46 protein-coding genes, 7 tRNA genes and 1 pseudogene are annotated in these 56458 nt (G+C 68.4%); 33 read left to right on the top strand and 21 right to left on the bottom strand.

Features of this window, described 5'->3' with window-relative positions; all coding sequences use genetic code 11:
• Nucleotides 1-31: 31 nt before the first annotated feature.
• From FJV41_RS10395 to FJV41_RS10380, 4 genes are all read right to left on the bottom strand, one after another.
• Nucleotides 32-982, bottom strand: coding sequence for a TerC family protein (locus FJV41_RS10395; protein ID WP_141642281.1), 951 nt, complete (start codon nt 980-982; stop codon nt 32-34).
• A 111-nt stretch (nt 983-1093) separates the two neighbouring features.
• Nucleotides 1094-3232 (bottom strand): glycogen debranching protein GlgX, encoded by a 2139-nt coding sequence (gene glgX, locus FJV41_RS10390; RefSeq protein WP_141642280.1) that lies wholly within the window; start codon nt 3230-3232, stop codon nt 1094-1096.
• Nucleotides 3229-6330 carry a malto-oligosyltrehalose synthase gene (gene treY, locus FJV41_RS10385; RefSeq protein WP_141642279.1) on the bottom strand — a complete coding sequence of 1034 codons (3102 nt, stop codon included), beginning with the start codon at nt 6328-6330 and terminating at the stop codon, nt 3229-3231. Before treY ends, glgX begins: the two co-directional genes overlap by 4 nt.
• 190 nt (nt 6331-6520) lie before the next feature.
• Nucleotides 6521-6838, bottom strand: a complete 318-nt coding sequence (locus tag FJV41_RS10380) for an SWIB/MDM2 domain-containing protein (protein WP_141642278.1) — start codon at nt 6836-6838, stop codon at nt 6521-6523.
• 385 nt (nt 6839-7223) lie between these two features.
• On the opposite strand from FJV41_RS10380, the gene FJV41_RS10375 reads away from it, so the two are divergent.
• The 5 genes from FJV41_RS10375 to FJV41_RS10355 all read left to right on the top strand — a co-directional run bounded on the left by FJV41_RS10375 (nt 7224) and on the right by FJV41_RS10355 (nt 16027).
• Complete coding sequence (locus tag FJV41_RS10375) at nt 7224-8204, top strand: NAD-dependent epimerase/dehydratase family protein (protein WP_141642293.1); 981 nt, start codon at nt 7224-7226, stop codon at nt 8202-8204.
• An 86-nt stretch (nt 8205-8290) separates the two neighbouring features.
• A complete protein-coding gene (locus FJV41_RS10370) occupies nt 8291-8956 on the top strand; it encodes an HAD family hydrolase (RefSeq protein ID WP_141642277.1) in 666 nt (221 codons plus the stop codon).
• Between the two features lie 14 nt (nt 8957-8970).
• Nucleotides 8971-10581, top strand: a complete 1611-nt coding sequence (gene larAH / locus FJV41_RS10365; RefSeq protein WP_141642276.1) for an NPN-dependent hydroxyacid isomerase, LarAH14/15/16 family — start codon at nt 8971-8973, stop codon at nt 10579-10581.
• 8 nt (nt 10582-10589) lie between these two features.
• Nucleotides 10590-15002, top strand: coding sequence for an AMP-binding protein (locus FJV41_RS10360; RefSeq protein ID WP_141642275.1), 4413 nt, complete (start codon nt 10590-10592; stop codon nt 15000-15002).
• Nucleotides 14999-16027 (top strand): NAD-dependent epimerase/dehydratase family protein, encoded by a 1029-nt coding sequence (locus FJV41_RS10355; RefSeq protein WP_141642274.1) that lies wholly within the window; start codon nt 14999-15001, stop codon nt 16025-16027. The genes FJV41_RS10360 and FJV41_RS10355 overlap by 4 nt, the downstream gene beginning before the upstream one ends.
• Nucleotides 16028-16075: 48 nt before the next feature.
• On the opposite strand, the gene FJV41_RS10350 is transcribed toward FJV41_RS10355, so the two are convergent.
• The 3 genes from FJV41_RS10350 to FJV41_RS10345 all read right to left on the bottom strand — a co-directional run bounded on the left by FJV41_RS10350 (nt 16076) and on the right by FJV41_RS10345 (nt 19051).
• Nucleotides 16076-17662, bottom strand: coding sequence for an MFS transporter (locus tag FJV41_RS10350; RefSeq protein WP_217441794.1), 1587 nt, complete (start codon nt 17660-17662; stop codon nt 16076-16078).
• A 349-nt stretch (nt 17663-18011) separates the two neighbouring features.
• Nucleotides 18012-18170: a hypothetical protein gene (locus tag FJV41_RS52160; RefSeq protein WP_174487710.1), complete on the bottom strand. Its 159-nt coding sequence runs from the start codon at nt 18168-18170 to the stop codon at nt 18012-18014.
• 2 nt (nt 18171-18172) lie between these two features.
• Entirely contained in the window at nt 18173-19051 is an 879-nt protein-coding gene (locus FJV41_RS10345; protein WP_141642273.1) for a GGDEF domain-containing protein, read from the bottom strand.
• Nucleotides 19052-19278: 227 nt separating this feature from the next.
• Here FJV41_RS10345 and glgC point away from each other — a divergent pair, with 227 nt between their 5' ends.
• Together glgC and FJV41_RS10335 are read left to right on the top strand one after the other, a co-directional pair.
• Nucleotides 19279-20508 carry a glucose-1-phosphate adenylyltransferase gene (gene glgC, locus FJV41_RS10340; protein ID WP_141642272.1) on the top strand — a complete coding sequence of 410 codons (1230 nt, stop codon included), beginning with the start codon at nt 19279-19281 and terminating at the stop codon, nt 20506-20508.
• 7 nt (nt 20509-20515) lie between these two features.
• A complete protein-coding gene (locus FJV41_RS10335; RefSeq protein ID WP_141642271.1) occupies nt 20516-21049 on the top strand; it encodes a GNAT family N-acetyltransferase in 534 nt (177 codons plus the stop codon).
• Here the strand turns inward: FJV41_RS10335 and FJV41_RS10330 are convergent.
• The 4 genes from FJV41_RS10330 to add form a co-directional block, all read right to left on the bottom strand.
• Nucleotides 21042-21509, bottom strand: a complete 468-nt coding sequence (locus FJV41_RS10330; RefSeq protein WP_141642270.1) for a hypothetical protein — start codon at nt 21507-21509, stop codon at nt 21042-21044. The genes FJV41_RS10335 and FJV41_RS10330 overlap by 8 nt on opposite strands.
• Before the next feature lie 124 nt (nt 21510-21633).
• Nucleotides 21634-23058: an RtcB family protein gene (locus tag FJV41_RS10325; RefSeq protein WP_141642269.1), complete on the bottom strand. Its 1425-nt coding sequence runs from the start codon at nt 23056-23058 to the stop codon at nt 21634-21636.
• A 278-nt stretch (nt 23059-23336) separates the two neighbouring features.
• Nucleotides 23337-24116, bottom strand: a complete 780-nt coding sequence (locus FJV41_RS10320; protein ID WP_141642268.1) for an SDR family NAD(P)-dependent oxidoreductase — start codon at nt 24114-24116, stop codon at nt 23337-23339.
• 104 nt (nt 24117-24220) lie between these two features.
• On the bottom strand, nt 24221-25384 hold the full coding sequence (add, locus tag FJV41_RS10315; RefSeq protein WP_141642267.1) for an adenosine deaminase: 1164 nt from the start codon (nt 25382-25384) through the stop codon (nt 24221-24223).
• 101 nt (nt 25385-25485) lie between these two features.
• Between add and FJV41_RS10310 the strand changes: the two genes are divergently transcribed.
• Entirely contained in the window at nt 25486-26529 is a 1044-nt protein-coding gene (locus FJV41_RS10310; protein WP_246137135.1) for an outer membrane protein assembly factor BamB family protein, read from the top strand.
• Nucleotides 26530-26750: 221 nt separating this feature from the next.
• Here FJV41_RS10310 and FJV41_RS10305 read toward each other — a convergent pair whose 3' ends face one another.
• Complete coding sequence (locus tag FJV41_RS10305; RefSeq protein ID WP_141642265.1) at nt 26751-29072, bottom strand: ATP-dependent helicase; 2322 nt, start codon at nt 29070-29072, stop codon at nt 26751-26753.
• A 114-nt stretch (nt 29073-29186) separates the two neighbouring features.
• On the opposite strand from FJV41_RS10305, the gene FJV41_RS10300 reads away from it, so the two are divergent.
• The 4 genes from FJV41_RS10300 (at nt 29187) to FJV41_RS10285 (ending at nt 32168) form a co-directional block, all read left to right on the top strand.
• Entirely contained in the window at nt 29187-29672 is a 486-nt protein-coding gene (locus FJV41_RS10300) for a PaaI family thioesterase (protein ID WP_141642264.1), read from the top strand.
• A 123-nt stretch (nt 29673-29795) separates the two neighbouring features.
• Entirely contained in the window at nt 29796-30440 is a 645-nt protein-coding gene (locus FJV41_RS10295; RefSeq protein WP_246137134.1) for an RNA polymerase sigma factor, read from the top strand.
• Nucleotides 30433-30990, top strand: a complete 558-nt coding sequence (locus FJV41_RS10290; protein ID WP_141642262.1) for a zf-HC2 domain-containing protein — start codon at nt 30433-30435, stop codon at nt 30988-30990. Before FJV41_RS10295 ends, FJV41_RS10290 begins: the two co-directional genes overlap by 8 nt.
• A gap of 11 nt (nt 30991-31001) precedes the next feature.
• Nucleotides 31002-32168, top strand: coding sequence for an AraC family transcriptional regulator (locus FJV41_RS10285; RefSeq protein ID WP_141642261.1), 1167 nt, complete (start codon nt 31002-31004; stop codon nt 32166-32168).
• 54 nt (nt 32169-32222) lie between these two features.
• Here FJV41_RS10285 and FJV41_RS10280 read toward each other — a convergent pair whose 3' ends face one another.
• Both FJV41_RS10280 and FJV41_RS10275 read right to left on the bottom strand, forming a co-directional pair.
• Nucleotides 32223-33410 (bottom strand): hypothetical protein, encoded by a 1188-nt coding sequence (locus FJV41_RS10280; protein WP_141642260.1) that lies wholly within the window; start codon nt 33408-33410, stop codon nt 32223-32225.
• Between the two features lie 46 nt (nt 33411-33456).
• Nucleotides 33457-34128: an RNA polymerase sigma factor gene (locus FJV41_RS10275; RefSeq protein WP_141642259.1), complete on the bottom strand. Its 672-nt coding sequence runs from the start codon at nt 34126-34128 to the stop codon at nt 33457-33459.
• A 428-nt stretch (nt 34129-34556) separates the two neighbouring features.
• Between FJV41_RS10275 and FJV41_RS10270 the strand changes: the two genes are divergently transcribed.
• The 4 genes from FJV41_RS10270 to FJV41_RS10255 all read left to right on the top strand — a co-directional run bounded on the left by FJV41_RS10270 (nt 34557) and on the right by FJV41_RS10255 (nt 38812).
• Entirely contained in the window at nt 34557-35264 is a 708-nt protein-coding gene (locus tag FJV41_RS10270; protein WP_141642258.1) for a metallophosphoesterase, read from the top strand.
• Nucleotides 35265-35603: 339 nt separating this feature from the next.
• Nucleotides 35604-37370, top strand: a complete 1767-nt coding sequence (locus FJV41_RS10265) for a vWA domain-containing protein (protein ID WP_141642257.1) — start codon at nt 35604-35606, stop codon at nt 37368-37370.
• Nucleotides 37371-37399: 29 nt separating this feature from the next.
• Nucleotides 37400-38419, top strand: coding sequence for a hypothetical protein (locus FJV41_RS10260; protein WP_141642256.1), 1020 nt, complete (start codon nt 37400-37402; stop codon nt 38417-38419).
• A 21-nt stretch (nt 38420-38440) separates the two neighbouring features.
• Nucleotides 38441-38812, top strand: a complete 372-nt coding sequence (locus FJV41_RS10255) for a hypothetical protein (RefSeq protein WP_141642255.1) — start codon at nt 38441-38443, stop codon at nt 38810-38812.
• A 7-nt stretch (nt 38813-38819) separates the two neighbouring features.
• Here FJV41_RS10255 and FJV41_RS10250 read toward each other — a convergent pair whose 3' ends face one another.
• The 3 genes from FJV41_RS10250 to nfi all read right to left on the bottom strand — a co-directional run bounded on the left by FJV41_RS10250 (nt 38820) and on the right by nfi (nt 42660).
• Nucleotides 38820-39317: a DUF2267 domain-containing protein gene (locus FJV41_RS10250; RefSeq protein ID WP_141642254.1), complete on the bottom strand. Its 498-nt coding sequence runs from the start codon at nt 39315-39317 to the stop codon at nt 38820-38822.
• A 104-nt stretch (nt 39318-39421) separates the two neighbouring features.
• Nucleotides 39422-41764, bottom strand: coding sequence for a GMC family oxidoreductase N-terminal domain-containing protein (locus tag FJV41_RS10245; protein WP_141642253.1), 2343 nt, complete (start codon nt 41762-41764; stop codon nt 39422-39424).
• A 194-nt stretch (nt 41765-41958) separates the two neighbouring features.
• The gene (nfi, locus tag FJV41_RS10240) at nt 41959-42660 is read right to left on the bottom strand and encodes a deoxyribonuclease V (RefSeq protein ID WP_141642252.1); all 702 of its coding nucleotides are present in this window, start codon (nt 42658-42660) and stop codon (nt 41959-41961) included.
• 299 nt (nt 42661-42959) lie between these two features.
• Here nfi and FJV41_RS10235 point away from each other — a divergent pair, with 299 nt between their 5' ends.
• The 15 genes from FJV41_RS10235 to FJV41_RS10180 all read left to right on the top strand — a co-directional run bounded on the left by FJV41_RS10235 (nt 42960) and on the right by FJV41_RS10180 (nt 51055).
• Nucleotides 42960-43991: a hypothetical protein gene (locus FJV41_RS10235; protein ID WP_141642251.1), complete on the top strand. Its 1032-nt coding sequence runs from the start codon at nt 42960-42962 to the stop codon at nt 43989-43991.
• Nucleotides 43992-44071: 80 nt separating this feature from the next.
• A complete protein-coding gene (locus tag FJV41_RS10230; protein WP_246137133.1) occupies nt 44072-45379 on the top strand; it encodes a hypothetical protein in 1308 nt (435 codons plus the stop codon).
• An 89-nt stretch (nt 45380-45468) separates the two neighbouring features.
• Nucleotides 45469-46611 (top strand): hypothetical protein, encoded by a 1143-nt coding sequence (locus tag FJV41_RS10225; protein WP_246137132.1) that lies wholly within the window; start codon nt 45469-45471, stop codon nt 46609-46611.
• A 152-nt stretch (nt 46612-46763) separates the two neighbouring features.
• Nucleotides 46764-48053 carry a S8 family peptidase gene (locus tag FJV41_RS10220; protein WP_246137131.1) on the top strand — a complete coding sequence of 430 codons (1290 nt, stop codon included), beginning with the start codon at nt 46764-46766 and terminating at the stop codon, nt 48051-48053.
• A 196-nt stretch (nt 48054-48249) separates the two neighbouring features.
• Nucleotides 48250-48498 (top strand): hypothetical protein, encoded by a 249-nt coding sequence (locus FJV41_RS10215; RefSeq protein ID WP_141642248.1) that lies wholly within the window; start codon nt 48250-48252, stop codon nt 48496-48498.
• A gap of 9 nt (nt 48499-48507) precedes the next feature.
• Nucleotides 48508-49089, top strand: a complete 582-nt coding sequence (locus tag FJV41_RS10210) for a HesA/MoeB/ThiF family protein (RefSeq protein ID WP_141642247.1) — start codon at nt 48508-48510, stop codon at nt 49087-49089.
• A 71-nt stretch (nt 49090-49160) separates the two neighbouring features.
• Nucleotides 49161-50054 carry a nucleoside hydrolase gene (locus FJV41_RS10205; protein WP_246137130.1) on the top strand — a complete coding sequence of 298 codons (894 nt, stop codon included), beginning with the start codon at nt 49161-49163 and terminating at the stop codon, nt 50052-50054.
• A 41-nt stretch (nt 50055-50095) separates the two neighbouring features.
• Nucleotides 50096-50254: a hypothetical protein gene (locus FJV41_RS52155; RefSeq protein WP_174487721.1), complete on the top strand. Its 159-nt coding sequence runs from the start codon at nt 50096-50098 to the stop codon at nt 50252-50254.
• Nucleotides 50255-50349: 95 nt separating this feature from the next.
• A tRNA-Tyr gene (locus FJV41_RS10200) sits at nt 50350-50435 on the top strand.
• 47 nt (nt 50436-50482) lie between these two features.
• A tRNA-Ile gene (locus tag FJV41_RS10195) sits at nt 50483-50553 on the top strand.
• Between the two features lie 7 nt (nt 50554-50560).
• Nucleotides 50561-50631, top strand: a tRNA-His gene (locus FJV41_RS52150).
• Nucleotides 50632-50710: 79 nt separating this feature from the next.
• Nucleotides 50711-50781 (top strand) — tRNA-Lys (locus FJV41_RS10190).
• A 20-nt stretch (nt 50782-50801) separates the two neighbouring features.
• Nucleotides 50802-50872: transfer RNA gene (locus tag FJV41_RS10185), tRNA-Gly, on the top strand.
• A 19-nt stretch (nt 50873-50891) separates the two neighbouring features.
• A tRNA-Gln gene (locus FJV41_RS52145) sits at nt 50892-50964 on the top strand.
• 19 nt (nt 50965-50983) lie between these two features.
• Nucleotides 50984-51055, top strand: a tRNA-Asn gene (locus FJV41_RS10180).
• Nucleotides 51056-51728: 673 nt separating this feature from the next.
• Here the strand turns inward: FJV41_RS10180 and FJV41_RS53585 are convergent.
• Nucleotides 51729-51941 carry a hypothetical protein gene (locus FJV41_RS53585; RefSeq protein WP_246137138.1) on the bottom strand — a complete coding sequence of 71 codons (213 nt, stop codon included), beginning with the start codon at nt 51939-51941 and terminating at the stop codon, nt 51729-51731.
• Here FJV41_RS53585 and FJV41_RS10175 point away from each other — a divergent pair.
• Together FJV41_RS10175 and FJV41_RS10170 are read left to right on the top strand one after the other, a co-directional pair.
• A complete protein-coding gene (locus tag FJV41_RS10175; RefSeq protein WP_246137137.1) occupies nt 51852-52316 on the top strand; it encodes a LysR substrate-binding domain-containing protein in 465 nt (154 codons plus the stop codon). The genes FJV41_RS53585 and FJV41_RS10175 overlap by 90 nt on opposite strands.
• 153 nt (nt 52317-52469) lie before the next feature.
• Nucleotides 52470-53621 carry a TIGR03118 family protein gene (locus FJV41_RS10170; protein ID WP_141642245.1) on the top strand — a complete coding sequence of 384 codons (1152 nt, stop codon included), beginning with the start codon at nt 52470-52472 and terminating at the stop codon, nt 53619-53621.
• A 329-nt stretch (nt 53622-53950) separates the two neighbouring features.
• Here the strand turns inward: FJV41_RS10170 and FJV41_RS10165 are convergent, their stop codons facing one another.
• From FJV41_RS10165 to FJV41_RS10155, 3 genes and pseudogenes are all read right to left on the bottom strand, one after another.
• Complete coding sequence (locus tag FJV41_RS10165; protein ID WP_141642244.1) at nt 53951-54325, bottom strand: hypothetical protein; 375 nt, start codon at nt 54323-54325, stop codon at nt 53951-53953.
• Between the two features lie 30 nt (nt 54326-54355).
• Complete coding sequence (locus FJV41_RS54570) at nt 54356-55834, bottom strand: hypothetical protein (RefSeq protein ID WP_281291398.1); 1479 nt, start codon at nt 55832-55834, stop codon at nt 54356-54358.
• 346 nt (nt 55835-56180) lie between these two features.
• Nucleotides 56181-56458 (bottom strand): annotated as a pseudogene (locus FJV41_RS10155) (hypothetical protein); the annotation flags it as partial.

Here is a 56458-nt window from a genome sequence, read left to right as displayed (position 1 = left end):
AAGGAAAACCCCGGAGGCCGTCCGTCTGGGTTCAGGTTTTCGCGCTCTCCCGGTCATGACCGGGCTCCGGGCTCTTGGGCCAGATGAGCGACGCGACGATGGCGGCCAGGAGGATGCCGCCAATCACACCCAGCGACAGGGCGATGGGGAGGTGGATGTCAAAGTACGTAATCAACATCTTCACGCCCACGAAGGCCAGGATGCCGCTCAGCCCCAGCTTCAGGAAGTGGAACTTGTCCATCAGGCTGGCCACCACGAAGAACAGCGAGCGCAGGCCCAGAATCGCGCACACGTTGGACGTGTAGATGATGAACGCGTCCTGGCTGATGCCCAGCACCGCGGGGATGGAGTCCAGGGCGAACAGCAGGTCCGTCGCCTCCACCACCAGGAGGACGATGAACAGCGGCGTCACCTTGCGGCGGCCATCCTCGGTGAGGAAGAAGCGGCTGCCCTCGCCCAGCCGGGCCACTGGCAGCACCCGGCGCGCCAGCTTGACGATGCCCTTCTGCTCCGGGTCCATCTCCTCGTCCTTGGAGACGAGCATCTTCACCGCGGTGAAGACGAGGAAGGCGCCGAACAGGTAGATGAGCCAGTGGAAGCGCTGCACCAGCGCGGCGCCGGCGATGATGAGCACCGCGCGCATGATGAACGCGCCGATGATGCCCCAGAACAGCACCCGGTGCTGGTGCTCCGCCGCCACCCGGAAGTAGCTGAACACCATCAGGAAGACGAACAGGTTGTCGACGGAGAGCGAGTACTCCACGACATACGCCGTCAGCCACTGGAGCGCCGGGGTGCTCCCCGAGAAGTGCCAGATGCCCCCGCAGAACGCGAGGCTGATGGAAATCCACACCAGCGTCCAGATGCCCGCTTCCTTGGGCGTCACCGCGTGGTCCTTGCGGTGGAACAGACCAAGGTCCACGGCGAGCATCGCCAGGACGAAGAGGTTGAAGCCCACCCAAAGCGCGACTTGCGTATTCACGTATGAATCCTGTTTCAGAAACAGCCGGCGCACCCTAGCGGTGGCGCGTCCGGGCGTCGACACTTCCGTACAACCAGGGCCCCTCCCACCTTCAGGGGCCCGGCCACCCCATCACTCCGTCGCGGGTCGGCGCAGCACCATCAGCGAGCGCCCCGCCACCTGCACCTTGCCGCCAGCGGGTGTGTGTGTGTGCTGGGACTCCGCCGCCGTCGAGGTGTCCACCACCTGCTCCCAGTCGGCGCCCCACTCCAGGGCGGGCAGGAGGAAGGAGATGGGCTCGTGGTGCGCGTTCATCAGGACGAGCACGGTGTCGCCGACAATCCGGTTGCCCTCGTCATCCGGCGTGGCGATGGCGTCGCCGCCCAGAAGGAAGGCGAGGGAGCGGACGTAGGGCTTCTCCCAGTCGTCCTTCTTCATCTCCTTGCCGTCGGGGCGGAACCACGCCAGGTCCTTCAGCTCGCTGTCCCACATGTGCGCGCCGCGGAAGAAGCGGCGCTTGCGCAACACGGGCTGCTCGCGGCGCAGGCGGGTGAGGCGGCTGGTGAACTCCAGCAGGGAGCGCTGCGTGTCGTTCAGCTCCCAGTCCACCCACGACAGGGCGTTGTCCTGGCAGTAGGCGTTGTTGTTGCCCTTCTGGGTGCGGCCCATCTCATCGCCGGCCACCAGCATGGGCACGCCCTGGGACACGAAGAGCGTGGCCAGGAAGTTGCGCTTCTGCTGCTCGCGCAGGGCGTTGATCTTCGCGTCGGTCGTCTCGCCCTCCACCCCGCAGTTCCAGGAGTGGTTGTCGTTGGCGCCGTCGCGATTCTCCTCGCCGTTGGCCTCGTTGTGCTTGTCGTTGTACGTGACGAGGTCGTGCAGCGTGAAGCCGTCGTGCGCGGTGACGAAGTTGACGCTCGCGGTGGGCTTGCGGCCGGACAGCGCATACAGGTCCGAGCTGCCGGTGAGCCGGTAGCCAATCTCCGCCGCCTGCCGGTCGTCACCCTTCCAGTAGCGGCGGATGGTGTCGCGGTACTTGCCGTTCCACTCGCTCCACAGCACCGGGAAGTTGCCCACCTGGTAGCCGAAGTCGCCCACGTCCCAGGGCTCGGAGATGAGCTTCACCTGGCTGAGCACCGGGTCCTGGTGGAGAATCTGGAAGAAGGCCGCGCGCGTGTCGTAGCCGTGCCTGTCGCGGCCCAGCGTGGTGGCCAGGTCGAAGCGGAAGCCATCCACGTGCATCTCCTCCACCCAATAGCGGAGCGAGTCGGCGACGAGCTTCAGCGCGTACGGGTGCGTGGCGTTCCACGAGTTGCCCGTGCCGGTGACGTCCAGGTAGTAGCGCGGGTCCTTCTCCGTGAGGCGGTAGTACGCGCCGTTGTCCACGCCCTTGAAGGACAGCGTGGGGCCCAGGTGGTTGCCCTCGCAGGTGTGGTTGTAGACGACGTCGAGGATGACCTCGATGCCGGCGCGGTGAAGCGCCTTCACCATGGCCTTGAACTCGTCCACCTGGCCGCCCCGGGAGCCCGCGGCGCTGTAGCGCGAGTCCGGCGCGAAGTAGCCCAGCGTGCTGTAGCCCCAGTAGTTCGTCAGCTTCCGCTCGGCGAGGAAGGGCTCGTCGACGATGTGGTGGATGGGCAGGAGCTCCACCGCGGTGACGCCCACCTTCTTCAGGTGTTCGATGACGGCCGGGTGGCCCAGCCCCGCGTAGGTGCCCCGAAGGTCCTCCGGCACGCGCGGGTGCAGCTTGGTGAAGCCCTTGACGTGCAGCTCGTAGATGACCGTCTGGTGCCAGGGCACGCGGGGATGGGTGTCGCCCCCCCAGTCGAACGAGTCCGCCAGCACCACGCCCTTGGGCACGGCCGCGGCGTCGTCCTGCTTGTCCTGGACCAGGTCCTCTTCCTTGCCGCCGGCCACGTACCCGTAGATGGCGCCGCGGTAGTCCACGCCGCCGTGGATGGCGCGGGCGTACGGGTCCACCAGCAGCTTGTGCGGGTTGAAGCGCAGGCCCTTCTTGGGCTCGAACGGCCCGTGGACCCTGAGGCCGTAGAGCGTCCCCGGCGTCAGGTCCGGCACATAGCCGTGCCACACCTGGTGCGTGTTCTCCAGGAGCGGGAAGCGGCGCGTCTCCTTCGACGGCTCGTCCGCGTCGTAGAGGCAGATCTCCACCTTCTTCGCATGCTCACTGAAGACCGCGAAGTTGACCCCATGCCCGTCGTACGTGGCGCCCAGGGGGAACGGCTTCCCTGGAAGCACCTCGGCCCTCCTCATCCAGTGCTCCTCTCCAGCAGCACCACCGGGAACCCCGACAGGAGCGGCGCGAGAGGCAGCACCACGCCACCCGACCCACGCTCGGGCCGTACCTGTCGCCCGGTGAAGACATCGCGGAACATCATGCCCGCATATGCCTCCGGAAGGTCGAGGAACGTGTTCTCATACGCACCGGCCAGCCCCTCGGAAGACTCCAGCGCGGACAGGGTGTAGCGCGGCGAGCACACCAGGATGACGGAGTCCTCCAGCTCACGCACGAAGGCCACCGCCGCCTGGGCCCGGGGCCCGGACAGCTCCAGGGCCTTGTAGCCTCCGTTGCGGAACAACTCCGCGTGACGCTGTCGCAGCCGCAACACGCGCGACAACAAGAAGAGCTTCGCCTGGCCGTCGTCCAGGGTCTCCACCAGTCGCGCGCACAGCCCCACCCGGTCCTCCTTCGCCCGCGCGTCCAACGCGTCCAGCAACTGAGCGCGCACGGCGAAGTCCACCGGCCGGCGGTTGTCCGGGTCCACCAGCGACAAGTCCCACAGCTCGCAGCCCTGGTAGGTATCCACCACGCCGGGCGAGGCCAGCTTCAAGAGCAGCTGGCCCAGGGCGTTGTGCTGTCCCGCGCGCTCGATGCGGCGCTTGAAGCGGCGCACTTCCTCCAGGAAGGTGGCGCCCTTGTCCCCGTCGAAGCAGGCGTCCACGAAGCCGGCCACCGCGTCGTCATAGGCGCCGTCCGGGTTGGTCCACGAGGTGCGGACCTTGGCCTCCTTGATGGCCTTGGCCATGTACTCGCGCACCCGGCGGTGGAAGTCCTCCATCGCCTCCGGTGACTGGGACTCGCCCATGGGCCATGCGCCCACCACCGTCTGGAGGAAGAGGTAGACGTCATTGGGGCTGGGCGCGGGTCCGGAGGGCAGCGGCGTCACGAACTTCTCGGTGAGGCGCATCCACCGCCGCGCCAGCTTGCGCCAGTCCTCGGGCACCTCCGTCACGACGTTGATGCGGGCGCGCACGTCCTCGCTGCGCTTGGTGTCGTGGGTGCTGGACGTGAGCTGGCTCGCGGGCCAGTGCTCCGCGCGCTCCTGGTTGCGCAGGTGGAAGGTGTTGGCTCGCACCCCGAAGCGCTCCGGCTCGCCGCCCACCTCGTTGAGGCTGACCAGCCGGTTGTAGATGTAGAAGACGGTGTCCTCCAGGCCCTTGGCCATGACGGGCCCCGTCACCTGCTGGAGCTTCATCGCGAAGCGGAGCATGACGGCGCGCTCGCGCTCGTCGGACTGCTCCGGGTAGCGACCCAGGATGATGTCGCGCAGGAAGTCGAAGATGGAGGCGTTGGTGGTGGCGTTGCGCTCCTTGGCGCGCTGAATCGTCCACTCCACGTACTGCACGTCGCGCGCGTCCAGCCCCGGCCGCCAGCCATCCACGTAGGTCCGGTACACGGGAAACAGCGCGACGAACTCCACCAGCGCGCGCCGCAGCGAGTTGAGCGTGAAGTCGCGCGTGCGCCGGCTCATCTCGGAGATGCGGTTGAGCTCGTGGGCCAGCACGTTGATTTCACTGGCCATGGACACGCGCATGATGAGGAGCTTCTTCTGGTAGACGAGCTCCGCGAAGTCGCCCTTCTCCCCGGTGAGCCGCTCGTACGTCTCCGTCAGGTGTGTCTCCGCCGCCGGGTGCACGAAGAGGCCGCTCACCGCGTTGGCGAAGCGGTAGCCGGTGGTGCCGTGCACCGCCCACGCCTCGGGAATCCGCTCGCGACCGCCTTGTATCTTCTCCACCACCACGTACAGCGCCTTGCGCAGGGGACTGGACGGGTTCTCCGTCACCTCCGCCCGCCAGCGCTCGCGCAGCGCGGCCTCCACGCCGGGCCAGCGCGTGTCGTCCCCCGCCTGCTCCTGGAGGAACAGCGCGTGCGCGCGCTCCACGAAGTAGCGCTCCTGCAAGTCCAGGAAGTACGCGGTGGGGTCGAACAAACCGTCCGGATGGTCGATGCGCAACCCGGTGACGCAGCCCTCGCGCAGCCAGCGGAAGATGAGCGCGTGCGCCTCCTGGAAGACTTCCGGGTCCTCCACGCGGATGGCGGCCAGCCCGTTGATGTCGAAGAAGCGCCGGTAGTTGATCTCCTCGCCCGCCACCCGCCAGTGCGCCAGCCGGAAGCTGCACGAGGCCAGCACCGCGTCCAGCAGGTCGAACGAGCGCGGGTTGCCCGGCTCCCCGTTGAACACGCGGACGTTGTCCTCGATGTACAAGAGCGCCTCTTCGCTGGACGCCGCCACCGCGGCCAGGCGCCGCTTGATGACCTCCTTCTCGCGGTGCCGCTCCACGACGCGGGCGCGCTCAATCTCCGTGCGCAGCGGCAGGTGGTCTATCGCGGTGAGGATGGAGAGCAGCTCCACCATGGGCGCGGCCTCGGTGCCCAGCCGGGCCTCCAGTCGCTCCAGGCCGTGGCGGAGGATGCGGCCGTACTGCCGGGGCGCCACCGGCAGCAGGTGGTCGTAGTAGTGGATGAAGAAGGCGCCCTCGCGGAAGGACAGCTTCAGCTCCCCGCGCTCCAGGACGATGCCGTATTGGTCTCCCAGAATCGGCAGCAGCACCTTGTCGTGCAGCTCGTCCTTCACCGGCGACCAGTCGATGTCGAAGTACTTGGCGTAGACGGACGAGGGGCCGTTCTCCAGCACGTCGAACCACAGGCGGTTGTCGCGCTCGATGCCCATGTGGTTGGGCACCACGTCCAGCACCTGCCCCAGGCCGTGCTCACGCAAGCTGGCGCACAGGGCCGCGTGGTCCTCCGGCGAGCCGACCTCCGGATTGAGCCGCGTATGGTCCACGCAGTCGTAGCCGTGGGTGCTGCCCGGCGTCGCCTTGAGATAGGGCGAGGCGTAGAAGTCGCTCACGCCCAGGCGGGCCAGGAACGGCACCACCTCTCGCGCCTGTTGGAAGGTGAACCCGCGGTGCAGTTGGACCCGATAGGTGGACAGCGGCGTGCGGGGACGCGGCCCCAGCTCCTGCTTCACGCGAGCGAACAGTCCCTCCGCCAGGGACTCCGCGCTCAGGGTGGCACCCGACGCCCCCGTGGGAGCGGTTCCCTCTTCTTCCAGTCCGTCGAGCAACATGGGGACCAGAGGTAGGGCTCCCGCGCGCCTGACGCCAGCGTGGGGTGTGACTTCCGCCCTCTATCCAACGCTCCAAGAGCCTGGATTGACGTGCGCACGGCACACGCGCGCGCACCAAAAAGCAGAGGGCTCGCCGAAACTTCCGGAGAGCCCTCGGGGATGCAACTGCCGGGTGGCCCCGGCGACGGTGTCAGCTCAGCTGCTTGTTCACCAGCGAGGTCATCTCGAACATGGTGACGTTCTTCTTGCCGCCGAAGATCGGCTTGAGCTTGTCGTCGGCGTTGATCTGCCGCTTGTTCTTCGCATCCTGGAGGTTGTTCTTCTTGATGTAGGCCCAGAGCTTCTTGACGACCTCGGTGCGCGGCAGCGGCTTGGCGCCGACAATCTCAGCCAGGGCGGCGGAAGGAGTCATCTCCTTCATGAACGACGCATTGGGCGCACGCTTCTTGGCAGCAGGGGCCTTCTTGGCGGCGGGAGCCTTCTTCGCAGCAGCTTTCTTGGCGGCCATTCGTCTTGAGTCTCCTCCCCTCCGAAGGGGACGTTGTGCGGCCTCGCTTGATTTTAAGCCAGTGCCGGTGGGGCGTAGGTAGCACGCCCAAGCCCGAAAAACAGCCCTCTCCTGCGTTTTTCCCTCTAGAAACGCCCTACGCAACGCGTTTCATGCCCGAGAAACCGGCTCCGCAACACGGTTCTCGCTCGGACGCCCCCCTCTCGCGGCGCATCCCGCCCCGAGAATCCGGCCCCAGCGCCACTTTTCCCTCGGGAAGCGCCTCGCGGGACGACTCCGGAGGCCGACCATCCGGCCTCGCGCAGTGTCCTCCCTCGCGGGTTCGCGACAGGGGACGTGGGATTCCTCTTGCGGACGAGGTGTACTTTTTCGGATGAAACGACCCATGCGAGCCCTCATCACCGGAGCCGGTGGCTTCCTTGGAATCTGGTTGGCCCGTGCCCTGGCGGCACGCGGCGACACCGTGACGTGCCTCTTGCGCCCTCGGGGAGACGCCTCGGGACTGGCCGGCATCTCCTATAAGCGCGTGGAGGGAGACGTGACGGACGCGGCCTCGCTGCGCCCCGCCGTGGAGGGACAGGACGTCGTCTTCCACCTCGCCGGAGTTCGCCGCGGCGCGACACGCGAGGACTTCATGCGCGTCAACGCGGAGGGCACGCGCCTGTTGTGCGACGCCATGGTGGCCTCGGGTCACCGTCCGCGCCTGGTCCTCGTCGGCTCGCTGGCGGCCATGGGGCCCTCCTCCCCCACCCGCCCGCACGTCGAGGAGGACGCCTTCCAGCCGCACGAGTGGTACGGCGAGAGCAAGGCGGAGGCGGAGCGCATCGCCTTCTCCTATGGAGACCGGCTGCCGGTGACGGTGTCCCGCCCGCCGCGCATCCTCGGCCCCGGTGACCACGAGAACCTCACCTTCTTCAAGCTGGTGAAGAAGGGCATCCGCCTGGAGCTGGTGGGCGGCCCCCGGCCCCTCACCATGGTGGACGTGGAGGACGTGGTGGACGCGCTGATTCTCCAGGCCGAACACCCCAACGCCGTGGGCCAGGCCTTCTTCTGCGCGGGCCCGGGCGCTCCTCTTTCCCTGGAAGCCGTGCAGGACCTGGGAGCGAAGGCGCTGGGGCTTCAACCCCGCACGGTGCGCGTGAGTCCCTGGGCGCTGAGCGCCCTCGCCTCGGCGGCGGACGGCGTGTCGCGGGTGACGGGCAAGATGCTCCCCCTGAATCGGAAGCTGGCCCGACAGCTGCTCGCGCCCGCCTGGACCTGCTCCAGCGCGAAGGCCGAGCGCCTTCTGGGGTTTCACCCTCGGAGGGATTTGGAGGACTCCATCCGCCGCAGCGCCGAGTGGTACCGCGAGCAAGGCTGGCTCTAGCCATGCTAGCAGGGGTGGGGGAGCCTTCCCCCGTCCCAGCGTCGTTGACCTCACCCCCCTTGGAGTGTCAGGAAGCCCGCTGCCACATGCCCTCGAAAGCCGCCTTTTTCGATGTCGACGGGACGCTCGTGAAGACGAACGTCGTCCACGTCTACGCGTACTACGCGATGAACCGGGGCTCCGTGCTGGGCATCGCGGGACGGACCTTGAGCACCGCCCTCAGCGTGCCCCTCTTCGGTGCCATGGACACGCTGGACCGCAAGACGTTCAACGAGTTCTTCTACCGTTATTACGCGGGGTTGACCGAGGACCGCCTCGTCACCATCGCCGAGGACATGTTCGAGGACGTGCTGCAGCCCGCGCTCTTCGAGCAGTCCCAGGACCTCATCGACCAGGCCCGCCGCAGCGGGTGCAAGGTCGTGCTGGTGACGGGGGCGCTGGACTTCACCATGCGTCCGCTCGCCCGGCACCTGGGCGCCGATGACCTGATCGCCAACAAGATGCAGTTCGTGGGCGGCAAGGCCACCGGCAAGGTGATTCCGCCCATCATCGAAGGCGCGAACAAGGCCAACTCCATCCGTGCCTATTGCGCCAAGGAGGGCCTGACGCTGGACAAGTGCCACGGCTACTCCGACAGCGCCTCCGACTACGCCATGCTCGCGGTGGTGGGTCGTCCCACCGCGGTGAACCCGGACCTGCGGCTGCGCTCCATCGCGCGCGCCTACAACTGGCCCATCCTCGACCTCAAGTAGTCCCCTTGCCCGCCATGCGCCCGTTCAAGACGCTCCAGAAGCTGTACGACGAGGAAAGCCAGGTCGTCATCACCGAGAAGGGCAGCCCTCCGCGCGCCCTCTTCTACGGTGAGGGCTTCCTCCAGGAAGACCTGCCCGTGGGTACCCGGGTCATCTTCCCCCGCCCCCCCATGGCCGGCGTGCCCAACGTCAAGGCCGCCATCCGCTGGGCCATCAACCACCCGGACGGGATGGACCCGCTGCACGCGCTGCTCAAGCCGGGCATGCGACTGACGTGCGTCATCGACGACATCAGCGTGCCCCTGCCGCCCATGGTGACGCCGGACGTGCGCCAGTCCATCCTGGAGGTGGTGCTGGAGCTGGCCGCCGACAGCGGCGTGGATGACGTGCACCTGGTCATCGCCAACGCGCTGCACCGTCGCATGACGGAAGCGGAGATGAAGCGGATGGTGGGCGAGAAGATCTACGACGCCTACTACCCGGACCGCTATTACAACCACGACGCGGAAGACCCGGATGGCATCGTCGCGCTGGAGCGCACGTCCCACGGCGAGGAAGTCTCCGTCAACCGCCGCGTCGCGGAGAGCGACCTCATCGTCTACGTGAACGTGAACTTCGTGCCCATGAATGGCGGGCACAAGTCCATGGGCACCGGCGTGTCCAACTACGCGTCGCTGCGCCACCACCACAATCCGAAGACCATCCGCGAGTCGGACAGCTACATGGAGCCGAAGGCGAGCGCGCTGTATCGCAGCAACGAGCGCATCGGCCGCAACATCGACAAGCACCTGAAGGTCTTCCACATCGAGACCACGCTGAACAACCGCATGTTCGGCGCGCCCACGGACTTCCTCGCCAAGCGCGAGGAGGACTACACCGAGGGCGACCGGCTGAAGTTCCAGGCCATGCGCTACGCGTTGTCCAAGCTGCCGCGCGCGGCGGCGCGCAAGATTCTCAACGCCGTCCCCGCGCCCTACGACGTCACGGGCGTGTTCGCCGGAGCCACCGAGCCCGCGCACGCCAAGACGCTGGAGACCAGCTGGAAGCAGTACGTGGTGCCGGTGGAGGGGCAGAGCGACATCGTCATCTTCCCCATCCCCTTCGTGTCTCCGTACAGCGTCAACTCCATCCTCAATCCGCTGCTCGTGCAGGTGATGGGGCTGGGCTACTTCTTCAACCTGAACCGCGGCGTGCCGCTGGTGAAGAAGGGCGGCGTGCTCATCCTGCTGCACCCGGCCTACGACGAGTTCGACCCGGAGCACCACCCCAGCTACATCGAGTTCTTCCACCGGCTGCTTCCCGAGACGCGTGACTCCATGAAGCTGGAGCACAAGTACGAGAAGGAGTTCGCGGAGAACCCCAGCTACGTGCACCTGTACCGCAAGAACAACGCGTACCACGGCGTGCACCCCTTCTACATGTGGTACTGGGGCGAGAACGGTCGCCAGCACGTGGGCAAGGTCATTGTCGCGGGCGCGGAGAACAACCACGTCCCCGCGCTGCTCGGGTGGGACCGCACCGACACGCTCACCGAGGCCATCGAGGAAGCGCGCGGCTTCATGGGCCGCTCGGCCACCATCAGCCTGTTGCGCATTGCCCCCACGGTGATGGTGGACGTGAAGTGAGGCCGGACATGTCACCGCAACCCGAGCTGAACGTCTCCCAGGTCTTCACCGGCAAGCGCCTCTTGTTCGCGGGCGCCACGGGCTTCGTGGGCAAGGTGACGCTGTCCATGCTGCTGCACCGCTACGGGCAGGAGCTGGAGCGGGTGTACGTGCTCGTCCGCAAGGGCAGCGCGGCCTCCGCCGAGCGTCGCTTCTTCGACAAGGTCGCCACCAGCGAGCCCTTCCAACCCCTGCGCGACACGTACGGGGAAGAGGGCGCGCTCGAGTTCCTGCGCAAGAAGTGCCACGTCCTCGACGGCGACATCACCGACCCGTGGGTGGGCCTGGAAGAAGCCCAGGTGGCGGAGCTGACGGGCAAGGTGCACGCCTTCGTCAACTGCGCGGGCCTGGTGTCCTTCAACCCGTCGCTGGAGGTGGGCCTCAACGTCAACACCCACGGCGTGAAGTACGCGGTGGAGCTGGCGCTGCGCTGGGCGGTGCCCCTCATCCACATGTCCACGTCCTTCGTCGCGGGCAACCGCAGCGGGCTCGTGTTCGAGGACGAGGAGGTCCGAGGCTACTTCCCGAAGAAGGAGGAGCTGGACGGGCGCGACTTCAGCCTGGAGCAGGAGCTGAAGGACGCGGAGCGCATCGTGGCGCGGCTGCGCGAGCAGGCCGATGACCGGGCGCTGACGTCCACCTTCCGCAAGAAGGCGTTGGACCGGCTGGCCGAGGAAGGCCGCGACGTCAACGACGAGAAGACGCTGCGGCTCGCGGTCGGCCGTGAGCGCAAGCTGTGGCTGAGCGGCGAATTGGTGCGCGCGGGCATGGAGCGCGCGGCGCACTGGGGCTGGCCCAACACGTACACGTACACGAAGTCCCTGGGCGAGCAGGTCATCGCCGGCACGCCGGGGCTGCGCTACGCGATTGTGCGGCCCTCGATTGTGGAGAGCGCGCGGCACTTCCCGTTCCCGGGCTGGAACGAGGGCTTCACCACGTCCGCCCCGCTGGCGTTCGCCGGCATCAAGGGCCCGGGTGGCATCCCCGCGGGCGAGAACACCATCCTGGACATCATCCCGGTGGACCAGGTGGCGGGCGCGACGATTGGCATCACCGCGCAGTCCATCGACGTGGAGGAGCGGCGCGTCTACCAGCTTGCTTCCGGCGACGTGAATCCGTTCTACGCCAGCCGCTCCGTGGAGCTGGTGGGCCTGTACCGGCGGCGCTACTACCGGAACAAGGAGTCGGGCAACAAGGTGCTCAACTCGCTGCGCTCGCGGCTGGAGCCGCAGCCGGTCAGCAAGCTCGAGTTCGAGTGGATGAGCGCGCCCATGCTCGTCCGGGGCGCCAAGTTCCTGAGGAAGGCCATCGACGAGGTGCGGCCCGCGTGGGGCGCGCCGGCCGTGCAGGCGATGCTGGACAAGGCCAAGGTCTCGCTCGAGGAAGTGGAGACGAGCAACGCGGGCCTCATCGCGATGACGGACCTGTTCCTCCCCTTCCTCTACGAGAACCGGTACGTCTTCCGCTGTGACAACACGCGCTCGGTCTACACGCGCATGGTGCACTCGGACCGGCTGAAGATTCCGTGGGACCCGGAGCACATCGACTGGCGCGCGTACTTCATGGAGACGCACCTGCCGGGCCTGGAGAAGTGGGTGTTCCCCGGCCTGGAGGAGGAGCGCGAGAAGCGCACCGTCATCCCCGCGCACAGAGACTTGCTGGAGCTGTTCGAGGCCACGGTGCATGCGTACCGGCACCGGGTGGCCTTCCGGATGGTGGCGGGCGAGAAGGAGGAGCGCTTCACCTTCGGCGAGGTGCACCGCTATGCCGCGCGCGTGGGCAGCTTCCTGGTGCGCTCGGGCGTGAAGCCTGGAGACCGGGTGCTGCTGGTGTCGGAGAACCGGCCCGAGTGGGGCACGTGCTTCTTCGGCATCCTGCGTGCGGGCGCGACGATGGTGCCGGTGGACCCGGGGCTGAGCGAGGCGGAGGTCATCAACATCGCGAAGCGGGCGGAGGCGAAGGTCTGCCTGATGTCCGAGGACGCGACGCGGGACTTCTCCGGCCTGCTCGGCGCGCTGGGTGACAACGTCATCATCGCCAGCCTCGCGGAGGCGATGACGGGCGACCCGGCGTACCCGGAGGACCGCATCGGGCCGGTGCGCAAGTCCGCGTCGGCGGATGACCTGGCGAGCCTCATCTTCACGTCGGGCACGACGGGCACGCCCAAGGGCGTGATGCTCACCCACCGCAACTTCTCCTCGTTGGTGGCGAAGCTGGCCGGCGTGTTCAACGTGGGCGTGGGTGACGGCGTGTTGTCCGTGCTGCCCCTGCACCACACGTTCGAGTTCTCCGCGGGTTTCCTCACCCCGTTCTCACGGGGCGCTGAAATCACGTACATCGACGAGCTGACGTCGGACCGGCTGGGCGAGGTCTTCGAGACGGGCCGCATCACCGCGATGATTGGCGTGCCGGCGCTGTGGCAGTTGCTGCACCGGAAGATGACGCAGGAGTTCGCGAGTCGTCCGCCGCTGGTGGAGCAGGCCATCAAGGCGATGATGGCCACGCACGGCGAGCTGCGGAACCGCGCCAACGTCAACCTGGGCAAGCTGCTGTTCTGGCCCGTGCACCGCAAGTTCGGCGGGCGCATCAAGGTGCTGGTGTCCGGTGGCTCGGCGCTGCCCGAGGAAGTGCACAAGGCCTTCCACGAGCTGGGCTTCAACATCACGGAGGGCTACGGCCTGACGGAGGCCGCGCCGGTGCTCGCCGTCGCGTCGCCCGGCAACAAGCGCACGCCCGGCTCGGTGGGCAAGCCGCTCACGGGCATCGAAGTGCGCATCCTCCATCCGGACAACGACGGCATTGGCGAGGTGCTGGCCAAGGGCCCCAACGTCATGGCGGGCTACTTCGGAGACCGCGAGGCGACGGAGGCGGTGCTGAAGGAAGGCTGGCTGCACACCGGCGACCTGGGCCGCGTGGACGCGGAGGGTCGGCTGTACCTGGTGGGTCGAGCCAAGGACGTCATCATCGACCACAACGGGAAGAACATCTACCCGGACGAGCTGGAGGAGCTTTACCAGGAGCACCCGCACGTCAAGGAGCTGTCCATCGTCGGGCTGCCGGACGACGCGGGTGGCGAGAAGGTGGCGTGTCTGTGCGTGCCGGACTACGGCGACCGCCCCCGCGAGGAGGTGCGCCGCGACCTGGAGGAGCACTTCCGCAAGGTGGGCGCGGGCATGCCCTTCTACCGGCGCATGAAGGTGCTGCGCTTCTGGGATGGCGAGCTGCCGCGCACCTCCACGCGCAAGGTGAAGCGCAAGCAGGTGGTGGAGGAGCTGCAGCGGCTGGAGCGCGTGGCGGCCAGCGCCACCAAGGCGCGCGAGAAGGTCGCCGCCACGGTGGCGGGCACCGGCGGCGCGTCCGAGTGGCTCTACCCGCTCATCGCCGAGGTCTGTCACAAGCCACTCGCGGACGTGCGTCCGGAGACGCACCTCACGGGGGATTTGGGCTTCGACTCGCTGATGCTCACGGAGCTGTCCTCCGCGCTGGAAGGCGCGGGTGTGCCGCTGCCGGCGATTGAGGATTTGACGCAGGTGCAGACGGTGGAGGACCTGCGCAAGGTGGTGGTGGCGTCGGGTCGCAGGCCGTCCGCGGAGACCCGGGCGAAGGAGATCTCCAAGGAGAACGCGAAGGCGGAAGAGGTGGAGATTCCGGTGCCGGACGTCGTCGCGGACGTGGGCCGGCAGCTGCTGTCCTTCGGGCAGAAGGTCCTCTACGGCGGCGTCTTCGACGTGAAGGTGACAGGCCGTCCCTTCATCCCGATGAACCGCAACTTCCTGGTCATCGCCAACCACGCCAGCCACCTGGACGCGGGGCTGGTGCGCGTGGTGCTGGCGGAGCAGGGAGACCGGCTCGTCTCGCTGGCCGCGCGCGACTACTTCTTCGACACGCCGCTCAAGCGCGCGTGGTTCGAGAACTTCACCAACCTGGTCCCCATCGAACGGCACGGCTCGCTGCGCCAGTCGCTGCGCCAGGCGGGCGAGGCGCTGCGTCAGGGCTTCAACGTCCTCATCTTCCCGGAGGGCACCCGCTCGCCCACCGGAGAGCTGCAGGAGTTCAAGTCCACGCTGGGCTATCTGGCGTTGACGTACCGGGTGGACGTGCTGCCGCTCTACATCCACGGCGCCTTCGACGCGCTGCCCAAGGGGAGCGTCTTCCCCAAGTCCAAGGACCTCAAGGTGAGCATCGGCCCCGCGCTGGGACACGAGGCGCTGCGTGCTCGCACGCAGGGCATGGCGCGCTCGGAGAGCTACCGCTACGCCACCCGCATCGCCGAGGACGCGGTGCGCGAGCTGCGTGACGGACGCGTCCTCAACCTGGGCGGACCGCCCTCGACGGACGTGGATGTCCTGCCCGCGCTCCCCTCGGGAGGGAAGAACTCGTGAAGCTGCTCGTAACCGGAGGCACGGGGTTCCTGGGCACGCATCTGGTGCCCAAGCTGGTGGCAGCGGGCCACACGGTGCGCCTCATCGGGCGCTCGCGTCCGACGGGGCCGGCGTATGCGGGCACGGAGTACGTCGCGGGTGACTTGAAGGACCGGGACGCGGTGCGCCGCGCGCTGGACGGCGTGGAGGGCGTCTATCACCTCGCCGGGCTCGTCTCCTTCCAGCCGAAGGACGCCCGGAAGATGTTCGAGCTGCACGTGGACAGCACGCGAGAGCTCTTGCGCGACGTGCGCGAGGCGGGCGTGAAGCGCGTCGTCCTCGCGTCCACGTCCGGCACCACGGCGGTCTCGAAGGAAGAGGCGGTCTTCGACGAGTCCGCTGACTATCCGATTACCGTGGTAGCGCGGTGGCCGTACTACATCTCCAAAATCTACGAGGAGAAGCTGGCGCTGGAGTACTGCCGCAAGCACGCCATTCCGCTCGTGGTGCTCAACCCCAGCCTGTTGATGGGGCCGGGGGATGACCGGCTGTCGTCGACGTGGACGGTGGTGAAGTTCCTCAACCGGGAGATTCCGGCGATGCCGGGTGGCGGCATCTCCTTCGTGGACGTGCGCGACGCCGCGGAGGCGTTCCACCAGGCGCTCACCCGGGGCGAGCTGTACGGCCGCCACCTGATGGGCGTGAACATGACGACCCGGGAGTTCTTCCAGCGGCTGGAGCGCCTCACCGGCGTGCCCGCGCCCCGGCTGCGGCTGCCCGCGCAGATGAACATCCTGGGCGGCCAGTTGCTGGAGCGCTGGGCGAAGCTGCGCGGCACGCCCGCGCCGTTGGATCCGCAGGAAGTGGAGATTGGCGAGCACTACTTCTGGCTGGACGCCGGCAAGGCGGAGGCCGAGCTGGGCTTCCGCGCGCGCGACGTGCAGGAGACGCTGGTCGACACCGTGAAGCACATCTACGGGAAGCTGCCGCCCGGGAGCCTGCCCGGCACCAAGGGCCGGCTCGGCGACCTGCGCGAAGGCACCTGAGCGTTTCGCGCACGGTGAGGAGCGCCGCCCCACACGAAGGGCGGCGCTTCACCCATCTCCGGTGTGGTGCCCCGGACGGACGTTCCGCAACGTCACGGCCGCGAGCACCGAGAGCGCGAGGAAGACCCCCGCGCCAATCGCCGCGGCGGTGTTGAGTCCCACGGTGAAGGACTCCCGCGCGGCCCCCAGCAGGGAAGCCTGGAGCAACGGTGGGAGCGAGGGCACCACGGCCGCCGTGCCAATGAGGCTCTCTCGGACGCGGTCGGCGACCTCCATCGGGATGTCGGGCATCACCACCGTGTCCATCCGCTTCCGGTAGATGAAGGTGCCCAGGCTGCCCATCAGCGCGACGCCCAGGGCGAAGCCCAGCTCATTGGCGGTCTCCGAGGCCGAGGCCGCGGAGCCTGCCTTCTCCGGGGGCGCCGAGCCCACCACCAGGTCCGTGCCCAGGACGGCCATGGGCGCGAAGCCGATGGCCGCCACGACGGTGCCGACCACCAGCAACATGCCTCCACCCACGCTGTCCGCCTGGGTCATCACCGCATAGCCCAGGCTCGACAACATCAGCCCCGCGGCCATGATGAAGCCCGGGCGCATCCGCCGGATGATGAAGGGCCCCAGCAGTGAGCTCGCCATCATCCCCACCATCTGCGGCACCATCCGCAGCCCTGCGTCCAGGGGCGACAGCCCCGCCACCAACTGGAAGTACATGGGGACGAGCAAGGCCATCCCGCCCGAGCAGATGGCCATGAACAGCATGATGACCAGCGTCGCGCTGAACGCACGGTTCGCGAACAGCCGGGGGTCCAACAGGGGATGGGCCAGCCGCCCCTGACGCCGGACGAACACCACACCCAGGGCGAGTCCTCCCAGCAGCACGGCGGCGGGCAGCGGATGCCAGCCATATCGGGCCAGCTGCTTGAGGCCGTAGACGGTGGGGAGAATCGCGGCCAGCGACAACACCACGCTGGTCAGCTCCACACGGCCTCCCGCGGGGTCCTTGTACTCGGGGAGCAACAGCGGCGCCGCCACCAGCAACACCCCCATCACCGGGACGCCCATCAGGAACGCGGCGCCCCACCAGAAGTGTTGCAACAGCAGCCCGCCGAGCAGCGGCGCGACGACCATGCCCAGGAGGAAGCAGTTGAGCCACACGGCGATGGCCAGCGAGCGCTGCCGTGGCACCTGGAACATGTTGCTGATGAGCGCCAGCGTGGAGGGCATCAGCGTCGCGCCAGCCATGCCCAGCGCGGCACGCGAGGCGATGAGCATCTCCGGAGTGCGGGAGTACGCCGCCGCCACCGACGCGAGACAGAAGGCCGAGGCCCCTATCAGCAGCAGCTTGCGCCGGCCGATGCGGTCTCCCAGCGTGCCCATCGTCACGAGCAGGCCGGAGAGCATGAAGCCGTAGATGTCCATGATCCACAGCTGCTGCACGCTGCTCGCCCCCAGCTCCGCGCTCAGGTGCGGCAGCGCCAGATAGAGCACGCTGACATCCACGGAGATGAGCAGCGTGGGGAGCGCGAGCACCACCAGACCAATCCACTCCTTGCGTCCCGCCAGGGGAGGCGCTCCGCCCACCGCATCCTGGGACTTCATCATCACGTCACCCTCTCCCACTTTCAGTGCTTCCATCCAGGGGACTCACGCTTCCCCATCGTCGATTCCAACCCGTGGAGCCCAGACGCCATGCACGTGCGTCCATGACACCGGGGTGGCCTACCAGGCACAGGGGGCTGCCTGCCTGGAGCGTCGTCGCCGCACACCAGGCGCACGCCTGCGTGACACGCCGGCCACGGCGCATCATCCACGGGCGTGCCGTCTCGACCTCAGCGCTCTCTAGCGCGCCTGACACCTGGACGGGCCCGAGCACGCCGTGACGGCGAGCCAGGGCACACTCCAAGCCTCGCACAGCGGCCGGGGCTCCGAGCCGTCAGCAGGGAATCGGGAGCAACCGGAGCCGCGTCGCGCGATTGAGGCGGACCTAGCGTTGCCCCACCGACTCGCGGGCGCGGTCCACCATCTTCCCCGCCCAGGGCTCCGAGCGGTGACTCCACACCCACGCGGCGCCCAGGAAGCTCAACCCGAGCAGCACGAGCACCAGCCGCGCCAGCTTGGAAGGTCCCTGTTCGCCCTGCGCCATGACTAGCCCACCACCCGGTTGCGGCCCGTCTTCTTGGCCTTGTACAGGTTGGCGTCCGCCACCTTGATGAAGTGGGTGGGCTCCGTCATGTCCACCGCCATCTCCGCCACGCCGATGGAGATGGTCACCGGAATCTCCTTCTCGTCGTAGACGAAGGACTTCTCCGCGATGAGCTTGCGAATCTTCTCCGCGAACAGGAGCGCCTTGTCCGGCCCGTCCTCGGGCATGACCACGGCGAACTCCTCGCCGCCGTAGCGCGCGAAGCACTGCTCACGGCGCACCAGCCGCTTGACGGACTGAGCCAGCTCCCGCAGCACGTAGTCCCCGGCCAGGTGCCCGTGGACGTCGTTGATCTGCTTGAAGTGGTCGATGTCGAACATCATCAGCGACAACGTGCGCTGGTACCTGCTGGAGCGGCCCATCTCCCGCTCGAGGTACTCCAGGAAGAAGCGCTTGTTGTTCACGCCGGTGAGGCCGTCGGCGATGGTCAGCGTGTAGATGGTCTCGTGGTACTGGGTCTCGATGTTGTCGCCATCGAGGAACTTGAAGATGGAGCCCCCTACCTTGATGAGGTCGCCGCTGCGAAGCGGCTGGGCCTGGAGCACTTCCTGGTCGTTCAGGTAGGTGCCGTTGGTGGAGCCCAAATCCTCCACCAGCATCTTCCCGCCTCGCCCCAGCACGCGGGCGTGCCGACGGGAGACGTTGTCCAGGTCCACCACGATGTGGTTGTGCTGGTCCCTGCCAATGGTCAGCTCGGAGTCGACAAGGTACTTCTTGCCGAGCTCCGGGCCGTGAATCTGGACGAGGCAGCACTCGGTGCTGCGCTCAGAGCGCAGATCCAGGGAGGAAATCTTGGTGACGCGCGTTTCGTCGCCTGACATCGCCGCCAAGGCTATCACGACCCCCTTTTCGGAAGCCAAGTAACCCCTGCGGGAACCGTGCTTCCCGTCGCTCCCAGGAAGACCCCGACGGCGACCATGTCCCACATCTGGGGAGTCCGGCCCGGAGTGGAGGACGTGGGCGGGCGGTTGGGCACTCAACGAAGGCAACCGAGCAGGCCTCGGCGGCCTTGTCGCCCGAGGGGGGCGGACTAACGTCCGGCCCAACTATGTCCAAAGTCCTGGCGATGATTCTGGCGGGCGGCGCGGGTACGCGTCTGGAGCCCCTCACCCGTGAGCGGGCCAAGCCCGCCGTCCCCTTCGGGGGACGCTACCGCATCATCGATTTCGCCCTCTCCAACTTCACCAACTCGGGTGTCTACCGGGTCAAGGTGCTCACCCAATACAAGAGCGATTCGCTCAACAACCACCTGTCCCGCGCCTGGCGGATGTCCGCCTTCCTGGGCCACTACGTGGAGGCGGTGCCCGCGCAGATGCGCACCGGCGTGGACTGGTACAAAGGCAGCGCCGACGCCATCTACCAGAACCTCAACATCATCACCGACGAGGAGCCGGACTTCATCTTCGTCTTCGGCGCGGACCACGTGTACCGGATGGACACGCGGCAGATGCTCGACTTCCACATGTCCAAGCGGGCCGCGTGCACCGTGGCGGCCATCCCCGTCCCGATTGAGCAGGGGCGCGAGTTCGGCATCATCGACGTGGGCCCCGACGGGCGCATGCGCGCGTTCCTGGAGAAGCCCAAGGACCCGCCGCCCATGCCGGGCAACCCGAAGATGTGCCTGGCCTCCATGGGCAACTACCTCTTCACCACCGAGGTGCTGGTGCAGGAGGTGGTGCGCGACGCGGCCAACGAGACCAGCGCTCACGACTTCGGCAAGTCCATCATCAGCCAGATGTACAAGACGGCGCCGGTGTACGTGTACGACTTCGCGCAGAACGAGATCGCCGGGCAGGAGGGCAAGGAGCGCGGCTACTGGCGGGACGTGGGGAACATCGACGTGTACTACCAGTCCAACATGGAGCTGGTGGAGGTGGACCCCGTCTTCAACCTGTACAACGACCGCTGGCCCATCCACACGCAGTCCAACAACTACCCGCCGGCCAAGTTCGTCTTCGCGGACAAGGACAACCAGCGGGTCGGCCACGCCACGGACTCGCTGGTGGCCGAGGGCTGCATCATCTCCGGCGGGCACGTGAATCGCTCCGTGCTGTCCCCGAAGGTGCGCGTCAACTCGTACTCGGAAGTGGAGGCGTCCATCCTCTTCGAGAACGTCACCATCGGCCGCCGCAGCCGCATCCGGAAGGCCATCATCGACAAGAACGTGGAGATTCCGCCGGGGACGACCATTGGCTACGACCCGGTGGAGGACAAGCGGCGCTTCCACGTCACACCGGATGGCGTCGTCGTGATTCCCAAGGGCATGAAAGTGGTGTGAGGCGACCATGGGCTCATCGGGGGGCCTTCACCTGCGGCCAGCGCGCGACTCGGACCGTCGCGCGCTGTGGCGTGTCCACACCGAGGCGGTGGAGACGCTGTGCCAGGGTGTCTATGCCCCCGATGAGCTGAACACCTGGGTGAGCCTGCTGCGGCCAGAGGGTTACCTCCGGCCGGACCGGCCCCGCACGGTGCTGGTGGCGGAGCGAGGCCGACGGCTGGTGGGCTTTGGCCAGCTCGATTCCCGCGCCGGAGAGTTGGAGGCCCTCTACGTGGTGCCGGACGAGGTGGGCCACGGCGTCGGCTCCCGTCTGCTCGCCGCGCTGGAGTCGGTGGCCTGGGGGGGCGGCACGCCGCTGCTGGGCCTGGATGCCAGCCTCAACGCGGAGGACTTCTACCGGCACCGCGGCTACGTGTCGCTGCACCCGGCCAAACGGCCGTTGACGCAACGGGTGCAGCTGGCCTGCGTGCGGATGCAGAAGCGCAGGCCCATGCTCTCCTCGCGACGCGAGCCAAGCGCCGGGGCGATGACGTCTACCTGAAGGCGGCCTTGACCTCGGGCTTGGCCAGCACCACCAGCGCCCAGATGCTGATGGGCAGGGCGAGACAGCCGCAGGTGCCACAGCATGGCACGAGCGACGCGATGGCACCCGCCATGGCCAGTCCACGGCTCTGGAGCTGCCGCATCTTGAACGCACCGAAGAAGGTGAGCGCATTGAGGAGGACGACGGGGCCGAACGTCGCCAACCGGCCGCCCATGGAGACGAACCATTCGATGGTCTCCCTGTTCTGATCAATCGCGTCCCGGTAACGCGCCAGGTTCGGGTCGTTGTAGATCTGGTCCAGTTGCTCCGGACCCACGGGCGTCGCCATGTTGGTGAGCGCCCACAGGAACGTCACCGCGGAGGTGACCATCAGGAGGATGGCCGGCAGGGACACGGCCTCTTTCGGGTTCGTGCCAGGGAAGCCGTCTCCCGCGGGGGCTCCGTATACGTTCTCCATGTTTCCAGCTCCCATGACACGTGAAGGGTGCGCGGGCCCACGGCCCGGGACGGCGCGCATTCCAACCAGGAGGCGGTGCGGGCACCAAGCGAAATGGCGCCGCACCGTCCCCCAGTCGTCATGCTCACGCCTTGAAGGTGAGCAGGGGCGCCAGCCGCGCCACCTCGCGGACGATGCCCGCCTTCACCTGCGAGTCCACCACCGGACGGATGGGCTTGTAGGCGGCCGGAGCCTCCTCCACCCGCCGCTCCGAGCGCAGGGTGATGCAGTCCACGCCCTTGAGCCCCAGCGCCGCCTCGCTCTGGTCCGCCCCACCGCGAGACAGGGAGAAGCGCGAGCGCGCCCGCCCGGCCCCATGCGACGCGGACTCCAGCGCCCGCGCATCGCCACACCCCACCATGAGGAAGGACGTGGCGCCCATGGAGCCGGGAATGATGACGGGCTGTTCGGCGCCCGCGGGGCAGGCCCCCTTGCGCGCCAACCAGCCCCCCTCGTACGGGAGGGTGAGGTTGTGCGGAACGTCGTAGACGAGCGGTGCCTCCACGTCTCCGAACAGCTCGCGCAGCGTCTGTCGCAGAAGCTCCGCGAGCAGCAGGCGGTTGAGGAAGGCGTAGTTGGCGGCCGTGGCCTCCGCCTCCAGGTAGCCGGAGACGAGCGCCTCGTCGGCCAGGGGGAGGATGCCGCTCTCCGGGAAGGGAGCCCCTTGTGGCCACGCCTTGCGGGTGCGCTCACGCCAGGCGACCCCGACGTGTTTGCCCACGTCGCGGCTGCCGGTGTGAATCATGAACGCGAGCTGCCCCTCTCGCACGCCCCACTCCCAGGCTCGGGCCCGGTCCTCGACGGCCTCCACGCGCTGCACCTCGACGAAGTGGTTGCCTCCGCCAATGGTGCCCAGGCCCGCGTCGCGCACCACGCCCTCACGGGTGAGTGCGTCCGGCGCCCAGCTCGGGTTTCCTCGCAGCGCGCCGCCCAGGTGGATGCGGCTCACCTCCGCGTCGAGCTGCCCCAGGTCCGCCGTTCGCGCGCAGCCCAGCGGTGCGTCCAGCGTCTCCAGGAGCCAGCCTGGGATGCCGTCGCGCAGCAGGGCCGTGGACGCACGCGAGGACATCGCCACGTCCCTCGTGCCGAAGAAGTAGTGGCCCTTCATGCGCTCGACGAAGTCGTCGCGTCGAGCCAGGAAGTCCTCCACGGAGAGGTCCGCGACGTGCAAGCGCATGCCGCAGTTGATGTCGGTGCCCACGGCGCCCGGGACGACGAGACCCCGCGTGTGCAGCACCGAGCCGATGGCCACACCGGCGTCGCCCGGGTGGAAATCAGGGGTGGCGCGCACGCGCAGCACCTCGCCACCGCCCGGGTGCTTCAGGGCCGCGAGCTGTGCGAGTTGTTGGAAGGCCTTGCCCTCGACGGGCAGGTCCGGGGGAAGAAGCACCTCGGCGGGTGGCGCGTTCGCGTCACCGTGGAGGCGCACGGTGTAGAGGTGACCGTCATAGGTCACCTCGAGCCCCTCGCGGGCAAGCGCCCGCAGGAGCCGATTCAGTTTCGGCTGCATGACCCAACTCAGGGAATGCCCCGGTGCTCGCATGCGAGCGGCTCGGGGAGACGTGGCGAAGAGAGATGGTGGACCTTGGGTCAGCAGCCGCGGTCGCCGGACGGCTCGAAAGCCATCCTCACCGCGCAGGGACGCAGGGCGCCCCGGGGCCTGACGAAACAGTCCACCGGAGCGGCCACGCCTCATCCAAGGTCGCGGCTCTCTTCACAGGACGGCCTTGCCCGCGCGACGAAGAGCCATGCGGCCGCGAGCAGCACGTCGCCGTCACTCCGTCGGGACTACACCGCCCCGGACAGGCCACCGTCGACGTTGATGGCCGCGCCACTGATGTAGCCGCCCCGAGGCGACAGCAGGAAGGCGACGACGTCCGCGAACTCCTCCGCGCGGCCCACCCGCCCCAGGGGAATGCCCGCGTTGCGCGCCATCTCCGCCTGGAACGACTCCACCGACTTGCCCAGCTCCTGCGCCCGGCGCACCCACTGGCCACTCTCGATGATGCCCACGAGCACGGCATTCACGCGGATGTTCTTCGCCCCCAGCTCCTTCGACAGCGCCTTCGTCAGCGCCATGCCCGCCGCGCGCGAAACCGAGGACGGCGTGGACTGCGCCCCCGGAGACTTCGCGCCAATCGAAAGCACGTTGACGATGGACCCTCCCCCGGACTCGCTCAGGTGAGGCAGCACGTGCCGCGACGCTCGCACCGCCGCGAACAACTTGAGCTGGAGGTCCGTTTCCCACTCCGCGTCCGTCACCGAGGAGAACGGACGGGCCGAGGCGGTGCCGGCGTTGTTCACCAGCGCGTCCACCCGCCCCCACCGCGCATGGGCCGCGTCCACGAAGTGCTCGACCTCCCACGCCTTGGACACGTCCGCCTGCACCGCGAGGACATCGCCACCCTCCGCGCGCAGGGCCGTGGCCGTGGCCTCCAGCCGCTCCGCGCCCCGGGCACACAAGGCCACTCGCGCCCCTTCCCGGACGAGCCGTCGGGCCACCGCCGCCCCCAGCCCGTCCGAGCCGCCCGTCACCAACACCACCTTGCCACCCAGCTCCAGGTCCATGTGCGCCTCCTTCGCGGTCCACGGCACCGGAGGCTCGCGAGAGCCTCCGGTATGGACACCGGCGCGCGACCGATGACGCCGCGCACGCAGCGGAGGCTACGCCATCACGCGGGCTGCTTCACGGGCACATGCCGCTTCTTGTCGAAGGCGGCCAGCGTGGTGGCGATTTCCTCGTTCACCAGCCGCAGCATGTCCTGCTTCTCGCGGAAGGGGAGGAAGGCGCTCTTGAAGCCGGAGACGATGATGGTGGCCAGGTCATCGAGCGACAGCCCGAGTTCCTTGTGCGCCACCCACAGCTCCTTCGTCACCGTGGTGTCGGTGATGAGGCGGTTGTCGGTGTTGATGGTCACCCGCAGGCCGTAGTCGAAGTAGAACTTCAACGGGTGCGCTGCGAGGCTCGACACCGCGCCCGTCTGCACGTTGGACGTCGGACAGACCTCCAGCGGAATCCGGTGGTCGTTGACGTAGTTGAGCAGGTCCCCGTCCTCGCGCAGCCGCGTGCCGTGGCCAATGCGGTGCGAGCCCAGGTTGTGGATGGCCTGGGAGATGGACTCGGGGCCATACGCCTCGCCGGCGTGGGCGGTGCAGTTGACGTTGTTCTTCAGGATGAGCTGGAAGGCGTCCTTGTGGTCCTTGGCCGGGAAGCTGGCCTCGGCGCCCGCGAGGTCGAAGCCGATGACGCCCCGGTTCTTGTAGGCCACCGACAGCTCCGCCAGCCGCATGGACGTCTGCGGATTGATGTGGCGGATGCCGCAGACGATGACGCCGCACTTGATGCCCGTCTCGCGCTTGGCCACCCTCAGGCCCTCGAGCACCGAGTCGATGACGGTGGTCATCTTCAGGCCCTTCTGCAGGTGCAGCGCGGGCGAATAGCGCACCTCCAGCCACCGCACGTTCTCCGCCGCCGCGTCCACCGCCAGCTCATAGGCCGCGCGGTAGAGGGCATCCGCCGTCTGGAGCACGGAGAGCGTCACGTCGAACGCGACGAGGTACTCCTCCAGGCTCTCGCAGACCTCACCCATGTGGATGGCCTTGGCCAGTCCGTCCACGGTGTCCGAGGGCAGCTTGACCTTCTGCTGCTCGGCGAGCTCGAGAATGGTCTTCACCCGCATCGAGCCATCCAGGTGGCAGTGCAGGTCCGTCTTCGGCAAAGCGTGCAGCAGCTCTTCGGTCACCGCCAGCGTGGGGGGCGGGACGAAGTCCGTCCGCCGGGCTCCAGAAGGGATGCCGGTGGCGCTGGGAATCTCGTCGTCACGAATCGTAGGCATGGTCGAATTTCCTTCCTTACGCCATCCTCCAAACCATGTCGCCCCGCGCGTGTCCATGCAGGCACCTCGCCCTCGCCCTCACCCTGACACTGGTGACGGCCATGGGGTGCCGGGAGCCCGCGGAAACGGTCTTCCGGTACTCGACGGATGCATCCTCCCGCGCCGGGCTGACGCCCCTTCCGGACGGGGTCCTCACCGGGAACGAGGCCGGCGCCGTGGTGCGGTTGGACAGGACGGGGGCGCTGGTCTGGAGGGTGGCGCTCGGGCGGGAAGTGGCGACGCGGCCCGTCGTGGCCGGAGACAGCGTCATCGTCGGAACGGTCGCTGGAGACCTGGTGCGTCTGGCGCTCGCGGACGGGGCGGAGCGCTGGCGCCTCACCGGCGAGCCCCCGGTCCTCACCCCCCTGGTCCCCGCCCCTGACGGGGCGTCGGTCTATGTGGTGGCCCCGGATGGCGCGGTGCGTTCCCTCGCGGTGGACACCGGGAAGGTCCGGTGGAAGACCCCCGCCCCCAAGCCCGATGAGGCCCACCTGGACGCCGGTCGCGGGCTCCCCTCCCCCGTTCTCGTGGACGGGCGGCTCGTGGTGGCGCTCGGCGACGTGGGGCTGGTGGCCCTGTCCACGGCGGATGGAGCCCGGGTCTGGCGGCAGGAGGTCCGGGGCATCCTGGGACTGGAAGTCAGGGGGGAGACCCTCTTCGCCAGCACGCGAGACAAGCGCGTCTCGGCCTTGCGGACCCAGGACGGCGCGCCGCTGTGGGAGCAGAGCCCCGCGAAGGACCTCACCAGCCCTCCCTCCCTGGCCCTGGGCCTGCTGTGGGTGGGGGCGCGCGTAGAGGATGCACCGGTGCTGGTGGGGCTGTCGCCCGAGGACGGGAAGGAAGTGGCGCGGGTGGGACTGCCGGATGTGCTCACCACCCACGTAGCGGAGGCCCCTGGCGACGTGCTGCTGGTGCCCACCCACGGAAGACAGGGACGGCTCCTGGCCTTGAAGCAACCCACGTGGGAGCGCGCGTTCTCCCTCCGCACGGACACCGCGCTGCGCTCGCGGCCAGTGGTCCTGGGTGAGCAGGTCTTCGTGCTCGGTCAGGACGGGCGGGTGCTGTCGTGGAAGCTGCGCCCACCGGAGCCTGAGCGCCGGCCGTGAAGCTTCCCGACGCGACGTTGTCAGGCGGCCCCGTGGACAGGCGTCCTCTTCCCGCGCCCGGCAGAAGAGGCCCTACACGCTCTCGGACTTCGCTGGTTCGAATCCAGCTCCCTCCGTCACAGGAGGGATAGCCAAGCGGTCAAAGGCACCAGATTTCCATCTGGCGGTTCATCCTCACGGCTTCCTCACTCGGGCGCGGAAGAAACCCCGCGCGTCCCTCGCTAGCCTGGCATCAGGAAGCGGGCGATGACGCGCTTGAGCCCCACGGCGCCACCGAACTCCACCGTCACCTTGGCGTTCGGCCCCGAGCCATCCGTGGCGACGATGCGGCCCACGCCGAACTGCTCGTGTCGCACGCGCATGCCGCGCACGTCTCCGCTCACCGCGTCCATGTCCGACGCCTGCGAATAGGAACGGTCGATGCGCGGCCCGTCGTCCTCGTCCCAGCTCCGCTTGCGCGGGGCCACGGGAGCGGGCCGAGGCGGCTCTGGCACATCCTGCTCGCTGATGCCGAACAACTTGGGCGGCACGTCTCGCAGGAAGCGGCTGGGCGGGTTGTAGCGCAACTCACCGAACAGCGAGCGGCACTGCGCCAGGCTCACGAAGAGCCGCTTGCGCGCACGGGTGAAGCCCACGTAGCAGAGGCGCCGCTCCTCGGCCATCTCCTCCCCGTTGTCCGGGTCCTCGCCCTTCAGCGCGCGTGAGTGCGGGAAGACGCCGTCTTCCAGTCCCGTGAGGAACACCGCGTCGAACTCCAGCCCCTTGGCAGCGTGCAGCGTCATCAGCGCCACCCGGCCCTCGCCGACCTCCGCGTCCGCGTCACCCACCAGCGAAATCTGCTCGAGGAACGCCTGGAGCGGCGGAGTGTCCGCCGACAGGGGCGCGGCATCCACCTCGGGCGGAACCTCTGGAGGAGGATGGGCCGCGGCGGCCACGGCGGCAGCCGCGCGGTTCAGGTCGAACTCCTGCGCGGCGCCCAGGAACTCGCGAAGGTTCTCCGCGCGCGTCGTCGCCTCGTCGCTGCCCTCCGCGACGAGCGTCTCCACCAGCTTCGTCTCGCGCAGCATCTCGTCCACGGCGCTCGCCGCGTCCGTGGTTCCCTGCGCATAGACGTTCAGCGACTTCAGCAGCGCGTGGAACGTGCGCAACCGCTTCACCGCCGTGGAGTTCAGCGCGGGGATGCGCTCCGGCTCGGCGAGGACCTCGAAGAGGCTCTGGCCCTGGGTGTTGGCGTGGTCCGTCACCCGTTCGACCGTGGTGTCACCGATTCCGCGCGCCGGGGTGTTGATGATGCGCAGCAGGTCCGCGTCCGAGCGCGGGTTCACCATCAACCGCAGATACGCGGAGGCGTCCCGCACTTCCGCGCGGTCATAAAAGCTGCGTCCGCTCACCAGCGTGTACGGCACGCGCGCCAGGCGCAGTCCCTCTTCGAGCACGCGGCTCTGCGCATTGACGCGGTAGAAGACCGCCATGCTGGAGTACTTGATGAAGCCCTCGCGCTGGAGCGCCAGAATCTGGCGAGCGACTTCCTGCGCTTCCATCCGCTCGTCGCGGTTGAGCATGAGCTGGAGCGTCTGGCCCGCGGGCCGGTCGGACCACAGCTTCTTCTCCATCCGTCGCGTGTTCTTCCGGATGACCTCGTAGGCCGCGTCCAGGATGTTCCGGTCCGAGCGGTAGTTCTGCTCCAGCTTCACCACCTTCGCGCCCGGGTACTCGCGGGGGAAGTTGAGGATGTTGTCCACGTCCGCGCCGCGCCAGCGGTAGATGGACTGGTCGTCGTCCCCCACCACCACCAGGTTCGCCGACGGCGGCGGCGCCAACTGCTGAAGGAGCGCGTACTGCACGGGGTTGGTGTCCTGGAACTCGTCCACCAGCACGTGGTGGAAGCGGCGCCGGTAGTTCTCCAGCACCTCCGGCCGCTTGCGGAACAGCGTCACCAACAGGAGCAGCAGGTCTCCGAAGTCCACGGCGTTGGCCGCGCGCAGGCGGTCCTGATAGGCGCGGTACACCTTGTGGACCAGCTGGCCGCGCTCGTCACCGGGCGCCACCTCCATGTCCTCGGGCAGCCGGGCCGCGTTCTTCTCCTGGTCGATGCGGCTCAGGATTTCGCGCGGTTGCATGGACTGCTCCAGCCCCGCCTCCCGCATGGCCCGCTTCACGACGTTGAGCTGATCCCCATCGTCGTAGATGACGAACGAGCGGGTGAGCCCCACGTGCTCCGCCTCGCGCCGCAGAATCATCGCCGCGGCCGAGTGGAACGTGCTCACCACCAGGTCGTTCGCCTGACGCCCCAGCAACTGCACCAGGCGCTCGCGCATCTCCCGCGCCGCCTTGTTGGTGAAGGTGACGGCGAGGATGCGCCACGGGAAGACCTCTTGAACCTTCACCAGGTGCGCCACCCGGCGGGTGATGACGCGCGTCTTGCCACTGCCGGCGCCCGACAGGACGAGGAGCGGGCCCGTCTGGTGGAGCACGGCCTCGCGCTGGGGAGGGTTCAGGTCTTCGAGGAGGGCGGATTCGTGGGCGTTCACGGTGGGACTCAAGAGGGGGCCTGTGCTTCTAACGTCTTTCTCCGTCCGGTGGGCGGCCTTCCACCACCCCCGGACGCCCGGCCGGTCCCCTGGCTTTTCGCCCTCGGGTATAAAGGGCGAAACACCATGTCCGACTCCCCCTCAGGTCCTCCGTCGCGGCCCACCCAGGCCGCGCTGGACCGCTACGCAGAGCTCTTCAACCAGAGCCTGACGATGCGTCACTTCGGCGCCGTCGTGTCCTTCCCCGAAGGCCGCAAGGTCGTCGTCTCCCTACCCGAGCTGCGGCCAGAGCACCGAGGGGGCGTGGGCAGCGCCGCCGCCGTCAACGGCGGCATCCTCGCCGCGCTCTTCGACCTGGCCATCGGTACCTGTGGCGCGCTGGTGGACCCCAGCCGCCGCTGCGCCACCGTGCAGCTCTCCATGAGCTTCGAGCGGCCCGTCACCGGCGACCACATTCGCGTGGAGGCCGAAATCGACAGCCAGGGCCTCACCCTCCTCTTCGCCACCGCCCGGGTGTACGACGAACAGGGGCGGATGTGTGGGCGGTGCCAGGGCGTCGTCCGCCTCTCCAACCTCCCCTGGTCCTCAGGGGAAAGCCCCGCCATCAACTGACCCTTGACTACCCCTCCGCACACCCTCCCGGCATCCGACGATATGTCCGCCTCGGACACACGTTACCCGGGCACCGGGGAGCGGCCACGTCCCGGAGACGCTTCAGAGCGACGGGAAGACGGCATGAGTGCAGCCGTGCAGGGCCTGCGGATGACGACGGTTCGACTACCGAGGGAAGCCGAGGAGCCGATGGAGGCGTCGCGCGGGACGGACGAGGAGTCCCTGTCGCGCAAGGCCCTCGCCGGGGACAGGGGCGCGTGGGACGCACTGGTTGCGCGCCACCACCGCCGCGTCGTGGTATCGCTCCTGGCCCGAGGCGTCCGGGTGGACCGGGCGCACGAGCTGGCCCAGGAGACGTGGGCCCGGCTCATCCAACAACAGCAGCGAGGGCTGCTGACGGAGCTGCGCCTGCCCAACCTCGCCCTCACCCAGGCGGCCTTCCTGGCCGCGGACGATGCCCGCCGCGTCCGGCGAGAGTCCATCTCCGGGGCGGTGGAGGAATTGCCCGAGCGCCAGCATCCGGTGGACCCCTCCGTGTCCGCCGAGCGTCGCCTGCTTTCCGAAGAGCAGCTGTCCCGCGCCCATGCCGCGCTCGCCCAGGTGTCGCCGAGCGCGCGGAGCGTGTTTCTCCTGGCCTGTGACGGCCAGGAGCTTCCCCATGCCGAAGTCGCCGCGAAGGTCGGTCTCTCCGTCCAGCGCGTGCGGCAGATCCTGTGCGAGGTCCGAAAGAAGCTGCGGACCGCGCTCGAGGAGGAGACCCATGCTTAAGCCCCACCTGACCCGCGACTCCGCGGAGCAATACATCCTGGGCGCGTTGGCCCCGGAGAAGGCGGCGGCGTTGGAGGCCCACACGTTGGAGTGTGAGCCTTGCGCCGTGCTGCTGCAGGAAGAGGCCCTCCTGTCCGAGCAGCTCACCGAGGCGGCCAGCACCTTCCCCCAGGAAGAGCGCGTCATCCGTCCCGCCGCGTGGCACGCGCGACGCGCGGTGACGGGCGCGGCCATCGCGGCCCTGGCGGCCGCCGCCTCGCTCGCGCTGGTGCTGCTGACCGGCGACAAGGCGCCCCATCCGTCGCTGCCCGACAGCCTGGATTCACGGCCGCCCATGGTGGCGGTGGACCTGGATGACGGCGACTCCCCGACGAAGACGAACGTCGTCGCCTGTCCGGACCTGGCCACGCAGGACTTCTGCACGCGCAAGGCCGCCGAGCGCGGCCTGCTGGTCATGAATCCCGGGGGCACCGCCGAGGTCCCCCGCTACGAGGCCCACACCGGCCTCCCCGAAGGCGCGCTGAGCGCGCGCCAGCCCGTGTCGCTGTGAGGACTCCCGCCATGGACTTCCGGAAGAAACTCGTCGCCCTGCTGCTCGCCCTGGCCGCTCCGGTGGCCCTGGCGCAGCCGTCGGGCGGCGCCCCGAAGCTGCCAGTCGGCTGGTACGTCACGGAGAGCGCACCCAAGCGCTACGAGGCCGGCGTGGACAACAGCGCGCCCTGCGAGGGCGCTCGCAGCGCGTACCTGCGCTCGCTGTCGCTCGACGAGGCGGGCTACGGCACCTTCATGCAGGCCTTTGGCGCGCAGGACTTCCGCGGCAAGCGACTGCGCTTCTCCGCCGCCGCGCGCGTGCAGGACGTGGACGGCTGGGCCGGCCTGTGGATGCGCGTGGAGGGGCCTGACCCGAAGCAGCCCCTCGCCTTCGACAACATGCAGTCGCGCGCGCTGGTCGGCACCCGTGGCTGCAAGCGCTACGAGGTGGTGCTGGACGTCCCCAAGGAGGCCACCACCATCATGGCCGGCCTCATCATGAGCGGCACGGGGCAGGCGTGGCTGGACGGCGTGCGCTTCGACATCGTGGACAACACGGTGCCCGTGACGGATCTGCTCGCCGCGCGCCCGGTGGTCGCCTCCACCGGCCCCGCCGGGCTGGACGAAGTCGCGCCCGTGGCGAAGAACGACCAGGTCCCCCTGGGCCGCGTGGGCGACGTCTGGTTCAACCATGGCCGCGTCGCGGCGGACAAGCCGTACACCCGGCGCACGGATGGCGTCTGGGTGAGCATCCTTTCCGAGGAGATCTACGAGCACGGCATCGAGGTGACGGGCACCTTCGGCCAGCGTCAGCTCGACCTGAAGGTGCGGGCCGGCACCTCGAAGACGCTCATCGACGGCACGTGGGGCGGAGAGCCCGTCAGCATCATGCTCTCTCCGGACACCCTCACCATGAAGTGGGGCCGGCTGACGCGCGAGCTGCAGCGGGACAAGAATGCCGCGGTGGACAGCACCTGCAACCGCTACCAGGTCAACGAAGGGCCGCGCATCACGGACCAGATCGACGTGTGCGGCGCGGCGCTGGGCACCCGGCCTCCGCCGGCCCAGCTCGTCACGGCCTTCCTGGCCAACGGCTTCCGCCGCTCCACGCCGGCTCGCAACTTCCCCATCCCGCAGCCGCCCGTGCTCAGCCGGGAGGCGCTCGACACGCAGCGCACCGGCACTCCGAATCAGTAGCAACCCGGGAACAGTGGGGCCCCGCGCTCACCGCGAGGGCCCCGTCCCGCGAAGTCAGAAGGCGAAGTCGCGCTCCAGCGTCTCGCCGCCAGCCTGCACCGTGAGGTGGGCGGAGCGCGCGCCGGTGGAAGACGCCGTGGACAGGTCGAAGGCCAGACCCTCCGGCCCGGACGTGGGCTTGAGCGAGGGACGGCCGGGACTGAGGAACACCGCCGCCGTCACCGTCCGGCCCGCGAGGGGCTGCACGAGCAGCTTGACGCGCTGACGCTCGCGAACCAGCACCACGCGGAACTCCCGGCGCTCTTCCAGAATCTCGCGGTGCTCCGGGTGGCGCGCCGCGGAGGGGCGCTGCGACACCGGCTCGCGAGAGGAGCGCGCGGAGCGGGCCATCGTCCCGTCCCCCTCCTCCATCTCCAGGGCTTCCTCAATCGCGTCGTCACCCTCACCCAAGGCCAGCACCGCCTGGGCGCACTCGCCACAGCGCGCGGTGTGCGCATCCATCCGCTCGCGCTCGTCCGAGGACATCATCCCCATGTCGAAGCGCCAGAGGTCATCTTGCGTGAGATGGCGACGCGGGGGCGCATCCACGGGCGCCGCATCCGCGATGTCCGCGCGGCACTCGGCACAGCCCTGGATGTGGGGAGTGGGCGATTGGGGCGCGCCTGTCCAGGTGGCCACCAGGTCATCGCAGCCGGCCCGGGAAGCGAACCACCAGGCCTTGTCCTGCTCCGCCGAGTCGAGGAGTTCGAACTCCTGCCGACGCTGCGGGTTGAGGGGAATGAACCAACGCGCTCTGGGACGAAGCGACGAATCCAGGCTCCCGAGCGACTCCAGATAGCGGTCTCGATTTCGAGCGGCCTCACCGTCCAAGGAACCGTGGAGGGCCTCCCAGGCGGCCAGCGCAAATGCGGCGGAGGCGGCCCTGTCCCGAGCGGCAAGTCCCTCCAGCGCCGAGGCCCGCCACACTTCCGCCTCGTCCCCTCCATCCAGCGCCACTTCCATCGCTTCTTCCGCGGCCCTCAACAGCACGGGCTGGAGCGCCTGCGGTTTCTGCGCTTGGAGCCAGGTCTCCACCCCCGGTCGACCGAGGCCGCGAAGGGCGGCCTCCACACCTTCTGTCCCCAGCCGGGTCGCCCTCCTCAACAAGTCCCCCGCGGCTTCGAGGACGACTCCTGGTGAGGTGGACCCGGCGGTGAGAACAGAACGACGGGCGGCGTAGCGAGACATGGCATCGGTCTTCATGACTTCATTCCTCCTGAATACCCCGGGGTGTGACCGGGAAGGAGGCTCACGCTTCCTCCCCTCGTGGCGACTCGCGCTGGAGATCCAGCAGGTAGAGCTTCAAGTAGGCCTGGGCGCGACTGACGCGCTTGTAGGAATTGACCACGGTGATGTTCAAGCGACGCGCGCATTCCTCGTGATCCTCCACGTCCTCGTGGTGATACAGCTCCCATGCCGAGGCTTCCTTGGGGTGCTCCTGCTGGAGTCGTGCGAACGCGGCCCAATACAGCTCCTGGGCGTCCGCCCGCTCCTCGGTCCTCCTGCCCATCTCCACGGCACGAGACCGCTCGGACGGAGACTCTTCCATGGCGTCATCGGGGTCCGACGAAGGCGCCGCGAGCTCCTCGCGGTGCCTCCGGTAGAAGTCGATGGCCACGTGCTTGACGATGCGCAGGAAGAACGTCTTGGGAGACGCGCTCCGGCCCGGCATCTGCTGGGAGATGCCACGGAACTGATCCAACCCGCGGTCGAGGAACTTGCCGACCGCGTCCTGGAAGAGCTCGTCCGAGTCCGCTGGGGACCCACGGCCGTAGCTCGCCTGAATCTTGCTGATGACGTACCGGGCAGGCCGGTTCCATCGCTGAACCAACGTACCGAGCGGGCCTCCAATGGGCTCGCCCGTGGCGCGGCGGCGGACCACCTCCGCGAACAATTCGTCATCCGTGAGCTGCTCGAACACCGGAAGGACCTGAGGGCTGTGCCCGGAGAACCGCCCCGGGAGATGGGGTTACAGGGATGTGGCGCGGCAAGGTACCACGTTGGCATCCGCAGGCAGCCTCCGAGTGGAGCAGAGGACCCCGGCCACCCGGACGACCGGACAGACGGAGCACCCAGGGAGGCCCGACCCGCGGGGCGCCGGTTTCCTGACAAATATCCCCCAAGAGAATGCGGGGAGGGGAGCGGGAATTTCCTCGTCAGGAACCCGGAAAGGCCGCGTCCCTGGCCGCAACGCTTTCGAGCGCCCGGCCCGAGAGGCCCTACACGCAGTGGTTCGACTCCACGCACCCGCCACCCGGTGGGTGACGCCGGCGGTCCGGCACTGAACTCCAAACTCAGCCCACCGGCCTCTCGACTCGGGCGCTCACTCTTCTTTCAAGGAACCCTGTCATGTCCCCCCGCACCATCGTCATCGGAGATCTCCACGGCTGCCACGACGAGGCCCTGGAGCTGCTCGCCAAGGTGGGGGCCACGTCCAGCGACCGGGTCATCTTCGCCGGGGACCTGGTGGACCGGGGCCCCAGGCCCCGCGAGTGCGTGGAGCTGGCGATGCGGCACGAGGCCATCCTCGGCAACCATGAGGAGAAGCACCTCCAGCAGCGCCACCGCGAGGATGACCGGCTGCTGCCAGACCACCTGGCGACGCGCCAGGCGCTCGACACCGAGCACTTCGACTGGATGGCGGGGCTGCCCCACTACCTCCGGCTGCCCGAGCACAACGCCATCGTCGTGCACGCCGGCATGCTGCCCCACCTGCCCGTCGAGAAGCAGGACCCCTACCACCTGCTCCACGCCCAGTGCATCCAGCCGCCCGGCAAGAAGAGTTGCTGGCCGTCCAAGGCACCGGCGGGCTGGAAGTTCTGGACCCATCACTGGACGGGGCCAGAGCGGGTCATCTTCGGACACACCGTGTTCGACCAGCCGCTCGTCACCGAGCACGCGGTGGGTATCGACACCGGCTGCGTGTATGGCCGCTCACTGACGGCGGTGGTGTTGCCCACGTGGGAGTTCGTCTCGGTGCCCGCCCGGAGAAGCTACAAGGGTGGCAAGGACGTCGCGCGGTTCCCCATCCACGGCGACGTGTGCGTCTACTCCTGAGCACCCGCGCCTGACCGCCACCCGGTGGCGGTTGCGCATACAGCTTCGCGCCCGGCCGACGGGGTCAGACACGCCTGAGAGATGCGGGTTCGAGTCCCGCCGAGGCCGTCAGGCCTCGTAGTTCAACTGGCAGAACACTGGACACTCAATCCAGCAACACAGGCCTCGTCACTCGGGCGCACCCTCTCTCCCTCTCATCCCAGCTTCGCGCGGGTGGCCGTGCCTGGTGCACGAAAGGCCCCCGTGCGTTCCACGCGCGGTGCACTCCCCTCACGCCCTTTTTGCGCCTGGGGTCCGCCCCGCGCCTGACCCGCCGCACGTCCCGAAAGGTGGCACCCCATGACGACCGCGAACCAGAACACCCCGCTGCTGCCCGAGACGCAGCGTGGCCCCGCCGAGCGCCTGCTGGACCTGGTGCTCAGCGGCTCCGCGCACCTGTGGCACAACCGGCCGGGGCTGGACGTGAATGGCACGTGGGTGGCCGCGGCGCACGCCACCCCGGCGCAGCGCACGCTCGGCAAGCCCGTGAAGCCGGGCCTCTTCGTGCCCGCGGCGGTGCGGCTCTACCGGCAGCTCCTGGACATCCACCGACTCAACTCGGAGCTGATGGCGCACTTCGCGTCGTACGCGCTGACGCAGACGGACTGGCGTGACCTGAAGGTGGCCACGTGCGCGCTCATGCTGGTGCAGGAGCACGCGGGTCAGCCCGTGGTCGGCGAGGACGGGAAGGTGGCGTTCCACGACGACGACTGGCGCGCCATTGGCGAGGCCATGGTGCTGCACTACGAGCGCAAGTCCACGCGCATGCTCACGCCCAAGGCGGTGCTGCGGGTGGCGGAGCTGCTCGAGCTGCCGGACATCGCGCGCCTCAACCGCGAGGCGGGCTTCGGAGACCCCGCGTCCCGCAAGGCGCCCATGGGCCGCTGGAAGCGCGTGGCGTCCCGGTGGCTGGCGGCGCGTGAGGCCAACCTGCCCATGCTCCAGGGCCTGGTGAAGGCGGGCTACAAGGAGACGCTGAAGAAGCTGGCGCGCAAGGCGGGGTACAAGCCGCGCGCGCAGGGCTTCTTCGAGGTGCTCGGCTGGAAGCAGAAGCAGTCCGAGGGCGGGCACCGCACGGTGGGCCTGAACGGGCTGACGCTCGTGAAGAGCCAGCGCTTCGACGGGTTGTCGGAGGCGGAGATCTGCGAGTGGATCGAGCTGGAGCGCCTCTCCTACAAGGAGGTGGTGGGCCGGCTGCCGAAGGACCTGGGCATGACTCCGGCCATCATGGCGGCGCTGCTGCCCTCGTTGTCGGACAGGGACTTGCGGCTGATGACGCCGACGCTCGAGGAGCTGGGGCTATTGGCGGAGCCCTCCGTGCGAGGGCGCTGGGAGCAGGCCGTCCAGACGGCGACGGACCAGCGCGCGCTGAACATCGCGAAGAACGTGCGCAGCGAGGTGCTGCGCCAGAAGCTGGAGGAGGCGAGCGACAACGCGGCACGACAGGCGGTGGCGGAGGCGACGGCGGAGACCGACGTGAGGGTGATGTTCCTCATCGACAAGTCGGGCTCCATGGAGGGCGCCATCGAGAACTCGAAGGAGGCGCTGGCGCGCATCCTCGCGGGCTTCCCGATGGAGAAGCTGCACATCGCGGCGTTCGACACGATGGGCACCGTCCTCAAGCCGAAGGCATCCAACCGCACGGCGGTGCAGCACATGCTCGAGCGGCTCAAGGCGTCGGGCGGCACGACTCACGCGGCCGGGGTGCATGCCCTGCACCGCGACGGCGTGAAGGTGCCGGAGGGGGCGAAGCTGGTGGTCATCGTCGTGGGCGACGAGGCGGGCGAGGCGGGAGACCAGTTCGCCCGGGCGTTCCGGGACTGCGGCTACACGGTGGCGGCGCTGGCGTTGCTGGTGAGCGTGGCGGGGGGCCGTGGCAACACGGTTCGCACGTGCGCGAGCTTCATGAAGGTGCCCTTCAGCGAGGTGAACGTGGACCAGTTCGCGGACCCCTACCAGGTCCCCCGGGTGCTCAAGGCGCTGCTGGATGCGCCGACGCAGCCTGGTGCCAGCCAGTCCGGCTGGGTGGAGCGGGTGATGCGCACGCCGCTGTTGAAGGTGGCGTGAACCCGAAGTCGTGGTGACAAGGAGGCGGCGTGGACTACCGGAAGTTTCTCGGAAAGGTGGAGTCGGCGGTGCTGCCGTATCTGGGCGGCGGCACCGTGGACACCGCTTCGCGCCGCCTCCGTGTCACCTCCCCCGTGGCGCCGGGGTGGTGGCGCTTCGAGGTGAAGGGGCGGGAGGCCACGGCGCGTGAGCCTGCCAGCCCAGAAGGTCTGGACAGGCTGCCGCGCGTGCGCGGTCACATGTGGGGCGCTCGGCTGGTCCGCGAGGGCGCGGTGGCCGAGCCCCTGGAGTTGATGCCGGAGGAGGAGCCCGCCGTGCTCGCGCCCGTGAGTGCCCGGCGCTGGCATGACGGTTCACTGCTGTTCGACGGCGTGGACTTCGAGGGCGAGGCGGAGGACCAGGCACGTCGAGCCCTGGAGGAGGGCCAGCCGCTCTCCACCGTGAAGGGCGTGAGCGCGCCGCTGCGGGCGGCCTATGGCTATGCGCTGCTGGAGGCGGCGTCGCGGACGCTCGACATCCGCTTCGCGCCAGCGGAGACGCGCGGCCGGGTACTGCGGGTGGCCGAGCAGGGCCGGGTCGAGGCGGAGTCCTGTCTGCGGGCCCTCGTCGCGGAGCGAGAGGCTCATCGGCGCGCGCTCGCGGCACGTCTGCTCACGGCGAGCGTGCAAGCACAGGCGGCGCAGACAGTGGAGGCAGCGCGGGCGCGGGCCGTGGAGTTGGCGGAGCGGGCTCGGCGGCAGGTCGAGTTCACGGGGGCTCGACACGGGCGAGGCGCGCCGGTGGGCGACCACTCGCGCGCGGAGGTCGCGCTCCAGGGCGCGGGGGCGCGGTTGCTGAACCATCGACGGATGGGGGGACATCAACTGGAAGTGACGTTTGCCTTCATGGGGGAGCGCTTCATCTCCGTCGTCGACGCGAACACGCTTCAGGTGGTCGACGCGGGCGTGTGTCTGGCGGGAGCGGACAGCGAGGTGACGCTGGAGAGCCTTCCCTCGGTCATCCGCGAGGCCATCGACACGGATGTCCTGGTCATCACCCGGCACGCGTGACGTGCGGAGAGGAGGAGAATCATGTCGACGCAAGAGGTCTGTCTGCTCATCGGCCAGGACGAGGAGGTGCTGTGGTGCGAGACCTCCGACAGTCCCGTCCTGCTGCCGGACTCGCGCACGCGGTGGGAGGCCATCTGGTACTGGCGTCACGAACTGGTGGAGGTGGCGCACAGTCATCCCGAGGGGCCCCTCGGCTTCTCCTCCGAGGATGAGACGACGATGACCGCGCTGACGGAGGCGCTCGGGCGCGCACCGCGCTTCTCCGTCGTGGCCCCCGGCGGCATGGTCGCCCGCGTCGAGGGCCGCGATGTCTGGGTCTCCGACGAGCCCTGGTGGGCCGAGCCCCTGCGGGAAGTCTCGGGCATGACTCACGCGCCCATGGCACGCGCGTGAAGCCCGCTCAGCTCGGGCGGCGCCACAGCTCCTTGAGGTCCTCGGGGAGCTGGTCCATGACGTCCTCGGCTTCCCCTTCGCTGATCTGATCTCTCACGGCGTTGAGGACCGCGCGCACCACGGGCACCACCGCGTCCGGGTTGAGCGCCAGGTCCTCCCCTACGCGCTTGAGCAACTCCTCGCGCCCGAAGCCCCCCGGCAACTCGTCCTCGTGGCGCTCGCACCGGTGCAACAGCTCCGCCAGCTTGCTGGGGAGTTGCGCCTCCAGGTCCTCTGTCTCTTCGCTGTTGATGCGCTGCTCCACCGCGCAGAGCACGGACACCGCGGCCTGCTCCGCCACCGCGGGCGACATGCCACCGCGCTCGCACAGGTGCTTGATGAAGGCCCGGTAGGTCTGGCTCGCGTGCGCGGCGCTTCGCCGGGCACGACGGGCCTCGATGGGTAGCTCGCCGGGCGCGCCTTCTCGTGAAGCCCGCCGGCCCTCTTGCTCCCGCTTGTCCGCCATGACCTGTCCTCCCGATGTGCCTTCGTGGGCATCAGGTTGCCCACGGCCCACCGGAGGAGCATCACTCGACCTGCATGGAAGGCGGGCCGCCGCCTCCCCGCCCGCTACGCGGCTTTACGCACGTAGGTGTCGTAGAGCGCGCCGAAGAAGAACCGCCCGAAGCGCAGCAGCGTCGACAGCCGACGCGAGGTGTCTCGGGCACTCGGCACACGCAGCGTGGAGAGCTGCACGGCGAAGTCCTTCGCGTTCAACCGCAAGAGCCCCCGGGCGATGCAGGGCCCCGAGGCGTCATTCCCCCGGTGTACCGACACGAGCAGCCGCGTCGTGTCCACCCAGAGGTCGAAGCCCGCGTCGTCGTGGACGTCTTTGTAGCCGTCGAGGAAGAAGCGCTCGCCCGACTCGGCCACCAAGGGGAGCTGGTAGTGCATCCGCCGCCCGCCCGGTCGCGCCGCCTCCCGCGTCATCAGATGCAGCTCGCCTCGCTCCACCGTCAGGGGCCGAGGAGACAATGACAAGGCCTCCACCACGCCGGAGAGTCCCAGGGGATGCAACGGGTCCTCCAGCGTCCGCTCCAGGTCCGGCGTCTCCACCGTCACGATGAAACGCAGGTGGGTCGCATCGATGCGCTTCGGGTCTCCCGCGACGAGCGAGTTCTCCTCCACCGCGCCCGAGATGGAGCCGTACATCGTCTCGGTGAAGCGCACGCCCACTGGCACTCGCGCTCCCACGTCCGGCTCCTCCGTCGCGGGCGTGTAGTCGATGGTCCACCCGTGCCGCTTCGCCATCAGCGCGGCGCAACGCTCAGCCACGGCGGAGAGGGTGAAGAGGGGGTTGGTCCCCAGCGGCCTTGGAATCACCGAGCCGTCACTGACATAGAGCCCGTCGTGAACCTCGGTGCCTTCCTCGCGGGAGAAGACACGCCCCTCATGGTCCACGACACCCGCGCTGGCGTCCTCGGCCATGACACAGCCACCGAGCGGATGCGTGCAGAGGACCTCATGTCCGGTGAGTCGATTCCACAGCGGGTTGCGCACGAACGTCCCGCCCAGGGCCGCCGTGGCTTCGCGCAATCGACTGTCCACCCGCGCAAGCTCCGGCTGCGTGCCCACGTCCGGCCAGTTCACCCGAACCCGGTCGCCCTCCAGCCGCAGCTCACCGACACCCGCGTCGTGAGACATGACGAGGAAGGTCTGCGTGTGGCGCATGGCCCCATGGTACGGCCCGCGCACTGCGCTCTCCGCCACGCGAGCAAGCTCCTCCAGCTTGTCCTTCAGCCCCTCGTCCGTGTCTTCCCCGCCCACCGCGGCCGCGGCGGCGAGCAGCCCCAGCATCGGCCTTCCGAACGCCCCCGGCATGGCACCATTCTCGATGACCATGCCGTCCTCCTGTCGGGACGTCGCACGCGCGTCGATGATGCCGCTGATGGTCGGCCCCACGGGCTCGCGACCTTCCGCCGGATGCGTCCCGTGGCCCACGCCATTGATGGGGACGTCCGTGTTGTAGCCAAAGGCCATCACATCGCCATTGGCGCTGAAGCGTTGGCCCAGCATCCCCGACAACGGCAGGCCCAGCGCTCGGGAGCGCAGCAGGATTTCCGCTGTGCCCATGGTCCCCGCCGCGAGCACGACCATGTCCGCTGTCACCCACGGGTCCGGCGCCTCGAAGCGCTCACGGCCGCTGTTCATCGGCCGGTAGTAGATGCGCCAGCGTCCGCCGTCGCGCGCCAGGTAGCGCACCCCTACCTCGGTGAAGAGCTTCGCGCCGTGGCGGTGCGCATCCGGCAGGTAGTTCATCAGCACGGAGTTCTTCGAGCCCTGGTTGCACCCGGTGAGGCAATCCCCGCACAGCGTGCAGGCGCCCTGTCGCACGCCCGCTTCATTCACTCCGCCCTCGAAGGAGACCGCCAGCGGTGGACGCCGGAAGGTGCCCCCCAGGTGACGAGCGGCCCGCTCCATGGCCTCCAGCGAGGCCAGGGGCGGCGACGACTCGGGATAGGGAGTGGGACGCAACATGCGCTCGGCCCATGTGAATCCGTCCTCAATGAGGCCGGGCACATCCGCGCGCAGCGCCTCGGGCCAGCGCGCATCCTGGAACACGCGAGGGTCTGGCCGCAGCGTGACTCCGGCGTTGATGAGCGATGTGCCGCCCAGGCCACAGCCCGTCACGACAGCCACGTCCCCACCCCGGTGCAGCTCGAACAGGGCCGTGGAGCGACCCAGGTCGACGCCGCTCTCCGCCTCGAGGTGGATCTGGAACTCCTTGGCGAAGTCCGCCTCCGTGCGCGGGTAGTCGCCCGGCTGCAGCTCGCGCCCACGCTCCAGCACACACACCTGGCGACCTGCGCGTGCGAGCCGGCTGGCGGTGATGGCACCCCCATAGCCCGACCCCACGACCACCACGGAGTAATGGGACTCCAGCTCACTCCACCGTGACGACAGCCTCCGCATCGACACTCCCAATGGCGACCCCCGCCCTCGCTTCACCACCTCAGGGGTACGGTGCCAATGCCCTGGCACTCCTTCCCGTGAAGGCGGCCGGGGTGACGTCCGCCCGGGCAGTCCAGCGCCAGGACCACGACCCCGTCATGAGGACTCCGGACATAGAGGGGGACGGGCCGGCGGTCAAATCCATGGGAGTCGCCTCACTCCAGCTCCGCTGCCTCACCGTCCGCGCGCCTCAGCGCATTCACCAGCCGATGTGCCTGGCGCGTGGTCTCCGGCTCGCGGTACTTCGGGCTGGCCCGCAGCACCAGCTCCACCGCCGTGGGCAGGTCCATCAGGTGACCCGGTGACACATAGACAGGCTGCACCGCCTTGCGCGTGCGGACCGCCATCCCCACGACCTCGCCCTTGTGGGTGATGGGTGACGTGGCACCTCGCGCCTCTCCCAGCTTGCCGTGCGTTCCCACCAGCAGGGACTTGCCACAGCCGATGGAGGGAATCCCGAACAGCAACCCGCCATGGCTCGCGATGCCCAGCCTGCGCGGATGCGCGATGCCGTGCCCGTCGAAGATGAGCACGTCGGGCTTCACCGTGAGCCGCTCCCAGGCGACCGCCACCACGGGCAGCTCGCGGAAGGACAACAGGCCCGGCACGTACGGAAACCCGAGGGTCACCGCGGAGCCAGCCTGCGCCACCGGAGTGAGCGTGGCCGCGTCCAGCACCACGATGCCGCCGAACCCCGTGTCATTCCCCTTCTCCGTGGACACATCAGCGCCCGCGATGCGCTCCACCCGCAGTCCAGCGGGCGGATGGAGCACCACGCGCTCCTTGAGCTGCCGCTGAAGCGCCACCGCCTCCGTCGGCGTGACATCCCAACGATGCATCTCCGGCTGAAGCTCCATGCGGGGTCCGCCTCCTCGTGTGCCCCAAGTCTGCGAACCCGCACCGCTCCGGCAACCCGCCACGGCACTCGCGAGCGCCTCCTGCGTGAACCATCCAACGTCCACACGGCCCCGGCGGGCTGACCACGTGTCCCCTGTCACACTGCCCTCCGGGTCCGGCCTGGAATGCCGAGACACCGTGCGTACCCTGCTCCCTCCCAGGCATCGGTGAAGCCCGCTCCCATGGACCTCTCCCCGAGTCACGCCTGGGTCGCCAGAGGGGCCGGCCCACGGGAGCGTCGCATGTCCGGGAGTATCTGATGCGTCGAGTCCTCGCAGGCTGTCTGGCCGTATCCGCACTGGGAACCACCTTCCCCGCCGCCGCGTCTGAGTGCGGCTACACCGCGGCGGGCTGGAACGCCCCCAACGGAGCGGTGGTGTTCAGTCGCAGTGATGAAGGTCCCATCCGCAATGTGATTGATGCCATTGGCGAGTTCCGCACGCACTCCATGCTCTCGCATGGCGCCACGGGAGGCGTGACTCACGCCACGATGAGGGACCCCGACCAGAACTCGTGGCCCACCGTCTGCGGAACACCGCTCAACATCAACCAGCTCCGGGACGGCTACCCAGGGCTGGAGCAGATCAACCAGGGCGGCATCTACCACTACCTGTACGACGCGAATGGCCATGGCCCCGACTGGACCGCGTGGCAACTGGGAGACGCAACGGGCGCGGCGCGCATCGCGGACAGTCTCTGGTTCAACCACCCGTATGCCAGCGATGTGTCCCGCGTCGACGGCAGCCAGCTCATCGACCGGCCCCTGTGGAACGGGGCGCGCGTACCGTATTCGTTGTTCCAGTACAGGGACGTGGAGTCGGCGCACCAGATTCCCGGCGGCGCGGCCAACAACGGAATGATGTGCTCGAGTTTTCTCGCCTACGCCCACAACTACGCGGGCAGGGGCCTCGTCACCACGCACACCTATCCGCACGAGGTCATCGCCAACGCGTCCAATACCATCCACTGGGGCGTGCATGGCCAGTGCAAGGAGTCGCTCGGCTGGTTCGAGAACGCCGCGCTGACCGTCATCTGCCCCGTCTTCTGGAACGTGTGCACCAACGCCGGCAACCAGGTGGCCAACTGCATGTCCGCCAATCGCTGCGACACGAGCAGCAGCGTCATCTGGAAGGGCGTGCGCGACGACCCCAACGCCACCGCCACCTCTATCAGCCCGGACCGCATCGGCGGCTGGAGCGTGCACCCCGTCTCCACCACGCTGTGGGCCTCCGACTACTCCCACCAGCTCCAGTGGAACTCCGGCGGCAACGTCTACGGCTGCTGGCAGTAAGCGCACCTCCCCACTGAATCGACAGGAGCCCCCGGATGAACCCCTCGGAACCGCCCTGGTGGCGCCGACGACTCACTTTCATGCTCGGTCTCGGAATCGCGGCGCTGGTGGCCGGCGGGTTGCTCTCCTTGGAGCCACCCACTCCGCCAGATGCCACGCCTGTCGCCGCGGCGGACCACCGTCCTCCACCCACGCCCACCAGCACCGCTCCGGTGCTGCCCACGAAAGTGGAACCCGTGGTCCGCCCCGCACCGAAACCCGCGCCCGCACCCATCATCGACAGCGTGACGGTGGAGAAGCAGGAGGTCTGCTCCGGCGAGGACAACCTCATCAACGTCCGGGCGCACTCGCCGGACGGCAATGACGCCTATCTCCACACCACCATTGGCGCGGGCATTGGCATGCGCGTTCCCCTGCGTGTCTGGCGCGAGCCAGATGGGACGTACGAGCTGCCCACGGTGACGGTGTTCGGCAAGGACAACGTCGCCACCACCGTGCAGGTGCCCCGGTACACCGTGAAGGACTGCGAGCCCGAGCGACTGGTCGAGGTCTTCTCCCGGCGCGCCCCCAACACCGAGGAGGACTTCGAGTTCCTCGCGCGCATCCTCGAACCACCGCGAAGGGACAAGGCCGCACGGGCTCCTTTCACGCCCGTGCGGTTCGTCTGGACCTTCGACGACCAACACACGGTGACGACGAGCACGCCCATGGTGACCCAGACGTTGAGCCCCGACGTCACGCGTCCCCGCTCCATGTACGTCCAGCACCTCGTCCGGGTGGACGTGTTCGATGCCACGGGCAAGAAGGTGACGGGCCGCTCGTCGCTTCAGCTCCTCGACAGCACCTTCGAGAACTTCGACAAGAAGGGCGTCGTCACAATCCTGGCGGTGGGGACCCCACGATTCCCCGTGGAGGATGCGGACGGCGTGGTCCGACAGAGCTTCCGCCTGTCCCACCGATGGAAGGGACCCGTGCGACTGGAGCGCGTCACCGCACTGCGAGCGCGCACACCGGAGCCCGATGCCCCGCCCCTGCCCGAGGACACCGAGGAGGTGAACCTGGGTGTGGACACCCTCCCTGAAGGCCGGGGCGTGGACATCCCTGCCTCCCTGGACACACGGTCCGAGTCGGGCGTGACGCAAGTCACCTACCTGCTGGAGGGCACCACCGCGGACGGGCACCCCGCGCGCGGAACCTTCTCCGTGATGCGTCCCCCTCCCCGCCCCACCCGGGAGAACAGCACCCCGGTGACGGACCCGCTGCTGCTGGCGAAGGTGAAGCGGGCACGGGAGCTGCTTGGCCAGCCCTTCGTCACTGACGAGGACCTCTGGCGACTGGAGCGAGAGGGACGCTTCAAGGACCTCAAGGTCCAACGCGACACACCGTGAGCACGCTCCATCCACTGGGCGGGAGCGACCACTCCCGCCTGGCTGGCGACCACTGAGCGTCACGCGGGGGCCCGGGCATGGAGGGCGTGATGTCCTTCCGGCCCATGCCTCGCGCCCTCCTCCGTACCCTGCCTCCACTGCTGGTCCTGCTGATGTGGAGCACCGGCACCATCAACTCCGCCGCCGCGCCGCCGGCCACGACGACGCCTTCCTCGACTGACCTGGACGTCCCCTCGGTCCAGGCACTCGAAGTCCTCGAGCAGCGAATCCTCGGGCTCGGCTGCGAGCCCAAGCTGCTGGGCGATGCGAACCGCCGCTTCTCCGAGGCCCAGCTCCTGTGTGCCGCGCACCTGTCCTTCATCCTCGTCCAACTGTCACTGGATGGCGCCCCCCTGCCAGAGACACCTCGACGCGTGAAGGCCCTGCTCGACGATGCCCTGACGAAAGGACGTGGGCCCTTCCTTTCCGACGGCAGCGCACGCGTGGAGGAACACCTCCTGCCCCACAGCGTGCTCTACCGAGGTTATGTGCTGTTGATGCTCGCGGGAATCGAGCGCGCGGGGCTGGCCGACCCGGCATCGACGGCACTCTTCGACGCCCTGGCCGAAAAGCTCGTGGAGGCACTCTCGCGGCAGCTCCTGCTGCCCTCGTTCGGCAAGTCCATCTGGCCATGTGACAGCGCCCCCGCCGCCGCGGGCCTGTTGCTGCATGGGCGACTGCGCGGCAATGCCGCGTCTCTCGCCATGGGCGAGCGCCTCACGGCCCGACTGGTGGAGCTCGCCTCCCTGCCCTCGGGGTTTCCCACCCGGGTGAACGCCAAGGGGAAGCTCGTCGAGTCCACGCCGCGCGGCACCACGCTGGCGTGGACGGGCGCCTTCCTTGCCATGGGCTCACACCCCGCCGCGTCCACCTTCACCACTACCCTGGTGAAGGGCTACTGCGACCGTCCCGGAGGAAACCTGCTCCCCTTCGCCGCCTGCCGGGAATGGCCCCGGGGCGTGAAGGGCCGCGAGGACGCCGCGAGCGGCCCGCTCCTGCACGGCGGCTACTCCGTGGGCGCCAGCGCCCTGGCCATCGCCGCCACCCGCCTCTCCCCGGAACACCGCGCCTGGCACCAGGACCTGCTCAATACCGCGCGAGAAATGGGCATCCGACCCATGCTCGAAAAGCCACACAAACACCCGCTGGAGACCGCGCTGTTCTGGTGGGGAGCCAACGCTCGTCCCTGGTAGGCAATGCGCCCGCATGTCGGCGAACACCCAGGACGTTCAATGACGAACCGCTGTCTCATCCCAGAGGGCTAAATCAGGATTAAGCCGAATTTAAAGTCCATCCGTATCATTCCGCGTAACCCATTGCAGGGGGATGAGACATGAATCGACGGATGACGAAGCTGACCCTGGCCATGGGTGGACTGGCGCTGCTGGGCGCCTGCTCGAGCAGCCGGCCGGCATGCAAGGACCCGTCGGCCACCGCCGCGCTCCTCGCGCCACCGACGGAGAAGTTCCTCACGGTTCGCAAGAACGTGCCGGGTGAGTACGTGGTGGTGCTCAAGGCGCCCGAGCCGGGACTGCAGGCGCTCGCCGTCACCCAGGCCACTCTGAACCTCACGCAGAAGTACGGCGGCACCGCTTTCGCGGTGTACGAGCACGCGCTGCGCGGCTTCGCCAGCCGGATGAGCGAGGACCAGGCGCGCGCCCTCGCCGAGGACCCCTCGGTCGCCTACGTCCAGGAGAACGGGGTGCTGTCCATCCGGGAGAGCCAGCCAAGCCCCACCTGGGGCATCGACCGCGTGGACCAGCGCACGCTGCCGCTGGACAAGCTCTACATGTACAACGCCACGGGGTTGGGGGTGCACGTGTACATCCTCGACACGGGCGTGCGGTTCTCCCACCGTGAGTTCGGTGGCAGGGCGTCTGTCGGGTTCGACGCCATTGGCGACAGCATGAAGGGCAATGATTGTCATGGCCACGGAACCCACGTAGCGGGCACGGCGGCGGGCAGCACGTATGGACTCGCCAAGAACGCCACCGTGCACTCCGTCCGGGTACTCGCGTGCAACGGCTCGGGCTCCACGGCCCAGGTCATCGCGGGCATTGACTGGGTGACGAAGAACCACCAGGCCCCGGCCGTGGCGAACATGAGCCTGGGCGGAGACTCGGATCCGGCCATCGACGAAGCGGTCCGCCGCTCCATCGCCTCGGGCGTCACCTACGTGCTCGCCGCGGGCAATGAGTCTGGCGATGCCTGCAAGCACTCCCCGGCACGGACGGCGGAGGCCATCACCGTCGCCGCCACCGACACCAGCGACAAGCGTACGTCCTTCTCCAACTACGGCGACTGCGTGGACGTCTTCGCCCCCGGCAACAAAATCACCTCCGCCTGGCACTACGGCGACAGGGAGTCGCGAGAGATGAGCGGCACCTCCATGTCCGCACCCCACGTGACGGGGGTGGCCGCGCTCTGGCTGGAGCTGAACCCCAATGCCACGCCCGATACCGTCGCCAGCGCGCTGTTCGACAACGCCACGCTCGACAAGGTGCGTAGCCCCGGCGAGTGCACGCCCAACCGCATGGCCTACTCGGGCTTCATCGGCGCCGTGCCGGTGCTGCCCACCGTGAGCACGGAGCCCGCGACGACGCCGGCACCCGTGAGCGGCGAAACCTCGAAGTAAGCGTCCGGCCGCGAGGACCCCTCCCCCTCGCGGCCCCCGAGGGCCGGACTCCGTCATCACGACGGAGCCCGGCCCTCGTCTTTTCACGCAGCGCCTGTCCCGAGTCAGGACGCCTGGCGCGCCTCCGTCCCGCGAGGTGCCTGGCCGGCCGCCCTTTTCGCGGCCCCTGGCACGCGCGAGGAGGCGCGAGACGACCATGGCGACCCTGAACATCACCTATGACGGCATGTCCGCGGATGTGCCGGTGGAGCTGGACCGGCCGGTGTCGGACTCCGACGTGCGCCGCATCGCCGCGGAGCTGATTCGCGCGGGCGGAGTGCCGGGCCTCCATCTGGCCCACCTGCGCGACGACGCGTTCCAGCACTTCGTCGTGGACCGGTTCCGGGGTGCGCGCGGCGACGAGCGCATCTACCTGCGCCCCAAGGTGCCCTTCGGGGCCCGCTGAGGAGCCGCCATGCGCATCCTCTTCTGCGGCGTGGGCGCCATCGGCTCCCAGGCGGCCCTCCTGTGCCGCAACCTGGAGGCCACCCTGGTCTTCGTCGACTTCGACCGGGTGGAGTCCAAGAACCTGCTCGCCCAGGCCCACGTGAAGCCCTCCGTGGGAAAGAACAAGGCCGAGGCCCTCAAGCTCCAACTCCTCAACCTGCACGGCGTGAAGACGGAGTCCTTCGGCGTGCGCGTCACCCGCGACAACGTGGCGGCGCTGTGTGGTGGTGCGGACCTGCTGGTGGACTGCTTCGACAACCAGGACAGTCGTCGGCTCCTCAGCGACTTCGCCCGAGGAGCAGGCAAGCCCCTGGTGCACGGCGCGGTGAGCGCTGACGGGACGTTCGGTCTGGTCCGCTGGGACGAGCGCTTCGTCCCGGACGCCGAGGACACTGCGGGCCAGGCCACCTGCGAGGGGGGCGCGCACCTGCCCCTCCTGGGATTGCTGGCCGCCACGCTCGCCCGCTCCGTGCAGGACTTCATCAAGCAGGGGGTGAAGCGGGACGCGTTGGTGAATCTCTCCTCCGTCGTCCCCACCACCCACCACTGACCCCAATTTGACGGGGACACCCCGCCTCTCTCTACTCAGGGACGCCAATGGCCCAGGACATTCTCTTCGACATGGAAACGAGCGATCCGGACGACGCGCTCACGCTCTGCCTGTTGGCCACACATCCCGCCGTCGCGCTGCGCGCGGTGACCGTGACACCCGGCACGCTGGCGCAGGTGGGAATGGTGCGACACCTGCTCGCGCGTGCCGGCAGGAGTGACGTGCCCGTGGGCGCGCGCAATCCGGCGGCGGAGAAGGAGAGCCTTTCGGCCTTCCACACCCAATGGCTGGGGCCACTGCCTCCCTCTGCTCCGGATGCCCTGGCGCACGAGGTGCTGGCGCTCGTGCTCGGGCGGTTCCCCGAGGCAACACTGCTCACCGGTGCGCCGCTCCAGAATCTGCGACTGCTGCTGGAGCTTCACCCGGACATCAAGCTGCACCGGTGGGTGGCGCAGGGCGGCTTCGCGGGCGACAACGTGGTTCCACCCGAGCACCGGCTGCCCAAATTCGAGGGCCGGCGAACCTGTCCGACCTTCAACTTCAACGGAGACCCCAAGGGCGCACTGCTGGCCCTGTCCTCGGACCGCATGGGCCGACGCGAGCTGGTGTCCAAGAACGTCACCCATGGCCTGGCCTACGACGGCCCCTTTCACGAGCGCATGCGGCCTTATGCCTCGACGACACCGGGGCTCGGGCTCATCTTCGAGGCCATGGAGCGCTACCTGGCGCAGCGCCCCGAAGGCAAACTCCTGCACGACCCCATCGCCGCATGCGCGGCCATCGACCCCGAAATCATCACCTGGGCGGAAGTGGAGATGGTGCGCCAGCGCGGAGAGTGGGGAGCCGAGCTTGCGCAGGGTACCCATACGTTCATCTCGGTGGCCCTGGACTCCGAGCGCTTCTTCCAGACGCTCGTGGGAATCGGCGCCGCGACAAAAAACAATCGCGGCGCTTGTCAGGGATGAAAATCAACCGCCGTAGATTCCGCCAGAAAGGAGCGGTGACCATGAAGACGGTGACGATGCAGTCGAGCAAGGCGAAGCACAGCTATCGAAACAACCTCTGGCCCCAGTTCGACGCCGCCTCCTGCTCCTTCTCGCGCACCGGCTCGATTCGCAACGTGGGATTCGGCCACCTTCACGGCCATCCGCCCGTACCCTGCTGACGCTCGCGCTTCGTCATCGACGCGCCAAGCCACGCAGAGGCCGGGCTCCCATCCAGGGGACCCGGCCTTTCGGCTTTCGGGCCTCCGCTCCTCCAGGGGACGTAGAGCGTTACGGCAGACGCGCGGGCCTGTAGAGCCCGAGCCCGACAGGGCCTGCTGGGTTCAACTCCCAGCGTCCCCATGCTCCATACGAGCAGGGTCCGCCTCACCCAAACCCAGACATCTTTCAGGGGTATAGCTCAAAGGCAGAGCACTCGCTTGATAAGCGGGTGATCCCGGTTCGACTCCGGGTACCCCGACTCCATGTTGGCCGAAGGCGAATGGTGAGCCACCGGGACGTGACCCCGGGGAAGAGGGTTCGAATCCCTCCGGTCAACCTGACATTTCCAGCTCCCAGACAACTGAATCGTCGTGGTGAATGCACGCCACCTGCTCGCATGGGGGTGGCGGCAATATGCCTCCGTAGCTCATTGGAAGAGCATCCGCCTCTTAAGCGGACGGCGAGGGTTCGAATCCCTCCGGAGGTACTCGAAGCAGCGGTAGCAACGCGGGTGTCGTCCAGCGGCAGGATGGCGGTTTCCCATACCGTCGACACGGGTTCGAATCCCGTCGCCCGCTTCACATGTGTCACTTTCATACCGGAGTCGTCTAATGAGCGAGGATGGCGGATTCTGACTCCGCAGGTGCAGGTGCAATTCCTGCCTCCGGTTCTCTCTTCACGCAGCACATTCCCCGGTAGCTCAATGGCAGAGCGCGCGGCTGTTAACCGCGAAGTTGAGGGTTCGAGTCCCTCCTGGGGAGCTACTTGAAGGGCCCTACCAACTGGTAGGGCCCTTTTTGTTTAACAAGGGCCTCGCGATGACATCGCGGGGCCTTCGTGCTTAAGCCGCTGAATCCCAAGGGATTTTGGCTCGCGGTGCTGAAGAGGGCGCTCTCGGCTCTCTACCCCGCAGAGCGAGATGCCCCCTCTTCTCCGCCGCCGATTGGGCTCTCTGGACCGCTCTTTCACCCGTTTTGGGGAGAGAGAGGCCGAGAGTGGTTAACAGTTTTGTTAACCACTTCGGACCACCGATTCTGACAATCCCTGGCTTTCGATGTCGTACCTTCCAGGGTTGCTCCGTTTCCCTCTTTCAGAATGCCAAAATGGGCCACCTGTTAACCGAGAGAGCGAAAAGTGGCTCGCCGTTACTCGGTATTCTCGACTTCGTCGCGCGGCGCAGACTCTCCGAGACGACTCTCAGAAGCTCTTGGCCGAGTCCTCGGCACGGCCCCCTGCTCCGCCTCTCTGCTCTTGCCCGCGCGCCGTGTGGCTCCGAGAGGGACCTGCTGGGCAAGGAAGACAGCCCGAGGATGCGGTCGCGCTCGCCCCCGCCATCGCGCGAGGGTTGCGTGAGCTGGAGTCAGGGCTTCATGAAGCCCCGTTCGAGCCAGCCCGGTGCACACGCACGTTCACCCTCGCCGTCGCCGACGCGGGTCAGGTCACCTGGGGTCCACGTATCGCGGCCAGGATGGCCGAGGCGCTGCCGAACGCGCGCCTCTCCGTGGTGGGCATCGCCTCGCTCGTCGCGCTCGCGACCTGACGTCGTCGCAAGTCGACCTGCACATCGGCCTCGCCGGGCGGGGCGCGGGCCTGCACGTCGAGCCGCTGCTGGACGAGCGCACCGTCCTCGTGGCCCGCGAGGGACACCCCGCGCTCACGAAGCGGCTGTCCCCGCGTGCGCGCGGCGCGCTCCGTCACGTGGGCGTGGAGATGGTTCCGGGCAAGGGCTTCCGGGACCTCGTCGGGACAGCGTACGCACGCGCGGGCATCCCCAGCGAGGTCGCCATCACGGTGCCGTCCTTCCTGACGGCGGCGGCGATGGTGGCCGCGACCGACCTCGTCGCGACGTTGCCAGAGTCACTCGTCGCCGCTCAGGGGGCGCGGCTGGGCGTGCGCGGAGTCAACGCGGCGGTCCCCGCGCACATCGTCAAGCTGGCCCTGTGCTGGCATGAGCGCACCCACACCGACCCGGCCGCGCGCTACTTCCGCGACCTAGTCCGGAGCGCGGTCCTGGCCGGGTGACCGGCATGGGATGCCGGACGAGGGGTTGGGCATCGCGCAATGCGGACTGTCGGTCATTTCCCAGCACAGCAGGGCCTGTTGCGGCACAGGGCAACGCTTCTCAGGCTTTAGCCAGACGAGAAGGTCACAGAAACGCGAAACCGAGGGGGGGACATGAGGACAACGTCGATTCGTGGACTGGGGCTGCGGTGTGGCGGATATGTGGCTGGGCTGTCGCTTGCCGTGGTGGGGTTGCCTGGAGTGGCCATCGCCCAGGCGCCTGGCGAGCTTCCCAATTCCTATCTCCAGAGGAACCTGGTCTCCGATGGGGCAACGACCGCGGAGCATGTGGATCCCAATCTGGTCAATGGCTGGGGGCTTGCCTTCAATCCGTTTGGCGTCGCCTGGGTGGCTGACAACGGGACGGGGAACTCAACGCTCTACGACGGCGATGGGACGGCGCAGCCGCTCGTGGTCAGCATCCCGGTGCCCACGGGAGCCATGGCTCCCGCGAGCCCCACCGGCGTCGTGTTCAATGGCTCCGAGGGCTTCGCGGTCTCCCAGGGCACCGCCAGTGGCCCTGCTCGCTTCATCTTCGTCACGGAGCAGGGCGTCGTGGCCGCCTGGTCTCCCACCGCCGCCGCGTCCAACGCCATCCTCACGGTGGACAACTCCAGCAAGGGCTCGATCTACAAAGGGGCCGCCCTGGCGAGCAACGGCACCGCCACCTACCTCTACGCGACCGACTTCCACAACGGGCGGGTGGATGTCTTCGACAACAAGTTCGCGCCCGCCACGCTCAGTGGGAACTTCACGGACCCGAACCTGCCTGCCGGCTTCGCGCCGTTCGGCATCCAGAACATTAACGGCGATCTCTACGTGAGCTATGCGCAGCAGGATGCGGAACGCAAGGACGACGTGCACGGCCCGGGCTTGGGCTACGTCAACGTCTTCGATCCGAACGGGCGGTTGATCCGACGGCTGATTTCCGCAGGCAACCTGAACGCTCCGTGGGGGATGGCCGTGGCGCCCGCCAGCTTCGGGCGGTTCGCGGGGCGGCTGCTGGTGGGGAACTTCGGCGACGGCACCATCAACGCCTTTGATTCCGCGACCGGGACTTTCGATGCCCAGCTTCTGGGCGCCGATGGGAAGCCGGTCATGATTGACGGCCTGTGGGCGCTCGGCTTCGGCAATGGCCTTCAGAATCAGCCCAGCAATACGCTGTTCTTCACCGCGGGCCCGGCGGATGAGACCCACGGCCTCTACGGCCGCCTCGACGTGGCCACCACGGGCCCGACCCGCGTCCCGTACCTTCCCACGCGCTGAGCCGCGTGCGGTTGGGGCAGCGGAGGTCCTTGGCACGCGCCCGGGGAATCATGTCCCGGGCGCGCGCTCAGGAAGGCTGGCCCTGTGCTGGCATGAGCGCACATCAGGTGTCACACGCGCCGTTCGGCAAGTGCGGCGAGATGACATTCCACCCAAGGACGCGGCGCGTTAGAATGCACTGCCGAGCCTCTTGGTCCATACCTCCAAGGGGTGATTCCCTGGCGGCCGGTCGCTCCTAGACTGCCCATGGGTGGATCGCTACGGCTGGCTGTCCCGCCAAGAGCGGGGAGCAGCGCGACAGCGAACGCCCCCCGCCCAGACCCCATTCGTCACTCAAGCGTCTCAAGACCTGCCCACTCGCCATCCGCGTCCGACTCCCAGCCACGTCGACTCCATTGACCTTCGCGCCATTCAACTGCCAAGCAACATTTGCCCTGTTCTGCGACACGTCGTTTATCAATGAAGAAAAACACGAGCGCCCAAACGGCCACGCCACAGTCGTCCTTTCGGGTCACCAGTAGTTTCACAACAAGCTCAATAGTGAGTCCCGGATGTGGCGTCCCAACCATTCCCTCCAGTGTTGCGGAGGCTGCGTCAACCTCAATGGTTTCGCTCCCTTGAACAATCCGCAGCGGGCAACCCAGGAATAGCGATAGCGACTTGAGCCATTCAACATGTTCCGACCAGAGGTCCACATCCTTCATCGTTCAAACTCCCTTACAATCAGGAACGACTCAACGCAGTTTCTCAAAGGGACCACCATTGGGGAGCGGATTGGCCGGCTTTCCCGTCCCGCGTGTGATTGGACGGCCTTTACCATCCTTCGTTGCGAGAGTACCAAACGCGGTGATGACGCGCGTCGGCTCTCCCTGCTCGGTAACAACCGTCGTCCCGTCGCGATGATAGTGGTCAACAGGGCGATTATTGGCGTTGGTCCCGCGGTAGAGCGTCGACTTCGGGTCGTTAATGATATTCGCTTGATCTTGCCGACTAACACCATGAGCGTCAGGATGCCCGGGACGACCATCTGGTCCATACGGCCGGGCGCCCTTGATGTCCTTGGCATTTACCTTGGCTCCTACATCTGCTCGGGCCGGCAGGGACGTCGCAGTCTCGCGGCCGAGCACCTCGTCGGCCGATACTCTACCTTGAGTATCACGGGCCTGCTTTGAAGCAGGCCCGGCTCGGTCGGAGTTGGCGACGGACAGCATCGCCTGCCGCGCCTTCGGCACGTTGCCCCGCGACTCGTACAGGGCAAGGGCTGCGGCGTCCCCCCATTCCGCAGCCAGCAGTGCACCCTCCCGGCTCTGCTGAAAGTAGCGGGCCAGTTCCCCCACGGCGCTCTCTCCTATTCGCGCCTCCAACCTCTCCAGCACCGCCTTCAGCGACTCCACGCGGGACACCACCGCCTGCAGGCGAGCGCGCTCCAGCCGGGAGACGCCAGCTTCACGAAGCGCGCGCGCCCCCTTCCCTCCCGCGTACAAGCCCACCATGAGGGCCGCGGGCGCCAGTTGCCGCGTGGCGTCCTCGTACTCCCCCTTGGCAAGGGAGGCCCCGCCCTGCGCCGTCCCCGCCGCCAGGTGGTAGAAGCCTAGCGGCACACCGAAGGTGAGGTGGTCGAAGGAAGCCAGGGCCACGTTGCCCGGTGCGAAAGCCCCCAGGAGTTGGGCGTTCTCTACCTCCCGGTACGCTTCCTGGTAGGGCGGTGGAAGCTGCGCGGGCAGCGCGGACGCATCGATGCTCCGGCTTCCGCCAACGAGAGGAATGGAGGCCGCGACGTCATCCACGGCCTGTCCCAGCCCGCGCGCGATGTCACCGCCGCGGAAGTCCCTCTCCGGGAAGTCGGTGAGGGCCATGCCCCGCTGCTTCAGCTCCTCGCGAACCACCTCCATGGCCCCCAGGGCGCGCTTCAGCAGCTTATCCTCGGCCAACAGGCGCAAGAGCTGCCGCACCTCGTCGTCGTGGGAGGTGTGCAAGACGAAGAGGGCGAGGACTTCCGCCTTGGCCAGGCCGTGCTTCTCGACGGCAGTGGAGAGGAAGGCCGCGCGCTTCTTGAGGAGGACGCGGGCAGCCTCGGCCTCCAGGGGGCCCAAGGCGCCCAGCCTGACGGCGTTCCAGTTTGAGAGGGCCTCCACCAGCCGGGGAATGTCCGCCTGGCGCTGCAAGGCCAGGAAGGCCGCTGGTGTGGTGCACCCGAGGAAAGGCGCCAGCACTTCGTCGTCCGAGTCCAGGTGCGGCCAACCCGTGGGGACGTCCCCGCACACACTTGGTAGGGCCCCCACCACACGCAGGGGCGCCGTTTCTCCTCCGCCGGGATTCGGGGGAGACGGCGTGGCCCGGCGGCGGTGCAGAAGCGGTCCGTCCGCGGACTCCGCGTCGAAGTCCTCGAGCGCCTCGTCCTCGGGGAAATTCGCGACGGCACTGCGCCCCAAGGTTGCCAGGGGCGTCGCGCCCGAGACGGCAGCCAGGATGGCCCCAGGGCCCGCTCTTGAGGGCAGCGAGGCACACCCCGACGTCAGGAGGGCCAGTATCAGGCCCGCCGCGCCACGCGGCAGTCGCTCAGCGCGCATTGTCCACCCCCAGCCCCACGGCCGCGAAGGCTCCCGGCCGCAGCGTCCCTTCCGGCGTGGGAAACAGCAGCGTGCCGCCCTGCCCTAGCGCGTAGAGGTTGCCCCCCAGGAAGCGCCACCGGGCCTCTCCCGAGACGACGTAGCGAGCCCCTGGCTGGCCCATGGCCGTCGCCAGTCCGCCGACGCCCACCGTGAGGTTGCGGTGGAAGAGCTGCGCCTCCACCCGCCCGTCCACGTCCACCCGGCCCCAGGAGAAGGCCTCCACCC

The organism is Myxococcus llanfairpwllgwyngyllgogerychwyrndrobwllllantysiliogogogochensis (genome assembly GCF_006636215.1).
GTDB lineage: Bacteria > Myxococcota > Myxococcia > Myxococcales > Myxococcaceae > Myxococcus > Myxococcus llanfairpwllgwyngyllgogerychwyrndrobwllllantysiliogogogochensis.
Note: the sequence above shows the minus strand (reverse complement) of the source record. Positions and strands in the feature narration are given on the sequence as shown.

Excerpts from the sequence above, each read along its gene's own strand:
- nfi (WP_141642252.1), bottom strand. The coding sequence starts at position 42,660 with ATGGAGCTTCAGCCGGAGATGCATCGTTGGGATGTCACGCCGACGGAG.
- FJV41_RS10230 (WP_246137133.1), top strand. The coding sequence starts at position 44,072 with ATGCTCGGTCTCGGAATCGCGGCGCTGGTGGCCGGCGGGTTGCTCTCC.
- FJV41_RS10220 (WP_246137131.1), top strand. The coding sequence starts at position 46,764 with ATGACGAAGCTGACCCTGGCCATGGGTGGACTGGCGCTGCTGGGCGCC.
- add (WP_141642267.1), bottom strand. The coding sequence starts at position 25,384 with ATGCCTACGATTCGTGACGACGAGATTCCCAGCGCCACCGGCATCCCT.
- FJV41_RS10380 (WP_141642278.1), bottom strand. The coding sequence starts at position 6,838 with ATGGCCGCCAAGAAAGCTGCTGCGAAGAAGGCTCCCGCCGCCAAGAAG.
- FJV41_RS10330 (WP_141642270.1), bottom strand. The coding sequence starts at position 21,509 with ATGGAGAACGTATACGGAGCCCCCGCGGGAGACGGCTTCCCTGGCACG.
- treY (WP_141642279.1), bottom strand. The coding sequence starts at position 6,330 with ATGTTGCTCGACGGACTGGAAGAAGAGGGAACCGCTCCCACGGGGGCG.
- FJV41_RS10325 (WP_141642269.1), bottom strand. The coding sequence starts at position 23,058 with ATGCAGCCGAAACTGAATCGGCTCCTGCGGGCGCTTGCCCGCGAGGGG.
- FJV41_RS10205 (WP_246137130.1), top strand. The coding sequence starts at position 49,161 with ATGGAAACGAGCGATCCGGACGACGCGCTCACGCTCTGCCTGTTGGCC.
- FJV41_RS10280 (WP_141642260.1), bottom strand. The coding sequence starts at position 33,410 with ATGAAGACCGATGCCATGTCTCGCTACGCCGCCCGTCGTTCTGTTCTC.
- FJV41_RS10335 (WP_141642271.1), top strand. The coding sequence starts at position 20,516 with ATGGGCTCATCGGGGGGCCTTCACCTGCGGCCAGCGCGCGACTCGGAC.
- glgX (WP_141642280.1), bottom strand. The coding sequence starts at position 3,232 with ATGAGGAGGGCCGAGGTGCTTCCAGGGAAGCCGTTCCCCCTGGGCGCC.
- FJV41_RS10235 (WP_141642251.1), top strand. The coding sequence starts at position 42,960 with ATGCGTCGAGTCCTCGCAGGCTGTCTGGCCGTATCCGCACTGGGAACC.
- FJV41_RS10370 (WP_141642277.1), top strand. The coding sequence starts at position 8,291 with ATGCCCTCGAAAGCCGCCTTTTTCGATGTCGACGGGACGCTCGTGAAG.
- larAH (WP_141642276.1), top strand. The coding sequence starts at position 8,971 with ATGCGCCCGTTCAAGACGCTCCAGAAGCTGTACGACGAGGAAAGCCAG.
- FJV41_RS52155 (WP_174487721.1), top strand. The coding sequence starts at position 50,096 with ATGAAGACGGTGACGATGCAGTCGAGCAAGGCGAAGCACAGCTATCGA.
- FJV41_RS10265 (WP_141642257.1), top strand. The coding sequence starts at position 35,604 with ATGACGACCGCGAACCAGAACACCCCGCTGCTGCCCGAGACGCAGCGT.
- FJV41_RS10285 (WP_141642261.1), top strand. The coding sequence starts at position 31,002 with ATGGACTTCCGGAAGAAACTCGTCGCCCTGCTGCTCGCCCTGGCCGCT.
- FJV41_RS10360 (WP_141642275.1), top strand. The coding sequence starts at position 10,590 with ATGTCACCGCAACCCGAGCTGAACGTCTCCCAGGTCTTCACCGGCAAG.
- FJV41_RS10270 (WP_141642258.1), top strand. The coding sequence starts at position 34,557 with ATGTCCCCCCGCACCATCGTCATCGGAGATCTCCACGGCTGCCACGAC.
- FJV41_RS10250 (WP_141642254.1), bottom strand. The coding sequence starts at position 39,317 with ATGGCGGACAAGCGGGAGCAAGAGGGCCGGCGGGCTTCACGAGAAGGC.
- FJV41_RS10215 (WP_141642248.1), top strand. The coding sequence starts at position 48,250 with ATGGCGACCCTGAACATCACCTATGACGGCATGTCCGCGGATGTGCCG.
- glgC (WP_141642272.1), top strand. The coding sequence starts at position 19,279 with ATGTCCAAAGTCCTGGCGATGATTCTGGCGGGCGGCGCGGGTACGCGT.
- FJV41_RS10170 (WP_141642245.1), top strand. The coding sequence starts at position 52,470 with ATGAGGACAACGTCGATTCGTGGACTGGGGCTGCGGTGTGGCGGATAT.
- FJV41_RS10345 (WP_141642273.1), bottom strand. The coding sequence starts at position 19,051 with ATGTCAGGCGACGAAACGCGCGTCACCAAGATTTCCTCCCTGGATCTG.
- FJV41_RS10290 (WP_141642262.1), top strand. The coding sequence starts at position 30,433 with ATGCTTAAGCCCCACCTGACCCGCGACTCCGCGGAGCAATACATCCTG.
- FJV41_RS10255 (WP_141642255.1), top strand. The coding sequence starts at position 38,441 with ATGTCGACGCAAGAGGTCTGTCTGCTCATCGGCCAGGACGAGGAGGTG.
- FJV41_RS10300 (WP_141642264.1), top strand. The coding sequence starts at position 29,187 with ATGTCCGACTCCCCCTCAGGTCCTCCGTCGCGGCCCACCCAGGCCGCG.
- FJV41_RS10310 (WP_246137135.1), top strand. The coding sequence starts at position 25,486 with ATGGGGTGCCGGGAGCCCGCGGAAACGGTCTTCCGGTACTCGACGGAT.
- FJV41_RS10295 (WP_246137134.1), top strand. The coding sequence starts at position 29,796 with ATGAGTGCAGCCGTGCAGGGCCTGCGGATGACGACGGTTCGACTACCG.
- FJV41_RS10225 (WP_246137132.1), top strand. The coding sequence starts at position 45,469 with ATGTCCTTCCGGCCCATGCCTCGCGCCCTCCTCCGTACCCTGCCTCCA.
- FJV41_RS10245 (WP_141642253.1), bottom strand. The coding sequence starts at position 41,764 with ATGCGGAGGCTGTCGTCACGGTGGAGTGAGCTGGAGTCCCATTACTCC.
- FJV41_RS52160 (WP_174487710.1), bottom strand. The coding sequence starts at position 18,170 with ATGGCGCAGGGCGAACAGGGACCTTCCAAGCTGGCGCGGCTGGTGCTC.
- FJV41_RS10210 (WP_141642247.1), top strand. The coding sequence starts at position 48,508 with ATGCGCATCCTCTTCTGCGGCGTGGGCGCCATCGGCTCCCAGGCGGCC.
- FJV41_RS10320 (WP_141642268.1), bottom strand. The coding sequence starts at position 24,116 with ATGGACCTGGAGCTGGGTGGCAAGGTGGTGTTGGTGACGGGCGGCTCG.
- FJV41_RS10375 (WP_141642293.1), top strand. The coding sequence starts at position 7,224 with ATGCGAGCCCTCATCACCGGAGCCGGTGGCTTCCTTGGAATCTGGTTG.
- FJV41_RS10350 (WP_217441794.1), bottom strand. The coding sequence starts at position 17,662 with ATGGAAGCACTGAAAGTGGGAGAGGGTGACGTGATGATGAAGTCCCAG.
- FJV41_RS10165 (WP_141642244.1), bottom strand. The coding sequence starts at position 54,325 with ATGAAGGATGTGGACCTCTGGTCGGAACATGTTGAATGGCTCAAGTCG.